The following is a 54458-nucleotide window of genomic DNA, read 5'->3' as shown; positions in this document are numbered from 1 at the left end:
ACGCCTTGCGTCGCCCGCCCGAAGAAATAAAGGAGGTAACGTGCTCTCAGGCGACTCAGGCACCAAAAAACGGCGCACACAATAAATATATCACGCGTTTGCAAATCGTACTCCCCGACAGTTTGATATGCCGTTCTTTGCGGATACCAGAGTTTTTCATACCACCAAGGGTAATGTATATCTGTTAACGGAATGTTAAATTATTCATTGCTACATTGGCCGTGATGACACAAGAGCATTTAACAGGCTTTACGCTGATCGAGATATCCATCGTACTGGTGGTGATCGGCCTAACCACTGGCGGAATTCTCGCGGGTCGAGAGCTGATCGAAGCGGCGAAAATCCGTGCCCAGATCAAACAGGTCAGCAACTTCAGTACCGCGACCGCTCACTTCAAAGACAAGTACGCCGCCCTTCCGGGAGACATCCCCCAAGCGGCAGCGACCAATTTTGGCCTCACATTCCACGCCACCTCTTATGCCGACACAGCGTGGTCCAACAACGGAACCATCGATGATGCCGGCGGCAATGCCCCCATCCGCTATGCCGGACGAGAGCCGTATCTATTTTCCTATGATTTGAAAGACGCTAATCTTATTAATTTCACGCGAAGGGGAAGTTCATATGACGTCGGCTTTTATCCGCCAGTGGCTGCTAATCCCAGCACAGGGATATTCATAAGCAGCTATAGAGGAAATATTTGGATGTATCTGGGGAAAACCACTTATTACGAAGGCAGTTTCTTGAATGACCACTCACCCGGCAGCATAGGCACTCTCACTCCATCGCAGGCGATGAGTCTGGATACAAAGATGGACGACGGTATCCCCAAGAGCGGCGCCGTGTTAGCAGTGGAAATTCCCTCGCATCTGCCTGCGACGAGCAATATCGCCGGGCAATGCGTCACGGACGCCACAGCCACCAGTTACAACGTCACGGACAATCGCATGTGGTGCAAGCTGTTCATTAGGTTCTTTTGAAAATGGTATTCATGCACGTCAAAATGGAATGTCATCCTTCGCACGCAGGAACCCGCCGGAACGGCAACGATGTCTTGGCAGGAGCCACAAGCCTGCCGCCGAACTGGCTAAGCTTGTTCACAGAGCCGAGGGTGTATGGAATCGATGATACGCCTAAAAATCGATAAATCATTGTTTATCTAGGAGAGACTCAACGTTAACGGCCAGAGGAAACAGTGGTTTCAATTGCAACCGCAATCGTTGACCAATGTTATGGCTTGAGGTTTCTATTATGTTGACATATCCTTCTTCGCTTCCTCGACATAGGCATACAGCGTCGGCTTACTGACGCCGACCATTTGGCAGATTTCCGGGATGGTGTGCTCCTTCGCCCGGTAGAGCTGAACGGCCAGGGCACGCTTTTTCTGATCCAGCTTCTTCTTCCGCCCTCCCTTCCTTCCCCGTGCCCGTGCCGCTTCCAGGCCCGCTTTGGTCCGCTCGCGGATCAGGTTCCGCTCAAATTCCGCCAGGGCACCGAAGATGTGGAACACCAGCTTGCCGCCGGAGGTGGTGGTGTCGATGGCCTCCTGGATGCTCTGGAAGCCGATGCCTTCCCCTTCCAGATCGTTCATCAGCTCGATCAGATGGCGGAGCGACCGGCCGAGCCGGTCCAGCCGCCAGACCACCAGCACATCGCCCTTGCGTAGCTGCTCCCGTACTCTCTCCAGGCCGGAGCGGTCGCGTTTGCTCCCGCTGGCGGTATCTTCCACAATCCGGCCACACCCGGCCGATTTCAGGGCATCCCGCTGCAAATCCAGATTTTGATCCTGCGTCGATACGCGGGCATAGCCGATCTTCATGGCAGGCTCTCCCGGCGGTTCTGGATGGATGCGATGAGGGATGCATGCGATACTATGCGGCCTTCCCGCCAGGCATGTATCCCCGACTGAATGGCGTCCACGTTGCGTTTCTCGGCTCTGGCGGTGTCTTTTGAATGTGTGTCGGTGCTCCCTGTGTCCGCCATGGTTATTCCAGCAGTGTCATCAACCGGGCAATCACCTCCTCGACGATGGCAGGCGGTGCCTTTTCTACGAAGGTGGCTTTGCGGGCCTGGAGATCAAGCGTGCGGGGCTGATGGCAAAGCACAACACCATGCACGTTGACCGTGGCACCGCTTAAGGGTACGGCGAAGCCTTTACTCCGGGCAAACTCGCCGCCCTGCGTGATCGGGCAGACCAGCGGCGTGCCGAACTGGTTGAACTCCCGCCGTGATACCACCAGCACATAGCGCCGCCCAAGCTGCTCCCTCCCCTGCACCGGATTGAGATCGACGTGGTAAATATCCCCCCGCTGCATCAGATGGCTTCGCCGCCAGCAGGGCCATCGTCCAGCCAGGCTTGTTCCTCTTTTGTCAGAGGGGCCGCCAGGTCGCATTGCCCAATCAGCTCCTCCAGCGTGTACCGGGGTTTGGCCTGCGGATCGACGATCAGCCGCCCATCGGCCACGGTAATGCCCACTTCGGCATTGGGACGCAGGCCAAGCATGTCAAGCACCGGCTTGGGGATGGCGAACATCACTGATCCGCCGACGGTGCGAAGAGTTGAGTAGTGCATGCCTAGGCTCCATCTATAAGTTATATTTTAATATAATATCGTATAGCGAAGGAAGCCGCAAGCTATACCATCCATCCACGGAAGGCAAGAAATTCGTGGGGAGCCGATGCAACTTTCCCTTGATTTCTTATCGCAATTCCTTTACCAAGAAAAGCGGAAAATGCCGTGGCCAGTCCGACGAGCTGGCCGGAGGCAGGAAAACGGTCGTTTGCTTTACCGCCGCAAGGCGGCAGGAGGGGTCAGGGGAAGGGATCAGGGGATGGAGCAGTTTCGGGCAGAGCTACAGGCGTGCGATCCGGCACGCGGTATCTTCCGGGCCTACCGCATCGAGGCAGGCACGGACCTGCTGGGCGATTGGCTGGTGGACGTGACATATGGCCGCATCGGCACGCCCGGCAGGCGGATTCGCCATGTGGCGGCTAGCGAGCAGGAGGCTCGCAAGATCGTCCGGCATTGCTTACAACGCCGCAAGACCGCCCCCAAGCGGATCGGCATCGGCTACCATCTCCGCGAGCTGAGCGATGCTGCTGGGTGGCTGTCCGTCCCCGCTTAGGTGATTCACGGGCACGCGTACCTCATGGCAGTTACGCTAATCTATTCCCTAAAGCCCCAGGCCCTAAGCCGCTCAGCACATCCTGGGAGCTAATGGACCTCTGCAAAGAAGCCCGCAAGGAATTGAAGCTGACGCCGGACGATATTCCGAACACGAACAAGGCAGCTGACACCGTTAAACGATTGCTCAACAATTTAGCTACGATTGTTCAGGGCCTAGCTGAGCTGCGGAATCCCTACGGCACTGGTCATGGCCATGAAGGACGAGCACGCGGCTTGCAGCCGCGACATGCCCGCCTGGCGGCAGGTGCCGCATCGACGCCCGCTCTCTTCTTGCTTGAAACCCATCGTGACGCGAAGAGGAAGGCTCCCGATAACGGTAGCTAGTGGATTGGGGCGTAATCCTAGCGGCACCCCCTACAACCCCCCACGATGGAGCACTTGGGGCACGCCGGAGCACCTTGCGGCACAGCGAGCACAATGAGCACTGCAATTCTCGCAAACCCTTGCTCTATCCCAAATTAGCTGCGATAATCCGCCGATTCCGTTTCCGAATTGGCAGTGAAACGCCGATTCAGCATTAAATTGGTTGCAAATTCAACGGCCAAAATCCCGAATAAGCTTTCCATAACCTATTGATTTCAAAGGGTTTGCGTCATATTATTGGGCTGTCGAGAGTCGCAAGGCCAATGCGGTTCGAGACACGCTCCCCGGTTATCGCCGCTCCAGACGGAGGCCCATCGCCAATGGGAAGGTCCGCGAAGGTTGCGATAAACCGGGGTCATTTGTACAACCTTGGACTGGAACACCGATATGGGCAGTGAAAATAGCATAGACAAGAAGCAGAAAGCACTCAGGGACGAGCTTTGGCCCGATGCTGGTTCATGGATTTGGGACCGCACCGACAAGGTTAACGTCAAAGGCTATGCCACCATCCCGCGATTGCTTCCCCTCATCATGATCCTGATCGATGAGCTATCCGAAAAAGGCGAAGGGGATGCTCGACTGGCTTACCTAGAATTGTGGAGCCGTGCTCGCGATCAGCATATTATATCAATAACAGATGAAGAAGATATCGCATTTGCTTCAAATTGCACCAACCCAAAACGGGCCGTCCGCACCTGGAAGGATCACATCAAGGTGCTCAAGCGGTTGGGATTCATTTTGGTCGAGAGCGACGGGAACCGCGAATTCGGCCATATCCTGTTGCTCAATCCTCTGGCTGTTGCAGCACGATTGCATGCGGAAGGGAGGACGCCACCCCGCTGGTGGTCAACGTTCAAGCGAAGGGCCGTCGAAATCGGTGCCAAGATACCCGATGCATCGATCCTTCCTGCCCTAACGCTGGAGTGACTGCCATGCCCTTCCACGCCAGCACCTACCGCGTCATGATCGCCTCGCCTTCCGATCTGGCGGAAGAGCGACAGGTGGCCACCGATGCCGTCAACGAATGGAACGCCTTGCACGCCGTCGCCGAGAACATCGTCCTGCTGCCGGTGAAGTGGGAAACGCACGCACTGCCGCAAGCGGCCATCCGGCCGCAGGAGGCGATTAACGCCCAGCTTGTCCGCTCTTGTGACATGCTGATCGGCATGTTTTGGACCAAGCTCGGCACCAGCACCGGCGTGGCTGAATCAGGTACGGTCGAGGAAATCGACCAATTCATTGCCGCCAAAAAGCCTGCCCAGCTCTATTTTTCCAACCGTCCTATTGATCCAGGTAAAATTGACCTGGCACAGCTTGGTAGGCTTCGGGATTTCAAGGAGGAAACCTACACCACGGCACTGGTAGGCAATTTCAGCAGCATCGATGAGTTGCGGCGGATAATTCACAGAAATTTGGTGAATCAAGTCAGGTTGCTGAAGGGGTGCCGCTCGCCTTCTTTTTATGAGAATTTGGATGTCTCAGAGAGAGTTATGAACTTAATACCTGAATCGGTTCGAAGAAACATCACGCCGGAGGCTTTTATGACATTCCGTGATGCGTTTATTGGTATGGAACCGCGTACTCACGCTCAGACAACAGACCCAGTGCCGCCGGGTGAAGTAGGCCCAAACGGCCACCGCATCGGCTACACCGACGAAGGCGATAAAGTCGAATGGATTCCCGATGAAGAGAATCCTGGCGAGGAATTGCCGCTGCTACTCCGTCGTAGCGATAACGCCATCCTCGCGGCTTACAATGTGTTTTGGGACAAGGTGTGGTGGAACCGCCATCAGAACTGGCTTTACCGAATCGAAACCGGCGAGGAACCGTTGACCGACGCCCAAGGACCGATCTTGGAGCAGGCCAAGGCAACCGCACGATGCATCGAAGAGAAGTATGGCAGGGAGAATCTTGGCTGGAATGATTTTGAATGGGGATTGCTCAGCGGCCGAATGTCCGCATTAGCGTGGGTTTTGGGTGCCGAATGGGATGAATCTTTAGATACATGATAATTCATGTGATTATCCCCCCCCCTTTTAGTCGTTCGCCTAGACTTTATCTACAATCTTGCTTGCACGCAGTAAACCCGCATGCCGCAGGGCCGGCACTGACCTGCTTTTGGCTGCACCGGGATTGGAGCAGCTATCGCCGCCCGTGCCGAACGGATGCCGCTGGCCAGATCCAGCACCCAGGCCCGCAGCTCTTCGCTGTTGTCGATGCGGTGCCGGGTGCCATTGCCGCAGACGATGAAACCGTGCGGAGGAATCACCCCTAGCTCTTCCTCGATCAGCAGGAAATACACGCCCATCTGAGCTAGATGCCACGGTCGCACGGTGCGGGATGACTTCCATTCTTCCGGGATAATCGTACCGCCCTGGCGAATCAGCCGATCCGGGCGGCCGATCAAGCCATACCGGCGGGATTTTAGCGTGACGCTATCCATCGCCACGGTCGGGCCGTCGGCAAGACCCTGGCGTTGATGCACCTGTTTCCCCGACAGCAGAAGAAGCAGTCCAAGCATAGCCAAGAAGGCAATGGCGATGAGCCAAATGAACGCCCAGCCCATTACCGCCAGACCACCAAAAGCAAGTAGACGAAGAACGCAGAAGCGGCAATCAGCCCCAGAAACGTGCCGAGCGTGGTGAGGAGCCCCGCCTTCCGCACCGCGACCGTCTTCCGCCGGTGATGCCGCGTGCCTGCTGCCAGCTCTGCCCGGTTGCCAGGCGGCAGCTTCAAGCCGTATTGCAACCGCCATTGCTCCGGGCAGTAGGCGAAACAGGCGATTTCATGGGCCGAAATCAGTCTGCGACGTGCATTCCCCGGTGCTTCGGTATTCTCCTGCATCGAATCTCCTCCCCACGAAGAGGATCGCTGATCGCAGGCAATCTGTCCAGTTGTACCCTGCAACACCAGAACCTTGCTCGCGGTACAAGATTCCAGTATCATGCTGACGGCAGAGCGATATCATGCAGGCTTCTCAGCCGCTTGCCTTCGCCCCCGGATCACGCTACCTATGACCGGCGAACGTTAGCGGGACCGCTCACCGCCATTGCTCTAAGCACAGAACAGGATTGTAGTTCCGCATCATGCCTACGTTGAATTGGATCGGCAAAGAAGCCGTCATCACCCACCATCAGAAGGTGCCGTTCCACCTGCTGAAAGACGTGCCGGAGCTGGCGTGCGGCGATCCAGGCAGCGGGAACCTGATCGTCCAGGGGGATAATCTGGTCGCCCTCAAAGCCCTTCTGCCCTACTACGCTGGACAAGTTAAATGCATTTATATCGATCCTCCGTATAACACGGGCAACGAAGGATGGGTATACAACGATAACGTCAACAGTCCACTCATCCGGGAATGGCTTGGCAAGGCGGTCGGCAAGGAGGGTGAAACGCTCGACCGTCACGACCGCTGGCTTTGCATGATGTATCCACGCCTTCAAGTTTTGAAAGATTTTCTTCGGTCTGATGGTTCCATCTGGATTTCCATCGACGATTCAGAACTCACTTTACTCAGAATGTTGATGGACGAGATTTTCGGCAGGCAACGTTTTGTTGCCTGCAATATCTGGCAAAAGCGATATTCCCGCGAGAATCGGGAAGCTATCGGCGACGTGCATGAATACGTCGTGGTATATGCCATGAATCCTGATGCGTTCAAAGCGACACGGAATTTGGTAGGACTTACGGAGGAGCAGGCCAAAGTTTACAAGAATCTCAACAATCACCCGCGTGGCCGATGGCGTGGTATTCCTATGACGGCACAGGGATATCGCCCAAATCAAATGTATGAAATTACTACCCCTGCCGGTATCGTCCATACTCCGCCTGAAGGCCGTTGTTGGTCAATGATTGAACCGGAATTCAAGAAGCTTGAAGCAGCAGGCCGGATTTATTTCGGCAAAGACAACAAGGCACAACCGAGCGTTATTCGTTTTCTTGATGAGGTAGAAGGATTCGTTCCCTGGACTTGGTGGCCGCATGAGGAAGTTGGGCACACAGACGAAGCCAAGAAGGAAATTCAAGCATTATTTGGTACTCAAACAGCATTTGATACTCCCAAGCCGACACGGCTTCTAGAGCGGATACTGCAAATTGCTAGCAATCCTGGCGACCTCATCCTTGATTCCTTTTCCGGTTCCGGCACGACAGGCCATGCTGCCCTAAAGCTTAACCACGCTACCCAGGGCAAACCCCCTCGCAGATTTCTTCTTGTTGAAATGGAATCGAAGATTGCCCGCGAAGTTACCTGCGAACGTGTCCGCCGGGCAGCTACTGGCTACACCAAAGCAAAGGGCGAGATCAGCGTCGAAGCGGTCGGCGGGAGCTTCCGCTATTGCGAGTTGGGAGAACCGCTGTTCGATGAGAGTGGCAAGATTCGTGATACGGTGCGATTCGCTGACCTAGCCCGGCATGTGTACTTCACGGAAACCGGCGAACCGCTGCCGCTGGCAGGTGAACTCAATTCGCCGTTTCTCGGTGAGTGCCGTGGCGTCGGTATCTATCTGCTGTTCAACGGCATCCTCGGCGACCGGACCGCTAACGGCGGAAACGTGCTGACGCGGGCCGTGCTCGCTAAGCTTCCGCCGTTTGATGGCCAGAAAGTCATCTACTGTGCAGGGTGTTTGCTCGGCCGCGACCGCCTGCTTGCCGAGCGGGTCATCGTTCGCCAGACGCCCTACGAGATTAAAACATCATGATTTCTCTAAAGAATTATCAAACTGAACTGCTTGGTTCATTACGCGATTTTCTTCGCCAGTGCTCGAAGGACGGCAGACCCGAAGCCGCCTACCAGGCGGTGCAGGAAGCACGCGAGCGGCGGCCGATGCCGTATCTCCCGGTCACTGCCGCCGGAATCAGACCTGGATTGCCCTATGTCTGCCTGCGTGTGCCGACCGGAGGCGGCAAAACCCTGCTTGCCTGCCATGCCACCGGCATAGCGATGGACGAGCTGTTGCAGGCGGAGCGGGCGGTGGTGCTCTGGCTGGTGCCGAGCAACGCCATCCTGGAACAGACCGCCAATGCTCTACGCGATCCCCGCCATCCTTACCGGCGGGCACTGGAACTGTCGTGCGGCAGCGTCGAAGTGCTGACTATCGAAGAAGCCTTGCGGCTCTCCGTTGCCGCCGTGTCAGGGCAGACGGTCGTGATAGTTTCGACCATTCAATCATTCCGCGTTGAGGATACCACGGGCCGGAAGGTGTACGACCAGAACGGCATGCTGGCCGAGCACTTGCTGAATCTTCCGCCCAGCCGCATTGCCGACATGCTCCCCGGTGCCGACGGCAAGCCGAAGCCTTCACTGGTAAACGTCTTACGCCTGCACCGCCCCATTGTCATCGTGGACGAAGCCCATAACGCCCGCACCGATCTTTCCTTTGCCACACTCGGCAACGTGCTGCCCTCCTGCGTCATCGAATTCACCGCCACCCCTGCCCGTTCGGGCAATCCGTCGAACGTGCTGGATTCGGTATCCGCCGCCGAGTTGAAAGCAGCGGATATGATAAAGCTGCCGCTTCGCGTCATCACCCGGCATCCCAGCCAACGCGATCAGTTGGTTGCCGAAGCGATCACGCTCAGAAGCGACCTGGAAAGGCTGGCCATCGCCGAAGGACAAGCGACCGGCGAATATCTCCGGCCGATTCTGCTCTTTCAGGCGGAGCGGGTGGATGCGTGCGAGCCGCTACGCGAGCGGCTGGTAAGCGAATTCGGGATTCCGAAAGATCAAATCAAGATTTCCGTTGGCCGCTTGGATGAGCTGAAGGATATCAAGGATATTTCCGCTCCTGCCTGCCCGGTGCGGTTCATCATCACCGTGGAGAAGCTGCGGGAGGGATGGGATTGCCCCTTCGCGTATGTGCTCTGCAGCCTGAAGGCGACCCGCTCAGCGACCGCCATTGAGCAAATCGTTGGCCGCATCCTGCGTCTGCCCAAGGCTCAGCCGAAGCAGCACCCGGATTTAAACTGTGCCTATGCGTTCTCGGTATCGGAATCGCTGACGGACGTGCTCGCCGAATTGCGGGAAGCACTGGTCAGCAATGGATTTACCGCCACCGAAGCCGAGCGGATCATCCTGCCGGTGACGCAAGGCACGCTGCCCCTTGGCGTGCAACCGAAAACGCTGAAGCTGGCCCCGGAGGAGATCGATGCCGATATGGCCGCGACACAGGTGCCTAGCCTCTCCGGCAAGGCACGGATCGACACGGCCAGCGGTGAAGTCACGATCCTGGTGCCGCTCGACGATGCGGAAACCGCGTACCTTCAAGCATGCGTGAAGACGCCGGAGGCGAAGTCACGTATCAAGGAAACCGTCGCCATCATCCGCGAGGCGGAAAAGGCGTTCGGTGGCAGCGGCCAAACCCGCGTGCCCACGCCCTATGAGCAAGGCATCGATTTCGTGGTGCCCCTGCTCAGCGTGCAGGAAAACGGCAATCTCTTCGAGTTTGAAAGCACCTTCCTGCTGGAGCACGAATGGAAGCTCAGCGAGAAGGACGCCACGCTGAAGGCGGGTTATAACCCGCTGGACCGGCCCGCAGGCAAGGCCGGTACGCTGGATGTGCTAGGCGGCAAGGTCATCGCCGCCGTTGCCGAAGGAGAGGCCAGCGATTTTGTGGCGACCCTGCATCAGCAGGTACTGGATTTGGGCACCGCTGATGACTGGACGAAGGAAGCTTTGGTTGCCTGGCTGGATCGCCACATCCCGCACCAGGACATCCCCGAAGGCGAATCTGCGAAGTTTCTGCTGAAAATCATCAACGGATTGATGGCTCAGCATGGCATCCCAGATGTAAGCACGCTCGCCCTGGACCGCTTCCGGCTGCGTGACGCGGTAGAAGACCGGATCAACGAGCACCGCCAGGAAGAACGCAAGAAAGCGTTCCAGGCATTCCTGCTTCCCGCATCCGAGCTGACGGTTAGCCCCGACCGTGCCATCAATTTCAAAACGATGGCCTATGAGCCGAGCTGGCTCTATGACGGCGGGTTCCTGTTCAAAAAGCATTATTTCGGTAAGCCGGGCGAACTCGCCGAGAAAACCCCTGGCGGGCATCTGACGGAAGAATTTAAGTGTGCTCAATTCATCGACGGCCTGGCCGAAGTGACATGCTGGATACGCAATCTCTCCCGCAAACCGTCATCGTTCCGGCTGCAAACGTCGAAGGATCGATTCTATCCCGATTTCATCTGCCTGCTGAACGACGGATGCATTCTTGTGGTTGAATATAAAGGCCAGCACCTTTTCACCGATGCGGAAGAGAAGCGTGCCGTTGGCGAAGTGTGGGCTTCCCGCAGCAAAGGTAAGTGCCGATTCGTCATGCCGACCGAGGGTGATTTCACTTCCATTGTCCGACCCATTATCACATAAATTTTATGCCTATTCGCCACGCTATCTGGAAAGTCGATTCTAACCCTCAGATCCTCGCTGAATCATCCCTGGCAAGGGAGCAGCTCCTTGAGGACATGATTGTTGCCGCTCCCCGCATCCTATCCGATGAATGGATGCTGATTGGCCGCCAGGAAGACACCGGCTTTGGCGGTCGTATCGATCTGCTGGCCATTGCTCCTGATGGAGCGATGGTGCTTATCGAACTCAAACGTGACCGTACGCCACGCGAAGTGGTGGCCCAGGCCATTGACTACGCCAGTTGGGTAGAACGATTGCGGGCAGCCGATATCGCCGCGATCTACCAGCGATTCAAGCCGGGCAGCAGCCTGGCGGATGATTTTCGGCTACGCTTCGGTGTCGATCTGGATGAGGATTCGCTGAACAGAAGCCACCAGATTGTAATTGTCGCATCGTCACTCGACGATAGCACGGAACGCATCGTTGCGTACCTCAACGACCGTGACATTCCGATCAACGTGCTGTTCTTCCAGGTTTTCACGCATGGTCCAGACCAGCTCCTGAGCCGTGCCTGGTTACTGGACCCGGTTCGGACGCAGATCAGCACCGCTGCGACACCGAGCGGTTCTAGCGAGCCTTGGAACGGCGAATTCTATGCTTCCTTCGGCCACGGCGAATCGCGATCCTGGGATGACGCCGTGCAGTTTGGCTTCCTCTGCGGCGGTGGCGGAGCGTGGTATAGCCGGACGCTTCAACTGCTTAGCCCCGGTGATCGTGTCTGGGTGAACATCCCGCGTACCGGCTATGTCGGTGTGGGAAAAGTGACCGGCTACGCTCAGCTTGCCGCTACTTTCCGGGTGATGACTCCGCAAGGCGAAGCCCCGGTGCTGGAGGTGGCAAAGCGAGGAAGCTACCACCGGGAATTTGTTGATGATTCGGAGAAATGTGAATACTTCGTCCCGATCCAATGGCTGCAAACTGTGCCGATAATGGATGCAATCAAGGAGATTGGGCTTTTCGGCAATCAAAACACCGTTTGCAAGCCGACCACGCCGGTTTGGCGTTCAACCGTGGAACGGCTGAAAGAGCGATTTCCCAACCACTTAATCGCAAAATCAGCCCTTTAATCAGAGTGCTTTGCACCGCGTTCCGACCAGCTCCCTCAGGCGTCATCTAGCTGGTCATCGATCTTGTCAAACTGGGCAAGTTCAGCTAGACTAGCCTAGTAGACCAGTCTAAAGCAGAGAGGGAATTATGGAATCGGTCGGGGCCTACGAGGCGAAGACGCATCTGCCTCAGTTGCTCGACCGCGTAGCCCGCGGCGAGGAAATCCAGATCACCCGGAATGGCCGCCCGGTTGCCCGGCTGGTGCCGGAGCCGGCGGAGGAAGCGCCTGATGTGCGTTCAGTGATCGCCGAAATCAAGGAATTCCGCAAAGGGCGGAAGCTTGGCGATGGCGTCACCATCCGGGATTTAATCGAGGAAGGACGGCGTTTCTGATGGCCAGGGCGAAAGGACGCGCCGTTAAGCCAAGCGAACACTTCGTACTGGACAACTCCATCGCCATGGCGTGGAGCTTCGAGGACGAAACGGACGATTACGCCGATGCCGTGCTGGACCGGCTGGCGACTGAAAAGGCGGTTGTCCCTGCCCTCTGGCCGCTGGAGGTTGCCAACGCCCTGCTGATGGGCGAACGGCGGAAACGCTCCACCGAAGCCGAAACGATCAAATGGACGGGCATCCTGGCTTCTTTGCCGATCATCATCGACAGCGAAACGAACGCCCACGCCTGGGCGGATACGCTGAACCTGGCGCGCGGCCACCAGCTGACGGCGTATGATGCCGCCTACCTGGAGCTGGCCATCCGGCGCGGCCTGCCGCTGGCCACGATCGACGGCAAGCTCAAACTTGCCGCCCAAGCGGTAGGCGTTCCCCTCTTCGCGGCGTCATAGGCCCGCCTCCCCTCTCCCCACTCAATGTTCGACCGACTGCTCCTCTGATCACCGTGGCATACGCGTATCCTCGTGTAACGCCGTACGGGGAAAGATGTGTCCGCGTCTGCCACGTTACGATGATGCCGTAGCCTCGTGTACCCGTATACGGCCATCCGTGTGAAACCGTGCGCCCGTTTCATTGCATCCCATAGTAAGGCATGCGCCGTAACCATTTACATTGGTGTACGCGTATGCTATTGCAGGGTCACACCCTGACCCTGTGTGCCGCGTATCCCATCCCACCTGTACGCGATTGCACGGGGAGCCTTGTATAACAGCCAACGAGTTTCCGATGCGGATCATTACCTTCGTCACACAGAAGGGAGGAGCGGGGAAAACCACCCTCGCCATCAACTGCGCAATCGCCGCCGAGTTGAAGAAGCATCGGGTGCTGATCCTGGACTTGGACCCGCAAGCCTCATCGGAAGGCTGGTATCAGGACCGTGAAGCCGATTCGCCCAAGCTGGTGAAAATCGATTCCTGGTCGCTGCCGGATGCCATCGCCAAGGCCAACTCCGCCGGATTTGATCTGGTGATCATCGATACGCCCGGCCGCGATGAGCCGTCTACCACCGCCGCGATCCGCTGCGCCGATTTCTGCATCATCCCGTGCCGCCCCACGCCGGTGGATTTGAGAGCCGTGCCGCCGACGGTCGCCACCATCAACCGCCTATCCAAATCGGCGGTGTTTGTGCTGACGCAGACGCCGCCGCGCGGCGAGCGGTTGCGGGAAGCGGAGGCGGGGTTGAGCATGCTCGGCATCGTTAGCCCGGTGCGCATCGTCACGCGCGCCGCTTACCAGGATGCGCTTGGAGCAGGCTTGGGGGTGATGGAATATGAGCCGGAAGGGAAGGCGGCCACTGAAATCCGGCAGCTGTGGAACTGGATCGAAAAGAAAATGGAGAAGATTGCCTATGACAGTGAAAAAACGCACATCGCTTGATTCCATCCTGACGCGCAACCTAGAGCAGGAACAACCGGCGATGGCGCCGGTTGCGGTTGCCGCGCCGGTTAGGGCCGAGCCGCAGCCGACCGGGAACCGTGCCGGCGTGAAGCAGCAGACGGCGTATCTCTCCCTCCCGATCTACGAGCAGCTGCGCCGCTTAGGGTTTGAGGAGCGGAAAAAGATGCACGATTACCTGATCGAAGGGCTCGATCTGGTCTTCCGCAAACGCGGTTTGCCCGGCGTGGACGAACTCAAGGGCAAAGAGGGATGAGCGTGCGCCCGTACCCGATGAGCAGGGCATACCAGCAAACGAGGTTAGCCTTGCGGCCGTATGAAGGTGTAAGGGCATACGCGTACCATGGCTAAGCGCCCGCCGCCGCCGAGCGATAGCCAGCCGGACCTGTTTGCGGCCAGCTTTGCCGATATCCCGATCCGCGATCAGCGTGACACGATGGAGCGGCCGTTCTTCAGCCTGGCGAAGAAGCCACGCCATGCCCCGATCGAATATCAGGTGGGCGATGTGTGGGTGGAGGTGAGCGCCAACCCGAAATTCGGCATGGCCACCATCTGGGATGCGGACATCCTGATTTGGGCTTCTACCCAGGTGACGGAAGCCCTGGACCGCGAGCTGAAACCGTCGCGCACCATCCATTTCCATCCCTACAACCTCCTGAAAGCGATCCGCCGGGAAACCGGGGGCGAGCATTACCGGCGACTGCGCGCGGCGCTGGACCGGCTGACCCACACCGCCGTTCGCACGAATATCCGTGGCCACGGCAAGAAAAAAATCGCCTCCTTCCACTGGCTGGAGAGCTGGACGGAAGTCATCGATGAGGCGACTGGCGAAACCACAGGCATGACGATGACGCTGCCCGATTGGCTCTATGACGGCGTGCTGATGCGGGGAGGGGTGCTGACCATCCACGAAGATTATTTCTTGCTCACCGGAGGCATTGAACGCTGGCTTTATCGCGTGGCGCGGAAGCACGCTGGCCAGCAGGAGCTGGGATGGAGCTTCACCATGCGGCAGCTCTTCGAGAAATCAGGCTCCACCGCCCGCTTCTCGGATTTCGCCATCGATGTACGGAAGGCCGTCGAAGGCAATGCCTTGCCGGAATACAGCATGGCGATCCACAAGAACGACGAGGGGGAGGAGGTGGTCAATTTCGTCCGCCGCAGCCAATTGGCGGTCGAAGATCCGAACTTCGAGTCGCCACGCTATGCCCGGCGACGCCTGGCGGGTGCGAGCAGCAGAAAATCCAAGCGATTCAGTAACATCGAGCCGTAAACGGTTCTCCGTACTTACGTTCAGCCCACTCCGGGGTAGTGGCCCGGCACGGTCGATTAGGCGCAGTTTTGGCGGATTTTCGCCTCCATACACGCTTCAAGTATATGGGCTAACAGCGTTTGGGTGGAGTTTTCCCCATGAAAACACCGTATCCGACGCCCAAAGGGCACGCAGAGCCGTGGATTCAGCAGGCACGGCCTATTAGGCGCACCCTGGTAGTCCGATTCAGAGTGGCGGAGAAACCAGGCCGGCTGTGGATAGTGTCGGTCGATTAAGCGTAAAACACACGGTCGATTAGGCGCATGCAGGCACGGTCGATTAGGCGCAAAGACTCGGCCTATTAGGCGCAAGAAGTGCCGTATTCCTGATTTTGTTCAATTGCTTGCACGGCCCTTAACGTTTTAACTGTATTATCATACTTATAACTTACTTAACGGATGACCGTTGTGGATAACCGGAGCGGCGAGGGGCAACCCCGTCCTTACGCCTGCACGCGCTCGCAGGAAGCCAGCCGTAACCGAGCGTGGCTGGCACCCCCTGGCACATGACGCGAGAATCCTTATAGGCTTCGCCGGCCACGCTCGATCCAGGAGGCTACCCATGCGTAACCGGATTCCGCTTCCCCCCGCAGACCCGAACCTGGCACAGACGCTGGAACTGCTCAGGCAGATCTCGGAAGCGGTGCAGGCCGTGCATGCACACCCGCAGCATGGACACGTTTTGCCGCAGCTCAAGCCAAGAAACCTGGAACGGCGCGATCGCACCGCAGATGGTGGCGACCCGGCGGAAGGGTGAACCGTCATCCCGCCTGGCGTTCAGTGCAGGGTTAACGGACCTGCTTCCCCACCGGCCCATGTCAGCCCGGTCACTTGACCGTGAACGGAGAGACAGGGGAGGGACACCGATAGAGTGCCCCGTATTCGGGCTTATAGGGCATTGAGAAGGGGTTTTTCGGCGTGTCCGCTACTACCCCAGCCGCGAGGTGCTTTTGGCTCTGTACGAGCTTGTAATGCGGTTTATCGCGTAGCGTTCCCTGCCACCTGCCGGAACGGAATCGGCCGGCATCCGTGCCTGGGTTTTTCCACCTGCGATCCGACCGGCTCCGCCGTTCGGTTGCGACGCTCATAGGCATCACCCGAAGACGGCTGATGCCTCTTCGGTCGCTTTGGTAGCTTTTCTATGTTCTCTATTTTTTCTCAAGCTTCAAGTCAAAGGAAACTACCTAGATCACCAAGGTTATCAGCCTGTCCTGCAATTCTCACGACACAGGGTGGAGGCACATTGCCTCCACTACGGTGTTGCTGAACGTACCAGGGCAAGAATTGCCTGCACGATATGCGGCGGCAGAAGGGGCCATTTCTCCAGGACTTCCCGCCATTCCGGCGAGCGTGCCGCGTCCTCCCGACCCATTTCCGACCACCAGCACCCTTGGTTTCCGTAAAGACAAGCCATTGAATGGGTTGCGGAATCCTTGCATCGGGTGCAATTCCCGCCGCCTCCACTGAAAGGCCCCTTGCGAGAAATCGCAAGGGGCCTTTTCTTTTTGACTTACGTCGATTCGCCTGCTCCGCAAGGACTTGCGACTTGAGCTTCGTGTCAGATAGCGTGTCAGATAAGAGCTTGGCCGTGTCAGATAAGCTGGTAAGATGGGGGCCGTGACCGCCTGGTTCATGGCACCGAGATCGACCCCATGGCACGCCGAAATCGTGACCTGAGCCCCGACCCCCAGGGCCGCTACCGCCCTTACCTCGGCTGGAAACACGGTGAGGATGGGAAGAAGCGGCAGCATCGCTTCAATCTGGGGACCGACCGCAAGGAGGCGGAACGTCGCCTGGCCAAGCTCCGGGAGCTGTACGACGAGAACTGCCGGGTCGTCCGGGAAGACCTCTGGTCCCCGCTAGCCCTCTCCTACGCCGAGGAGATCGCCAGGGGGCGGCATCGGATCACCTACTTCCCCCCGCCTCCGGAGCTCTGCATCGAAGATCCGGCGACCGACTACGCCCAGATGCTCCAAGTGGACAGGGACCGCTTCCCGTCCCTGGACCTCATCCCGTCCGACCCGACTCTGCACGCCGAGTCCGCCCGACGGGGGCAGCAAGGCGTGGTCAAGGACCGGATTCGGGAGCTGGAGGCCGAGCTGAGGGAACTCGGGGCGTTGGGCTCGAAGGAGTCATTGCCCGAGGAACTGATCCCCGGCTCGCTGCACGAGGCCCTCGACGACTACGAGGCGTCCATCGCCGCCCACAACGTCCGACCGGGAACGTCCGACCTGACGCCTTACGGTCGACTGCGGCTGGCTCGGGTCGAGCGGTTCAGGAAGGCCCACGACGACATCCCCCTCTCCGCCCTCACCCATGACGCCTGCTCGGCGATGGCCGCCTACTGGCGAGGCCGCCCGAAGGGGATGCGGGGGCTGACCAGCCGGGACAACGCCCGCCACCACGTCGGCGAGCTGATCCGATTCTACAAATGGCTGGACAGAACCGGGAAGTACCGCTGGCGGATGCCCAGCGGCGTCGGGCACATCGATCGCAAGATCGGCAAGACGGACGCCGAGCGGAAGCTATCGGTCATCACCAAGCGGGTATACTCGGCCGAGCAACTGGCGACCATCAACAAGCACGCCACCCCCACCGAGAGGCTGCTGCTGTACCTGGGTCTGAACTGCGCCATGGGGGCGGCGGAGATGGGACGGCTGGCCAGGGGCGACATCCTGCTGGGCCACCGCCACGAATACGCCGAGCGGCTGCACTTCTCCTCGACCGACGAGGACAGCTTCATCCGCTTCCTGCGGCCCAAGACCGAGGTCTTCGGGGAGTGGCTGGTATGGCCCGAGACGGCGAGGATGCTCCGGTGGGGGCTGGAGCGGTCCAAGAAGATCGGCTCGGAACTGCTTCTCGTCTCCGAGGAGGGCATGCCCTGGTACAGGGAGCATGCGACCAACGCCCAGTACCACTTTGCGAACGCCTGGACCCGCCTCCTGAAGCGGGTGCGGAAATCAGACCCCGACTTCCCGATCCTCCCCTTCGGGACGCTGCGGGACACGCTGCCGGACCTGTTGAGGCATCGTGAGAGCGACGACCTGGCCTCGCTCTGCCTGGCCCACGGACAGCCGTTTCAGGGCGACAACCTGCTCGAATGCTACGGGAATCGACCGTTCGGACGGTTGCACGATGCCCTGCGGAGGATGCACGCCTACTTCGCCCCGGTCTTCGCCGCCGCCCCCGACGACCCCACCGAGGAGGTGAAACAGTACTTGCCGGCGGCCGTCCGGGAGAAGGTGCGGGCGCTCATCGCCGAGGGGAAGAAGGCCCCGACCATCGCCAGGGAGTGCGGCGTGTCCGCCATGACCGTCTACCGTGAGATGAAACGGTACGACTACTGATGGACCTCCTGGACGACGACGAACTGGAGCGATCGGCGGTCGTCGCCAACTGCCGGATGAACCGGGAGCGGGGCCTCCTCGGCTCCAACGGCTACGACCGGGAACTCGGCTTCAACCCGCTCGACGTGCTGAGGAAGCCGTCGGGCGAGAGCCGCCCGGCCGGCTGGCTCGACCTCTGCTGCGGCTCGGGCAAGGCTCTGATCGAGGCCGCCAGAATCGTTCACGATGAGGGCATGGACGTGGAGATCGTCGGCGTCGACCTGGCGGGGCTGTTCCGGCGGGTCGATCCCGACCAGGATCGCCTGCGGCTGGTCGAGGCTTCACTGGGCGACTGGCGACCCGACCGAGGCTTCGACTTGATCAGCTGCGTCCACGGCCTGCACTACGTCGGCGACAAGCTGGCCCTGATCGCCCGTGCCGCCTCATGGCTGACCGAGGACGGTCTGTTCGTGGCGAGCCTGGATCTTCACAACCTGAAGATCGCCGACGCCTCGCCGTTGGGGCGACGAATCGCCGCCGCCCTTCGGCGGGCCGGTCTGGAGTACGATCGCAGGCGGCGGCTGGTGAGCTGCCGTGGTCGCAAGGCTGTGGACCTGCCCTATCGTTACCTGGGGGCGGACGACCGGGCCGGGCCGAACTACACCGGCCAGCCCGCCGTGGATTCGTACTATGCGGACGCCTAGAGACCTCGACGTTGTACCGCCGGGGGTGAGCCGGCCCGGCGAGCGGGCGGTGTGCCAATCCGAGGCTGAGGCTTCGCCGTGAACCGGATCGACACCATCGGGGAAGGGAACCGCCCGCCACTTCGGGGGGCGGCGATCGTCCCTTCCCCGGAGCCCGAGTCGCATGTCGCAGCCCGTCAGCCTCGCCGCCGCCCTGCCCACGCCCCGGATGATCGTCCAGCGCCTCGACCGCTCGGTCGTCGGCCAGGACCGGGCCAAATGCACGCTCGCCGTGGCGGTCGCCAACCACCATGTCCGCCTGTTCGACGTGCTCGACTGGGAGTCCGCCGCTCCGACCGTCACGGACGCTTCCCTACGGCAGGTCGTCATCGAGAAGTCAAACGTCCTGCTGATCGGCCCGTCGGGCTCGGGCAAGACGCACCTGGCCCGAGCCCTGGCCGAGTGCCTCGACGTGCCGTTCGCAGTCGCCGACGCCACGACGTTGACCGAGGCGGGGTACGTCGGCGACGACGTGGAGACGGTCCTTCACAAGTTACTGATGGCGGCCGGAGGGGACGTGGCGGAGGCCCGTCAGGGGATCGTGTTCATTGACGAGATCGACAAGCTCGGAGGGGATCGAGTTCACGGCACGAAGGACATGCGGCTGGGCGTCCAGCATGCCCTGCTCAGGATGATCGAGGGGACCGTGGCGAACGTCCCACCTTCCGGCGGCTACAAGGTTGTCGGCGAGACCTGCGTCCCGTTCGACACGTCCAACGTGCTGTTCATCTGCGGCGGGGCGTTCGTCGGCCTGGAGGAGATCGTGGCCCGGAGAATTGGCCGGAGAGCCTCCTTCGGCTTTGAGCAGGCGGGATCGACCGTCGGGGACGAGGCGGAGAATCCGCTCCATAACGTCCTGCCGGAGGACGTGGAGGGGTTCGGGCTGATCCCCGAGCTGCTCGGGCGGCTGCCGATCATCGCTACGCTCGACGACCTCGGCGTGGAGGATCTGGCGAGGATTCTCCGGGAGCCGACGAACTCCCTGCTGGCCCAGTACCGCAAGCTGCTGAAGTACCGCCATACCGACCTGGAGCTGACCGACGGGGCGATCCGGGAGATCGCAAAAATGGCCCACGAACGGGGCAACGGGGCCAGGGGCCTGCGGGCGGTCGTCGAGCGGGTGCTGGAGCCGGTCCTGTTCGACCCGAGGCCCTGGACGACCGCCCGGATCACCGAGGCGACGGTCCGGGGCGGCGAGGTCGAGTACGACCCCTTCGGCCTGCCCGGAGCAGCACCGCTGCGACATCGCATCGTGCGGAGGTCGGCCACGGGCTCATGATGAGATGCCGAGGATCGAGACTTGCGGGGCCGCTTCGGTGGCGTGCATGAGGCGAATCGCCGGCGTTGAGCCGCCTCACTGAATTTCGACCTCGGTCGGCAAGACGTGGCTGATCACCGCATCCCGGCGGTCGGGGTCACGCTTCATCGGCTGGGTACGGCCCCGTGAATCCGTCGCCCGTGCCATGACGACGTGGCGGCCCGGCGAAGCGGGGGTTTGCCACTCGTGTTCCCAGAACCGCCAGGCGAAACGCACCGGCTCGCCGGTCAGCTTCGCCTCGGCCCAGCTCCGGCCGCCGTCGTCGCTGACCTCGACCTTCGTCACGTCCGCCTCCCCGGCCCACGCCGCACCGACCATGCGGTACTTCGTCTCCTTCGGCACGACCTCGTAGGGGGCGGGGCGGGCGATCTCCGACTTGACCTGGATGTCGGTGACGGGGACGAGCGTGGGGAGGCCGTGCCGCCTCTCCCAGATCGAATACATGAACGTCTGGAAGTAGCCGTCGAAGGGGCGGTCGGTCACGACGATCCGCTTCAGCCACTTCACCGAGGCCATGCCGTACCAGCCTGCCACCACCGCCCGCACGGGGTGGCCGTGCCTCGGCGGGAGCGAGACGCCGTTCATCTCGTAGGCGAGCAGGACCTCGGGGGCCTTCGCCTTGGCCAGCGGCAGGCTGCGGGCGTAGGGGATGACTCCCGGCGTCTTCGGGTTGGGCTCCTTCAACTCGCCCCTGTCCGCCCCTTCGAGGATCACCTCGACGGCGTTCGGCTTCAGCCCCGCCCGCTCCAGCACGGCGGCCAGCGGAACGCCCTTCCACTCGGCCGTGCCCACCGCCCCCAGTTCCCAGCGGATGCCGACCTGCGGCGGTTCGAGGAAGACCCGGCCGTTGCCCGAGCATTCCAGCAGGGCGGTCATGGCCTGCGAGGGCATCCGTCGCAACTCGTCAAAAGTCAGCTCGAAGGGGCGCTCGACCTCGCCCTCGACCGTGAGGTTCCAGGTCTTCGCCCCGATCTCCGGGACCTCGAAGTGGGTGCGGACGTAGAACTGCTCGTTCGACGTCAGGGGGCGGCGGGGGTCGAGGGCCGAGAAGGGGAACTCCAGGTTCTCCGGGTCTCGCTGCCGGCCGATCATCCCCGTGGGACGCCGGTCGCCGTCGTCCGCACCGAATGCCGCCGCCCGGCCGCCGAGGGCCTGGGCCAGCGGCAGGGCCACGGCCCCTCGCAGCAGGTCACGACGCCCGAAGCCCGGACCGATTCCCCGCCTCGATGTCCCGTCCATCGTCCGCCCCCTCTCAGCGCCGGACCGCCTGGAGCGCTTTGCCCACGCCCGTCGGGTCACGGCCGTCTCCGTCGCCCACGCCCCGGAAATCGCCTCGCAGGGCCTTCAGGGCGTACCGCTCCTCCTCGATCTCCGTGGCCGTGCGGACGCCCAGGCGGCGGAACACCGGCATCGGCGGGCACCAGCCCTGGACGGCGTGCTGGAGCAGGAAGCCGGCCACGGCGGCGGGCAGCAGGTAGAACCGCCGATCCACGAACGTCCCCAGGCCCAGGCCGATCAGGGCCACGGTGGCGGCGTTGGCCTCCAGGGTCCGCTCGATGTCCCACTCCCGGTCGAGTTCCGCCAGGCGGCGGTCGATCGCCTCGGGGCCTTGTGCGGCGATCCGGGCGATGTCCTCCTGGGTCCGTCGGCGGATGTCATCGTTCACATGCTCGGCGGTGTGCTCGGGCACTCGGGTTACGGTCGTGGGAATCATCGGGGCCTCCTCACGGGGCGGTTGTCCTGTGTGCCGATAGGACGAAGTGATGGCCGTTCTGATCATGCAAATCCCGAGCCCGTCGAGGGTTCCGCTAGGGCTTCCCCTTCTTCTTGCCGCCCCAGCCGTCGAGCAGCTTCTTCTGGCGGGCCATCTGTTCCTGCGTCTCCTCGACGATCGTCTCACAGACGAGCTTGCAGAGCCGCTCCACGAGCGGGTCGTCGAGCTTGTAGAAGACCTGCAAGCCATCCTTGCGGCGGGCCACGAGCCCCGCCTCCGAGAGCATCTTCAGGTGCTTGGAGACGTTGGCCTGGTTCCGGCCGGTCTCCTCGACCACCTGGGTGACGTTGCGCTCGCCCGCCATCAGGCTGCGGAGGATCGCCAGCCGGGTCGGGTCCGCCAGCATGCGGAACTTCTCGGCCATGAGGTCCAGGAACTCGTCGGGGATCGTGGCGGTCATAGCTTGACTGATTAACCAGACAGGAATATAGTTTTGACGGTGTTCGAGAATATTGTAACACGGCCAACGGCGAAGGGAAGCCACAAGGATACGGGGAAGGCGATGTACGACTGACTCCCGCCGCTCGGGGTTCCGGCCCTGTGGATCATCCTGAACCGCTGGGTCCTGCCCCGCATGGGCGTGCCCACCTGGATGGACGGCTCGTGTGCGGCGTCACCGCATGAGGATGCAGGGGCGTCCCGTCCGACCGTCGGCTAAGAATCCGAAGGAGACCGGAGATGCGTACGTTGACCACAGTCTTGGCCTTGATGTTCGTGTCGGCGTCGGTGCAGGCCGACCCGCCCCCTGGCTGTTGCTGCCGAGACGCCGGGCTGGGCATGCGGGGCACGACCGGGCCGTCCGCCCCCCAGCGTCCGGGCGGGACGGGTCCGGTGGGCAAGGAGCGGGGGATGTCGGACGACGAGCACGGTGCCATCTTCGACCTGCTCGGCGGGCATGGCACCATCGCTCGCAAGGTGGAGGAGATCCCTGACGGCGTGCGGACCACGACCACGACCACGAAACCCGAACTGGTCGAGACGCTGCGGACCCACGTCCGCCAGATGGCCCGACGCCTGGAGCAGGGTCGACCCGTGAGGATGTGGGACCCGGTGTTCCGGGGCGTCTTCGCCCACGCCGACGAGATCGAGGTGGCAATGAAGGACATCGCCGGCGGCATCGAGGTGACGGAGACCAGCACGAATCCGTCGGTCGTGACGCTGATCCGGGCGCATGCGGCCAAGGTGAGCGACTTCGTGGCCCGAGGGCACGCAGCGGCCCGCCCCCCGTGGGCCGGGGGCGGTCGGGGTCGCATGAGGCCCGGTCGGTGAGGCCGATCACTACGGAGGATTCGCCGAATGAAGACACGCACGCTCCTCGCCATCCTGGCCACGTCCTGTCTCTGGTTCCATGAGGAGTCCCCCACGGCCCGTGACGACGGGCCGAGCGACCCTTTGAAGGTGGTCGTCCACGTCAACGTCCCCGACTCGGGCGTCCAAGGGGCGGGCCTGAAGAACGTGACGAACATCCTCAAGGAGGCGCCGGACACGCAGGTCGAGGTCGTCTGCCACGGGGCGGGCATCGGCCTGGTGGAGAAGGCCCGGACCGATCACGCCGAGGCGGTCGAGGCCCTCGTCAAGAAAGGCGTCAAGTTCGTGGCCTGCGAGAACACGATGCGGCTGAAGTCGATCAAGAAGGAGGACCTGCTGCCGGGCGTCGTCACGGTCCCCTCGGGGGCCGTCGAGGTCGTCCACAAGCAGCAGAAAGACGGCTATGCCTACTTCAAGCCCTGAGTCGAGGCCGGTGGGCGGTCCGGCGAGAGACCGGGAGGAGGGTGAGATGAGCGTCCAGACGATCACGCCGCACGAGGTCGAGGACTTGCGGCGGCGGGGGCGGGCTGTCGATCTGATCGACGTGCGGACCCCCGTGGAGTACCGGGAGGTCCACGCCGAGGCCGCACGGTCGGTCCCCCTGGACCGACTCGACCCCAGGGCGGTGATGGAAGCCCGCAACGGCACGAGCGACGAACCCCTCTACACGATCTGCCGCTCGGGGAGCCGGGGGCGGCAGGCGTGCGAGGCGTTCCACGCCGCCGGGTTCGCCAACGTCGTCAACGTCGAGGGCGGCACGCTCGCCTGGGAGCGGGCCGGGCTGCCCGTGGTGCGGGGGAAGAAGGGCGTCTCGCTGGAGCGGCAGGTGCGGATCGCCGCCGGCTCGCTGGTGGTGCTCGGCACGGCGCTGGGGGCGTTCGTCCACCCGGCCTTCCTGGGCCTGTCGGGGTTCGTCGGGGCCGGGCTGGTCTTCGCCGGGGTCACGGACACCTGCGGGATGGGGATGATGCTGGCCCGGATGCCCTGGAACCGGGCCGAGCCCGAGGAGGCGACGTGTGCTCGATGATCGGACCGCTGTGCCTGTTCGCAGACTCGACGACGCCCGTCGGCGGGCCGCAGGCCGCCCTGGGCCTCGTCTTCGGGGCGGTCGTGGGATTCTCGCTGGGCCTGACCGGCGGCGGCGGGTCGATCTTCGCCGTGCCGCTTCTCGTCTACGGCCTGGGGGTGCGCACCCGTGAGGCGATCGGCGTCTCGCTGGCCGCCGTGGGGGCGACCGCCCTGGTCGGGGGGCTGAGGCGGCTGGCCCATGGCGAGGTCGAGGTCCGCACCGGGCTGCTCTTCGCCGCCGCCGGGATGCTGGGGGCTCCGGCCGGCTCGTGGCTGGGGCGTCGGGTCCCCGAGGGCGTCCTGCTGCTCCTGTTCGCCGTGCTCATGGCGCTCGTCGCCGTCAGGATGTGGGTCCAGGCGTCCCGCAGGCCCGAGGAGACTCGGGCGTTGCGTGGCTCGTCCGCCGCATCGCCCGACGAGGCGGGGCCGTCCTGCCGTCGGGACCCGAACGGGCGGCTGCACCTGACCTCCCGGTGCTTCGGCGTGCTCGTGATCGCCGGGTTGGCGGCGGGGGTGCTGTCGGGCCTCTTCGGCGTCGGAGGCGGGTTCGTGATCGTCCCGGCCCTGGTGCTCGTCACCGGCATGGGCATCCACCGGGCCGTCGCCACCTCGCTGCTGGTCATCGCCCTGGTGAGCGCCTCGGGCGTGGCGTCCCAACTCGCCGCCGGACGCCCGCTGCCGTGGGCGTTGACGGGCCTGTTCGTGGCGGGCGGGGTCGCCGGGATGGAACTCGGGACCCTGGCGGGCCGTCGCCTCGGAGGACCCGGCCTCCAGAAGCTCTTCGCCTCGGCGATGGTCGCCGTGGCCGCCTTCATCCTCCTCAAGAGCCTCGCCTGAAGCAGGAGCGTCCCATGTTCTTCCACCAGCGGTTCGTGCCCGGCCTGGCCATCTACAGCTACATGGTCGGCGACGAGAAGTCGAAGCAGTGCGCCGTCATCGACCCGACCAGGGACGTGGACGAGTACCTGGAGATCGCCAGGCGGGAAGGGCTGCGGATCACGCACGTCCTGGAGACCCACGTCCACGCCGATTTCGTGAGCGGCTCGGCCGAGTTGAAGGACCGGCTCGGGGCCGAGGTGCAGGTCGTCGTCTCCGGCATGGGCGGTCAGGAGTGGACCCCTCCGTACGCCGACCGGGCGGTGGCCGACGGCGACGAGATCGCCCTGGGCACCGTGCGGCTGATGGCGATCCACACCCCCGGCCACACCCCCGAGCACGTCGCCTGGGCGCTCTATGACGACACCCGGAGCCGGGACACGCCCTGGCTGGTCTTCACGGGCGACTTCCTGTTCGTCGGCGACGTGGGGAGGCCCGACCTCCTGGGCGAGGAGGCCCGCAAGACGCTCGCCCACCAACTTTACCACAGCGTCTTCGACCGACTGCCCGTGCTGCCGGACTTCACCGAGGTCTACCCCGCCCACGGGGCCGGGTCGCTCTGCGGCAAGGCGATCGGCTCCCGCAGCACCTCGACCCTCGGCTACGAGCGGCGGTTCAGCGGGGCGCTCCGGCCCAGGGGGGAGCCCGAGTGGGTCTCGACCTTGTTGGACGGGATGCCGATCGCCCCGCCGTACTTCCTCCGCATGAAGAAGGTCAACGCCGAGGGGCCGAAGGTGCTCGGCCCCGAGCCGCTCGGCCGGAAGCGGTTCACGGCGAAGGAGGTCCACGGGCGGGTCTGCGAGCACTGCCTGGTGCTGGACGTGCGCCCCAAGGAGGCGTTCGCCGCCGCCCACATCCCCGGCTCGATCAACATCCCGCTGGGCCACAACCTGCCGACCTGGGCCGGCTGGGTCCTGCCGTACGACCGGCCGATCCTGATCGTGCCCGACGACCCCGACGACGTGCCCGAGGTGGTCACGCACCTGCTGCGGGTCGGCTTCGACGACGTGCAGGGCTACCTGGAGGGCGGCCTGGGCGACTGGGAGACCAGCGGCTTCGAGTTGGGCCGTCTGGCGACGACCTCGGTCCACGACCTCGCCGACCGGCTCAAGGACGACGGTGGTCGTCCGTTCGTGCTCGACGTTCGGACCGAGGCGGAATGGGACGCCGGGCACATCGAAGGTGCGCACCACATCCACGGCGGGAGGCTTGAGGAGCGATACGCCGAGGTCCCGAAGGACCGGCCGGTGGCGGTGGTCTGCGGCTCGGGCTACCGGGCGTCGATCGCCTCCTCGTTCCTGAAGCGGGAGGGCTACGAGGACGTGACCAACGTGCTGGGCGGCATGGCGGCCTGGAAGGCCGCAGGGCTGCCGACCGTGAAGGATTGATTTTCCAGAAAGCACCTTACCAAGGAGTATCCGATGTCCATGACCCGTCGAATCGCACGAATCGTCCCCGGCCTGGTGGTCGCCCTCGGGGGCCTCGTTGCCCTGGGCGGGGCCTCGCCCCAGGAACAGGCGAAGGTGGAGAAGGCCGAGACAAAAGTCGAGCCGGGGTCCAGGGGGCACGGCAAGATGGTCTTCGTCCTGACCACCGGCCTGGAGGACCTCCAGTCGGTGAACATGGCGATCCGCCACGCCGGGATGGCGATGAAGTCGGGCTACCTCGACGACTCCGTGCTCCTAGTTTACGGGCGGTCCGTCCAGGCGTTCTCGAAGGACATCACCGCCAAGCCGCCGCAGGTCGCCGCCGCCATCAAGGAGGCGAAGGAGGCCGGCGCCCGCATCATCCTCTGCGGCGAGGCGCTCAAGCGGTTCGACATCCCGAGGGAGAAGCTGGAGCCGGGGGTCGATGAGGTCGTGCCCAACTCGATCGTCACGCTCGCCGAGTTGGTGTCCAAGGGCTACCAGATCATCAAATACTGAGCCGGGAGGCCGACGGATGTCCGCACGAACCATGACCATGATCAAGGCGTCCGTCGGCCTGCTGCTGGCGACGGGATTCGCCGCACCGACGACCCTCGCAGGGGAGGGCGAGCCCGTGTCGATTTCCCTGGTCTACATCGCCGGCCTGCACGCCCAACTCCGGCCGCACGCCGAGTTCTTCTGGCACGGCGGCAAGGACGAGACGGCCACGGCCGGCGGGGTGGCCCGGATCGCCACGGCGGTCGAGGCGATCCGCAAGGAGCGGCCGGGCCGGGTCCTGTTCATGGACGCCGGGGACACGATCCAGGGCTCGGCGGCGGCCGCCTGGACCGAGGGGAAGGCGGTCGTCGCCCCGGTCAACGCCCTGAATCTCGACCTGGGCGTCCCCGGCAACTGGGAGGTCGTCTACGGGGCCGAGGCGCTGGAGGAACGGGCCGGGGAGTTCCGCCACCCGATGATCGCCGCCAACATCCGGGATGCGGGGACGAAGAAGCTCGTCTTCCCGCCCTACCTCGTCAAGGAGGTCGGCGGCGTCCGTATCGGCGTGATCGGCTTCACCGACCCCGACGTGCCCGAGCGCCAGCCGCCGAGCTACAGCAAGGGGCTGACTTTCGAAAAGCCCGATGTGATTCAGCCCTTGATCGACGAGCTTCGCCGGCGGGAGAAGGTCGATGTCGTCGTGCTGCTGACCCACGTCGGCCTGCCCAAGTCGATCCGCCTGGCCGAGACGCTCAAGGGGGTCGATTTCCTCCTCTCGGGCGACACGCACGAGCGGACCTACGAGCCGATCGTCCGGGGCGAGACCTGGGTGGTCGAGCCGGGCAGCTTCGGCTCGTTCCTGGGGCGGCTGGACTTCACGTTCAGGGACGGCAAGCTCATCGATCGCAGTTGGGAACTGATCGAGTTGCGGGCCGACCGCTTCGCCGAAGACCCGCAGGTCAAGCGGGTCGTGGACGAGACGCTGGCCCCGATGAGGCCCAGGCTCGACGCCATCATCGGCGAGACGAAGGCCACGCTGATGCGCTACAACGTCGTGGAGACGAGCCTCGACGACGCGCTCTCGGACGCCTTGAGGGAGGCGGCCGGGACGGAGATCGGCCTCTCCAACGGCTTCCGGTTCTCGCCGCCGACGGCTCCGGGGCCGATCCGAGAGGCCGACCTCTGGGACTGGTATCCGATCACCACGAGGTTGAAGGTCGGCAAGGTCACGGGGGCGCAACTCCGGGCGTTCTGGGAGCGGGAACTGGAGCACGTCTTCGCCTCGGACCCGGCGAAGCTGTTCGGCGGCTGGGTGCCCCGGCCCTCGGGCATGACCCTGCGGTTCACCGCCCACGCCCCGGAAGGGCACCGGGTCCGGGAGATCCGGGTCGGGGGCGAGCCCCTGGAGGACGACCGGGAGTACACGCTGGTCGCCTGCGAGCGGGAGGGGGACGAGCCGGACAAGCTCTGCCGCATCCCGCACGTCAAGGACGCCCGAGTCCTGGACCTCGACGCCCACGAGGCGGTGCGGCGATACCTGGCGGACCACTCGCCCCTGACGGCCCCGGCGGGCGAGCGTGTCGTCGCCGAGGACCTGCCGCCGGTCGTCCGCTCGCAGGTCCTCCCGCCCGACCGTCAGTCCAGGGCTGGGAACGAATGACGAATCAGGCCCCCGTAATGTAAGGCATTGAGTCGGAGGGAGTCGGAGATCATGGCCGGAGATTCGCACCACGGGATCGTCATCGTCGGAGGCGGCACGGCGGGCATCACGGTCGCCGCCCGCCTGGTCCGCAAGCTCAAGCGGCCCGACATCGCCGTCATCGAGCCTTCGGCCAAGCACTACTACCAGCCCCTCTGGACCCTGGTCGGGGGCGGCGTCTTCCCCAAGCGAGCCAGCGAGCGGGAGGAGGCCGACTTCATCCCCAAGGGGGTCACCTGGGTCCGGGACGCCGTAACCGAGTTCCGCCCGGACGAGAACCTCGTCCTGACCCGTGACGGCCGGGAGATCGGCTACGATTTCCTGGTCGTCGCACCGGGCATCCAGCTCGACTGGAGCAAGGTCGAGGGTCTCAAGGAGGGCGTCGGCTCCCACGGCGTTTGCAGCAACTACGACTACCGCACCGTGGACTACACCTGGGAGTGCATCCGCAGCTTCCGGGGCGGCACGGCGCTGTTCACGAACCCGAGCACCCCGGTCAAGTGCGGCGGTGCGCCCCAGAAGATCATGTACCTGGCCGACGACCACTTCCGCAAGGCGGGCGTCCGGGGCGGCTCGAAGGTCGCCTTCGCCTCGGCCGTCGGTTCGATCTTCGCCGTCGAGCGGTACGCCCGGACCCTGGAGGGCGTGATCGCCCGCCGTGGGATCGAGACGCTGTTCGGGCACGACCTGATCGCCGTGCGGCCCGAGGCGAAGGAGGCCGTCTTCCGCCGGACCGGATCGGGCGATGAGGTGGTGCTCGCCTACGACATGATCCACGTCACCCCGCCGATGAGCGCCCCGGACTTCATCAAGCGCAGCCCCCTGGCCGACGACTCCGGCTGGGTGGACGTGGACAAGCACACCTTGAGACATGCCCGCTACCCCAACGTCTTCGGGCTGGGGGACGCCAGCAACCTGCCCACCTCGAAGACCGGGGCGGCGGTCCGCAAGCAGGCCCCCGTGGTGGTCGGGAACCTGGTCTCGGCGATGCGGGGCGAGCCGCCCGTGGCCCGCTACGACGGCTACACCTCCTGCCCCCTGGTCACGGGCCATGGCAGGCTGGTGCTCGCCGAGTTCGACTACGACAAAGCGCCTGCCGAGACGTTCCCGTTCGACCAGTCGAGGGAGCGGAGGAGCATGTACCTGCTGAAGAAGTACGGCCTGCCGGCGTTGTACTGGCACGGCATGCTGCGAGGGCGTCTGTGAGGGTCGGCACCGGCCTCCCCGGACCGGAGGGCAAGTCATGGGCACGAAAGCGCACTGGGATCGGGTCTATGAGGCGAAAGGCCCGACCGGGGTCAGTTGGTACGAGCCTCAACTCCGCACCTCGCTCGACCTGATCGCCCGCACCGAGGTCGCCCCTGACGCCCGGATCATCGACGTGGGCGGCGGTGCCTCGACGCTCGTGGACGACCTCGTGCACGGCGGGTACAGGGATCTCACGGTCCTGGATGTTTCGGGGGAGGCCCTGGCCTTTGCGAAGGCCCGCCTCGGCGCACGGGCGGGGGGCGTGACCTGGGTCGAGGGCGATGTGACGCAGGCCGGGCTGCCGTGGTGGGCCTACGACCTGTGGCACGACCGGGCGGTCTTCCACTTCCTGACCGCCGCCGCCGACCGGCGGGCTTACGTCGAGGTCGTGCGGCGGGCACTGAAGCCGGGGGGCCACGTAATCATCGCCACCTTCGGACCGGCGGGGCCGAGCCGGTGCAGCGGCCTGCCGGTCGTCCGGTACGGGCCGGAGGGCCTGGCTCGTGAGTTCGGCGAGGGGTTCCGGCTGATGGAGGCCCGCCCCGAGGAGCACCGCACCCCGGAGGGGAACGTCCAGCAGTTCACTTACGCCCGCTTTCAGGAAGTCTCAGGTTCATTCTCCGTCGGATCATCCGGGGCGATTCGGACCGCCCCAGGGGTCTGACCGAGGAGGTATGTCGCCGGCACGGGGTGAACCCGGCGCTGAACGACTTAGCAGCCCGAAGCCCGGCCGCACGGTCCACGCCTTCCGCCCGACGCCCGAACTGGCCCAACGGGATCGAGTTGGGGACTCCGGGGCTTGCCCTGGTTCTCCGCAGACTGGGATGCTTTTCGGGGAAGACGCCACCGGTCCCGCTGGGGTCGTGAAGCCACGTCCGGGGTAGCTCGATGGTAGAGCGGTCGAGTCTGGACCGACTGGACGCAGGTTCGAGCCCTGCCCCCAGATCTCTCCTTCGGAATGCGGACGGAGGGCCTCTTCGGGAGATGAGGCCCCCCTCAACGCCGGTCGAACCTCGTCAGGATGCCCTCGATGGCGTCGGCGTGGATCTTCCACGACTCGGACGAGTAGCCGCCCGAGAGGACCATCGCCAGCGGGACGCCCCGCTCCCGGACCTCCGTGGCGACCAGCAGGTCACGCTCGGCCAGGTCACCCCCCGTCAGGCGGTAGTGGGCCAACGGATCGCCCTCTTACGGGTCCGATCCGGCGTTGTAGACGACCAGATCCGGCCGGACCTCGTCGAGGACGGCGGGCAGGGACTCCCGGATGATCCATAAGTATTCGGAGCCCGCCAGGCCGGCGTCGACCGGCACGGGGTAGTCCTCCGACTGCCTCGGGAACGGGAAGATGTCCCGCTCGTACAGGTCGTAGATCGAGGCCCAGTCCCAGCCCTGGAACACGGCGGCGGTGCCGTCGCCCTGGTGGGCGTCCAGGTCCACGACCAGCACCCGACCGACCTTCCCCTCGTCGTGGAGGATTTTCACGGCCAGGGGCACGTCGGCGTAGACGCAGAACCCGCCGCCCCGGTCCGAGGCGGCATGGTGGAAGCCGCCGCCGAGGTTGACGGCGATCCCGTGCTCCAGGGCCAGACGGCACGCCAGGAGCGCCCCGCCCGTGGCGTATCGCATCGGCCGCAAGATCCGCCAGTCGATCGCCCAGGCGGGGAGCCGACGGACGACCGGCACCTCCAGGATGCCGCTCAGCACGTCGGGCCGCCGGAGCGACCGCAGGTAGTCCTCGGCATGGACCTTCAGGAGGTCGGCCCGAGTGATCGGGCGGGGCCGCACGCAGTCCCCGGGACGCCGCAGGCCACGGGCGACGAGGGCCTCGTGGATGCGGCGGTACTTGCGGCCGTCGAAGGGGTGGAGCCGCTCCAGGCCGAACGCCGTGAAGTTGTAGAGGGGGGAGTAGACGATCGGGACCATGCTCGATCCTCGGGTCCTCCGAGGGCGGCCGCCGCCCTCGGAACGTTTCGAATCGGCGGAACGCCGGAAAGTCGGATCAAACGTCGCCCCTCCAAGCCGGAGGTGAGGGCTTCGCTCAGGGCGGCTTCGCCGCTCGGCGGTCCGTCACGGCGGCGATCCCGTGCGGAACCATGCCGTCATCCGGGGCGGTCCGTCTCGGACGCCTCCCGGACCGCCCAGCCGATCTCCGGGCGGAGGGAGAGGGTCTCGTCGTCCTGGGCCACGCCGACGAAGCCACCCAGGAACTCCATGGCGAACGCCCGATCCCGGCACTCCCAGCGTAGGGGGGCCGACGACAGCCCGCCGGGGAATTCCTCCATCGTCGGTCCGTCCGGCAGGTATTGCGGCTCGGCTGCCACCTCGTCCTCCTCTCCGAGCACGTCGAACTCGATGCGTTGCGCCTCCTCGGCCAGCCATGGGTTCCGAACCGTGGCCCGTCCCGTCTCCCGGTCCTTCAGATAGGGGAAAAGGGCCAGGAGCCAGCCGGTGATCTTCGGGCCGCCGCTTTCGTCGTGCAGCTTGTAGAGCGACCGCCAGAACGGCCGGTCCACCTCGCCTCGGGCCGCACGGGCGAACTGGTCGAGCACCGGCCCCAGCGGGTCGAGCCACCACCCCAGGCCGAGGTCGGCGAACGCCCCGGCCCGCTCGGCGACGGCCTCCCAGTCCTCGGGCGTGCCCTCCAGCGTGACCGCCGGGATGCCGCAGAAGCTGTGCAGTTCGTAGGCGAAGTAGGACTGCAACGCCTCCAGCAGCACGATTTCCGAGGCCGCCTTCTCCGCCGGGCCGGTGGTCGAGAAGTCGGGCACGAACCGCTCGATCGACGGCCCGATCTGCGAGCGGATCTGATCCGAGAACTCGGCGAAGACCTCGGGCCATGGGTTCTCGGGCGAGCCCTTGAGGAAGTCGTCCCTCCGCATGGAGATCGTCGCCCGGCCCGGACGCCGGACCAGTCGGGGCCGCAGCTCCTCTGCGTGGGCGTTGATGTGGTCCGCCGCACCCTGGCAGATCGCCAGCCAGATCATGTCCGGGGACAGTCGCAGCGGGCGGTGGCCCATGAAGGCGTGGTGGGCGGCGGCGACGAGCGGGTGGAACGCCACCTTGTCCAGCAGGCGTCCGCCGTACCTGGAGCAGGCTTCCACCGGGCGGGGCGGACCCGGGTCGGGACGATCGTCGGGGAATTCGTCCTCGTCGTCCTCCCAGTCGTCTTCCCAATCGGGTCGGCCCTTCGTGAGCAACGCCTCGACGGCCTTCTTGTAGGGGACCTCGGCGAGGGGCCGGGTCGCTCGCACGACATCCGTGACATCGAACGTGGTCGTCCTAACGGCGTGCATCATCCCCTCCGTTTGGGCTTCGTCGAATTCGTCGGGGCCGACTGCGGGGGGCGTCCGGGTGCGTCCGCCCCGGCCGGTATCGGCCTCCGCCAGGATAACCGTGCGGCCGGCGTCGCAGTATGGTGAGCGGAACGAAGTCGTCGATACCTCGACCTGCCGAGACGATTCACGGCTCGCCGCCGGGGGATTCGCAGGTGGCGTGACCCGTCGTCTCTCGACTCGGCCAGGACGCCGCTGCGAGCCTGCCGGACGCTCTCGTCGGCCGGCGTGCCACGGAACTTCGTCCGATCGGCTCGCTTTTCGATGGGCCGCATAATCCGCCGGTCGATCGCCCAGGCGGGGGGACGGGTGACCGCCGTCACCTCCACAATTCAAGCCGGAACGTCGAGTCGTCGGAGCGTCCGAAGAGGTTCGGCGTGACCCCTTTGCGGCTCGCCGGACTAGTGGTCGAACGCAGTGAATCTTGGCAGCCTTTTCGCTATCCTGGCTTGCTAGGAGGAGTGACATGGCGAAGCGACACGTCGTAGAGCTGACGGATGACGAACGAGCCGCCCTGGAGCAGTGGGAGGCGGGCTCGCTGACCCGTCGCCAGCGATACCGAGCTCGGATCCTGCTCCGAGCCGACGCCGGCGACACCGACGAGGAGATCGCCGACGAGGTCGGCGTCTCGATCGGCACGGTGGCCAACGTCCGCCGCCGGTACGCCGCCGGCGGCTTCGAGGCCGCCCTCCGCGACAAGCCCCGCCCCGGCGCCAGGCCGGTCCTCGACGGCAAGGCCGAGGCGATCGTCGTCGCCACGGCGTGCAGCCCGGTCCCCGAGGGCCGGGCCGTCTGGACCGCCCGGATGATCGCCGACCGCCTGGTCGAACTCCAGGTGGTCGAGAGCGTCTCGGAGGACACCGTCCTCCGGGTCCTCAAAAAAGCGACCTCAAGCCGTGGCAGAAGAAGTCGTGGTGCCTCCCCAAGGGCGTAGACGGCGAGTTCATCCACCGCATGGAGGACGTGCTGGAATTGTACGCCGAGCCGTACGACGAGGCCCGCCCGGTGGTCTGCTTCGACGAGGCGAGCAAGGAGCTGCGGGGCGACGTCGCCGAGCCGATCCCGCCGGCGCCCGGGTCGCCGGCGAAGCAGGACTACGAGTACACGCGGCACGGCACGGCCAACCTGTTCGTGATCGTCGAGCCCCTGGCCGGCCGTCGGCGCGTCACGGTGACGGATCGGCGGACGATCCCGGACTTCGCCGCCCAGATGAAACATCTCTGCGACGAGATGTATCCGGAGGCGGAGGTGATCAGGGTGGTGCTGGACAACCTGAACACGCACGCGTTCGGGTCGCTGTTCGCCACCTACCCGCCGGACGAGGCGTGGCGGCTGGCCCGTCGTCTGGATTTCCACTTCACGCCGAAGCACGCCAGCTGGCTGAACATGGCGGAGTGCGAGTTGAGCGTCTTGAGCCGGCAATGCCTCGCCCGCCGGCTGTCGGACAAGGAGTCCGCGGCAAGAGAGGTCGGTGCATGGGAGGCGGAACGGAATCGGCTCGGAGTCAAGCTGGTGTGGGGCCTTCGCGTCGCCGACGCGCGACGAAAACTCTCCCGACTCTACCCACAGAATCTACTGCGGTAGACCACTAGGTTCTGTCTGACGGCTCGATGAGCCGAAAGCAACGGCGGATCATGGCCAGCTTGACCATGGCCAGGAAGTTGACCGCCAGCTTCTCGAACCGCGTCGCCAGCCGCCGGTTCTCCTTCATCCAGAGGATGCACCTCTCGACGATGTTGCGGCGGCGGTAGGCCTCGGCGTCGAACGTCGGGCTTCGCCGCTGGTCCTTGCGGGTCGGGATCACCGCCTTGATCCCTCGCCGTCGCAGGTAGCGGCGGATGCGTCTGTAGCTATACCCCTTGTCGCCGGCCAGGCGGCGGGGCCGGCGTCGCGGCCGGCCCCGGCCGGGCCGCTTGATCCGCACCGCCTCGAGCGCCGGCTCCAGGGACCTCGACTCGTGGGCCCGGCCCGCGGTGACGACGGCCGACAGCGGGACGCCGCCGGAGTCGACGACCAGGTGCAGCTTCGTCCCGAAGCCGCCGCGCGAGCGGCCGAGGGCGTGGTCGGCCGGCTCGGCCGTCCCCCTTTTCCCCCCCGGCCCCGGCGGCCGCGCGGCCGGCCCGGATGGACGTCCCGTCGATGCACCAGAGGTCGAAGTCGATCCGCCCCGAGGCGTCCAGCTCGAGATGCAGCCGCTCCAGGATGCGGTCGATCGTGCCGTCGCGGGCCCAGCGGTTGAATCGGTCGTAGACGCTCTTCCACTTTCCGTATCGCTCCGGCAGCTCCCGCCACTGGGCGCCCGTATGGAGGATCCAGAGGACGCCGTCGAGCGTCGTGCGGTGGTCGTTCCACCGCCCGCCCGGCCTCCCGACCGGAGGGAGCAGGTCGGCGATCAGGGCGAACTCCTCGTCCTTCAGCTCGTAGCGTCGCGTCATCGCGGCCTCCTCGGGGAAGCCGCTATCGTAACGCCTTGCGAGCCGTCAGACAGAACCTAGGCCGCACGAAGTCGCCGGTCCGTCACATGCCACAGGCGACGAGGGCGACGTGGATGCGGCCTTAATTGCGGCCGTCGAACGGATGCAGCCGCTTCAGACCGAAAGCCGTGACGTTGTATCGGGGTGATAGACGACCGGGAGACCATGGGAGGGGTTCGTAAGACGAGCGGCGGGGCCGCAGGGGGCGGCCCCGACGACTCGTTCGGGCTCAGACGGCGTTCACCAAGGCGTTCCCCTCGGTCTTCTCGAAAGCCAGCCAGTTGAGGACTCGCACGCACTCCGGGCCGACCCCACGTGCCCTGGACGACTCGTCCCTCAGACCCTTACCGCAGCAACAGCAGTAGTCGTGCGACCGGGCGAAGACGGCTCGGGCGTCCGAGATGAAGTCGGCCATCACCCCGAGAGCGGTTCGGGCGTCCTCGATGGCGCTGGGGTAGATGGTGCCGAGCGAGTCGCACTCCGGTTTGAGGGTGAAGGTCAACCGCCTGGTGAACTTCCTCGCCTGTATGCCGTCAACGACCTTGGTTCGCTCCTGCAACAGCTCGCAATGGAGCTTTTCCACCTGTGGGACGAACTCGCCGTGACGGACAGTGCCGCACGGGTAGGCGACCAGTTTGGTGGGGACCGGCGTATCGCAGATGAGCCTCAGCGATGTGTTCGGCCTGCGGCGGAACGGTCCCTTCCCCTCCAGGGCACCCTCGAAGTACCTTACGCAATTCCGCCTGAACCCTTCCACCACGGGGGAATTGAACATCTCGACCGCATCCCGTCGGATGACGGCCCACTCTTCGTTGAGCATCTCGACCTCCTTGTTATCGCCCGCTTCGTTGTGGGTGGAGCAGCATCGTCTCATCGCCGGTGGCGACGGGGGGAATTATTGCATAATACAATACCGCACGCAATAACCATGAATGACGGATCGAGGGTTCGGTAGTCTGCCGGTTTCGGTTTCAGGACACCACCGAGACCTATAGAGACCAGGGAGAGTTTCGAGCTGAAAGTGGAGTTCATGAGCCGCCCGGTGCCGGGCCAGGCGTAGCGGCGAGGCTTTCATGCGGGGAATCTGGCGAGAAGAAGAGACAGTTCGTTGGAATTCTGATTGATAGCACTATAATACATGTATGGCACGCACATCGAACTCCGACGCCGAGCGGCTCACCAAGCAGGTCGTCTTCGTCTTGCAGCCCTCCCTCTTCGACGCTTTCGAGCGGCGTTGCCGGGATCGGTACAAGTCCGTATCAGAGGTACTGAGGGAGCTGATGGCGGCCTACGGGCAGCGGGAAGAATAGGAGGGGCCGGGGCGATCTGCTGAACCGCCCCGGCCCGGAAGGAATCCAAATTGTCCACTCATATCTACGCAACCGAAATCGGAAACAAGGCCGAGGAACGTCGAAAGCGCCGGAAATCCGTCGATCTGAAGTCGCTGCGAAACAAATCGAGGCCGACGGCGTGGCTGCGGTGCCAGATCTCCCCCATCGACTTCGGGGTGAAGGTCCGAACCGTCGGCCCCCGCATGGAGCCGGTGACCAAACCGGTCCACTGCAACACCAACGACGAGATCGTGGAGGCTTTCCGAAACGGCGACTGGTATCGCATCGAGCGCCTGTCGAACCCGAAGCTGGACGACCACTGGGGCGGCAGGAAGACCTACTACTACACCTCCAACGGCTCGACGAAGTGCCGTTACGCCCTCGTCAACATCGACATCGACTGCCACGCCTCGGGTTCGCAGCGGGGGGCTGCCTCGGCGGCCGAGTACCTCAAGGTGAACTTCTTCCCCGGCCTATACCACGAGCCCAGCACCAACGGACGGGGCCGCCACGGCTACTTCATCCTCGACAAGTTCGACCTCGAAGCTGAGCCCGTCAAGAGACGCCTCAAAGCCCTGGAACGCAGCGTGAACGACCACCTGCTCGCCCAGGGCTTCGACATCGAGATGTGCGAGATCAAGGGCCTCCCGCCGGTCATCACCTGGGGCGACGGCGGGATCTCGAACTACACGGCGGGCCTCCTGGCGAAGATCCCCCGTCAAGTCGATCGCTTCGACGAGTGGAAGCGGACGACGGTCCTGAACGAGTTCGGGATCAGGAAGCTGACCACCACACTCCGCTCGCTGACGCCAGCCGTGGCGTCCGTCGAGAAGATCACCGCCAAGGTCCAGTCCCAGCAGTCGAGGTCGAAAGCAGTGGGGTCGATCGGCGGGAAACTGATCAGCGAGGACGAACTCGCCCAAGTCGCCGAGGACGGCCACTACCGAAAGGTCGCCGCCGCCCTGATGGAGTCGCACGTATTGAAGACCTCGGGCAGGTCGGTCGTCACCGCCGAGGACGTGGCCGCCTTCCTGCTCCTCCTGAAATTCTTCACGGACCGGATGAATGCGGACGGCACGCTCCCGGTGAAAAGGTTCAAGGTCCTGTGGACGGGGTTGTACCAGGCGAGTGATCTCCAACGCGCCTTCGACTGCCATCGGTTCAAGAAAACAAGGGATTATCTGTCCGACCTGGGCCTGATCGATTGGCAGGACAGCACCTTCGTCGTCCCCAGATTCGACGAGGCTGGGAAGAAGCGGAAAGGGCGGGCGTGCAAGTGGAAGGCCGGCCCCGTCTTGCTGGAGATGCTGGATCGGAGCAGATGGGAAGGATGCAGGAAGGCTGAGCGGCAGGAGGCGAAGGGCGGAACGGGGGCGATCGACGTGGGGGTAAGGGGAGGAAGCGAGAGAGCACCCTTAGTAGGAACAGTTCAATCTCCCCCCCCAGGTTCGGGGCCGTTCGACGAAGGAGTCAAGATGAAAGATTATGCCAGCATGACGATATCCTTCTCCCGGCCTTTCATCGTCCGCGACCCCCTCCGGCACGCTATCCAGTCACTCAATTTTGTCGCTGACGACCGGAAGATCAGGCCGGTAAAGGCCGCCGAGGTCAAGCCCTGGCGTCTCTCCCCAGAAGAATTGACCCGCCTGATCCCCGACTTCGAGCAGTCGATCCGGCTCCTGGCCGCCTGACGGTGATGGCGGCGTCCCCCACCCGAGGAGCGGAGACACGTATGCCGACGGCCCGGACGAGCTTCATGGCCTCGAACACTCGCCATGGGCGTTTTTCGGTCGGCGGCGTATTCCGGGACTCCGACTTTGAGGGAAGGGTTTCGAGCGTACGGGGATAGATCGTCGAGTTGATTCGCACAAATAATGAAACACCCCATCGGTATTGCTCCACCCGCCGGGGGTGGGGGACCGACTTTTGCACTTTTCCCTTGGAATTGATGGCCGGAACGTTTTGCAACACGACCTCCCCCGGTGTCAGCCGTCGACTCCACTCCGTCTTCTTCCTCCGACGACCTGTCGGGTGGACCCCACCTCCTCCACGACCGGCACGCCGGTGTCGACGGGGCCGCCGGGTCGTCCCGACGGCCCCGCCATCGCCGCCTCGTCAGCAGCCGACGAACATCAGGAACATGATCAGAAGGAGGAAAAGCAAGGCCGTGGCCTGATCGCCCGCTGCAATCCGCTCTCGTGCCGTCAAACCCATGGTCGGTCCTCGATCGAGTACGAAAATGGGACGGGTCGTCAGTATTCCTCGGGCAGCAGCAGGCAGGTGGAAGCCCGCCGCCCGTCGTCGCCGACGGCCTCGGTGATCGCCCAGAGCCGCTCGCCCCGGAGCGTCCGGTAGGCGGAGAGGATGCGGGAGCCGTCGCTCAACGCCTCGTCGTTGAGTAGCCTGTCCTCGTCGCAGAGGTCGCCGCCCCAGTAGCCGTCCAGATGGGCGGCGAGGAAGGTCTCGGGGCTCTGGCCGCTGGCCCGGATCGCCTCCAGGGCTCCGGGCGTGGCGACGATCCTGCCGGGGTGGAACTTCGCCGCCGTGGTCGTCTGCGTCATGTCTACTCTCCGTTCGTGAGTTGGTTTCGCCGACGGCCCGTCCGTTGGTGTTGCCCCGAGCCGGCGGAGCGACCGACTCGGGGCGGGGCGGTGTGCGTCAGTCGCCGCAGGCGAGGCAGAGCCAGAGCTGCTCGCCCGTTTCGGGGTGCTCGGCCCAGAGGTCCACGGCGGGGGCGGGATCGCCGCAGCCGTCGCAGGGGCGGGCGGCCGTGGGGCGAAATGCAGTGCGACGGCCTCGTTCGACGGGCGTCCCGAACGTCGTCCCGCCCAGGATGTCGTCGAGGTCTTGAAGAAAGGTGAGGCTGGTCGGAGTCGGTGGCAGGGCGTGGGTCTTCATGGCGGTCCTCCCGTCGAAGGGTTGGTGGTCTCGACGGGAGGACCGGCGGTGTCAGCCCACGTTGCGAGACCCGGCGGGGTCGAACGCCCGGTCCCAGGTCTTCTCCATCGCTTCCTCCGAGATCGTCCCCGCCAGATAGTCGAGCAGGCCGGCGGCGAGTCGGCGGCCCGGATCGGCGGGGCCGGTCTTGCCCTCCAGGAACACCCGGAAGCGCTTCAGGGTGCGGGGCACCGGGCCGCCGTCGCCGGTCGCCTCGTGGGCCTCTCGACGCTTCGCCTTGACCCCGGCGGCGGTGATCTTCCCGCCGCCCCCGGCGAGCGTCTCGAAGACCTTGATCCGCTGGTCGCCGGGCAGCTTCGTCAGCTCCAAGGCGGCCGAGACGGGCGTCCGCCCGGCGGCCACGCTCTCCTGGATCGCCGTGGGCAGCACGACGAGGTTCACGAGGTTTCTGCACCACGCCTCGGACCGCTTGAGCCGCCCGGCGACCTGCTTCATGGTCAAGCCGTAGTCTTCGGTCAGGCTGCGGATCGCATGGGCCAGCTGGACCGGGCGAGGATCTTCCCGTTGGAGGTTCTCCGACAGGTTGACCAAAGCCGCCTCGGCGTCCGACAGCCGGGAGACGATGTACTTCACTCGGAAGTCGGGGCACTCCCCGCTTTCGATCAGCCACAAGGCCGCCCGCATGCGTCGGAATCCTCCGACGACCTCCAGGCGGCGGTCGGGCAGGGGGCGGACGAGGATCGGATTGAGCTGCCCCGAGGAGCCCTCCTCGGAATCGCTCCGCCCTTTTTTCGGAGCCATGTCTCGGGCCAGCTCGATCAGGGCCTCGTCGACGGGCGGCTCCTCGCCGTTGCGGCTGAGGTTCTTCGTCCAGTCCACGACCAACGCCCTGGGATCGACCAGGAAGATGTCGCTGCGGGTGACCTTGTGGTCGCCGGTCTCGGCGGTGAACGCCATCTCGATGATCCTCTCGTGTATCGGGTGATGTCTTCATCATGCCCTTCGGTGTCGGTCGTCAGCGCCTCGACCTCCTGCGGCGTCGGCGTCTCCGCTCCCTGGCTCGGGGGCGTCGGGTCGTGGTCCTGCGGGCGGGATCGATGCGGGATTCGCTCATGGCATGGCCTCGATGGGTTCCAACTTTTGCACGGCGACATCGGCTCGCCGGGACGTGCGGCCCCGGCGAGCCCTCCGGTGGTGTCAGCCCTCGTCGTCGGGCAGGTGGCGGGTCGGGACGGCGGACGGGACGTGCGTGGAGCCGCCCTCGCCGAGGTCGTCGAAGCGGAAGCAGCGGTCGGCCTTGCGGACCTCGGCCAGGGCGGCTCGGGCCTCGTCCCAGGTCTCCCATTCTTCGACGAACAGCCGCCGGGGCCGCCCGGAGAGGACCGAGCCTCGCCCGTAGATCGAGTGGGCGTAGAGCACGGGTTTGGAGTGGCGGTAGGTCTCACCCCGGCCCATCTCCAACGTAAAGGTCGGGCGGGGTCGGACGGAGTTGCGGACCTCACGGATGCGGTCGATCAGGTCGCTCATGGCGGGCCTCCGAAGGGGACGTTGTCGGTCAACGCCCCCCCGGTGGTGTCGCTATGCGTCCTCGCCTGGAGTCAGTTGAACTGCCAGGCGGCGAAGCGTCGGGGGTCGAAGGCCACGGGCTCGTCCCCCACGTGGTACTCGACCGAGTACGGCAGGTCCGAGCCCTCCCGCCCATGGATCGCCACCCAGTCCAGGTCGATCACCCTGCCGCTGCCGTCGTACCGGCGATCGTCCTCGGGATAGTCGCCGAGGTCTTCGTCCGGCACGTGGATCTGCGGCCCGAATGTCGGGTCGTCGCTCAACTCGTTGATGGCGTCGGAGATCGTGTCGGCCTCGACGACCAGGAACAACGGCGTGTAGCTGCCGCCGATTTCGAGGAGCCAGGCTTTGCCGAACCAGCCGCCGGGGTTCAGCACGGGGATGTCCTTGATGTCGTGGTCGCCGAGCTTGCACGAGGCCGTGATCTTCATCGGGCGTTCTCCACCGGGGTGAGGGTTGGTCATGCCCATTCCGGCGGTGTCGATTCCCATGTCGGCAGGCCCCTTGAGAGGAGCGGCGTGTCCGCCGTGGTCCGGCGACTCCCGCCCCGGCAGGCAGCGGGCGAAGTAGTCGCCGATGCCAGGAACCAGGCAGACCTCGTGGTCCTCCGCATCGCCCCCGCACTCCGGGCAGAACTCGAACTCGAACAGGCGTTCGACCCATTCCTCGGGCGTCTCGTCGATCACTGGCTCCCCCAGGGTTTATGTCCTCCGCTCCGCCCCCGGAGGTGTCATCGGAGCTGCTCCAAGAGGGCCTCGACCCGCTCGCCCTCCACGCCGAGCGTCCCCAGGTCCAGTCGCAGAATCCTCCGCCGCTCGGCGTGGAGTCGTCGCAGCCAACCGACGACATCGTGCGGGGCTTCCCCGGCACGCCCCTTCCGGGCCTCGTGGAGCAGGTACGTCCCGTCCACGCCGTCCACGCCGAAATCCAGGGCGATCCGCATCCGTCGCAAGGAGTTGACCCGGCCCGTGTGGACCCACTTGCCCCGCCGCCTCGCCTCCCGGCAGGCATCACGGACGATCGGCCCCTCCTTGAAGGCGTCCCGCCCGCCGACGAAGAGACAATCGAACTCGTCCCAGGGGATGCTCCCAGGCGTCATCCCTTCCTGAGCGCAGAGGGCCGCCGGGCAGCCCATGCGGCGAATCCGTCGCAGCCACGGGCGGGAGAGCCGCAGGGTCTCGGCCCAGTCGAACGGCTCGTCGGGGGCGGTGGCGAAGAGCAGGTGGTCGCCGGCACGCTCCAGGCCCTCGCCGATCATGTGGTCGTATTCGTCGGGCCGGAAGAGGCGGCGTCCGGCCTCGGTGAACCTCCCGTTGTCGATCGCCGCCCAGGTGTAGAGCCCGGCCCGGCGGAGGTAGCCCTCCCGGTGGGTCTTCGGCTGGACGATCAGGCCGAGCGGCAGCATGTCCCCGTTGTAGTGCTTCCAGCGGTCGGTGTACTCGTCGATGTAGCCCGTCAGGTAGATCGGCATGGCGGGGGCTTCCTTGCCCCCTCCGCCGGTGTCGATCCTCGTCAGCCTTCGACCCGCTCGTAGCCGAGGGCCTCGAAGGCGGCCCGGAGGTCGTCCTCCTCCGGGTAGCCGCCCTGGTCGTCCCGGTCCTCCACGGCCCGCCGGCGGTGCTCCGAGAGCCACGAGTACACGTCGCCCTCCCAGCCGTTGGGCAGGTCGTACCGGCCCTTCAGCCGCCAGGCGGAATCGGCGATGTTCTCGACCGTCGCCACGTACTCCCGCTCGCCGTAGTCGCACTCGTCGAGGATGGGGTAGTGGGCGAGCCGCTCGGCGAGGTCGTGGTAGGTGCGGAAGGCGTCGGTGACCTCGCCGCCCCGTGAGACCCGGACGGAGAAGCCGTCCACGTGACCGACCCCCCCAGTGCGAATGGCTCTCCATCACCACGTCGGGGTCGTCGCCGTCGGTGAAGGGCTCCATGGCCTCGGCGATGGCGTCGGCGTTGCTCAGGTCGAGCAGCCCGCCGTCCCGGTTATGCGTGTAGACGATCGCCCAAGAATCGGGGGCGTCGAGGTCGTGGCTGCGGTCCCAAACGAAGCGGCCGAATCGCTTCCAGTCGCCCGCCGCCTCACGTGCGGCCTCTTCGAGGGTCATCTCGCCGAGCATCGTCATGGTCATCTCCGTCGGGTGGGGTGTGGTGGTCACACCCCGCCCGGCGGTGTCGATGGGCGACGTTCGTCCCGCCGCCCGTCAGGTCCGTCATCCGGCAAGAACCGAGGCTTCCATCTCTTCGGCGACCTGGGGGCGGCTGAAGGCGAGGAGGTAGTCGGCGGCCTTTGAGGCTTGCGCCGACGCCGTGAAGATGAAGCGGGGGTCATCCTTCATCGCCCGTAGCCAGTTGGCGAGGTAGGCGACGTGATTGTCGAGATTCCCGCTGGCCGGCACCCCCAGCTCACGGGCCAGGTAGCAGGCCCCGATCTCGGCGACCAACTCCCCGAGGGCGTAGGTGTTGTCCTTCTCCTTGCGGCTCCAATTCAGCCGGTTCGGATGCTCCGTGGCGTGGACCAGCTCGTGGAAGATCGTCTCGTAATACTCGTCCGGCTCGGTGAACGACGCTTTCGGCGGCACCTGGACGAAATCTTCACTCGGCGAATAGAACGCCCTCGTCCCGCCGTGGCGGACGGCGATGCCGGTGGCGGCGATGGCCGCCACGGCGGGTTCGTATTCGATGACGACCTCACCGGCGGTGTCGTCCTCTCCTTGCCCGGCCCGGAGGTGGTCGAGGTGATCGCCCTCGACCTGATCGACGTTGAAGACGGTGTAGGACCGCATGACGAAGAATCGGTCCTCTTCGTCCTGGCCCCGGTCGTTGGTCACGGCCCTGTTGATGGGCGACCAGAAGACGATCGTCGTTCCCCAGCGGCCCGAGGGCACGTGTGACGGGCGGGGCATGACCCTGCCACCCATATGCTTCCACTGATTGAAGGTCGCCCACCACTTCGAGGTCAGGTTGTGGCGGGCCGCCGCAAGATCCAAGAGGATGGGGTTGATGCCCCGGTACGGCTTGCGGCTGACGACGTTGGCGGGGGAGCCGGCGTTGGGGCCGACCTTCCACGGCCGTCGCCATGGCGGCGTGCTGCCGGACTCCAGGGCGGCGACGATCTGCTCGGTGATGGACTGACGGAGCTGCTGCTGGCTGGCCATGTCTCGCCTCCGGTCGGGGTTGGTTATCAACGACCGGACCGGCGGTGTCGGCGGACCAATGAGCGCCCAGGGGAGGTGGCGTGCGGATATTAACGACCAAGGGGGACGGCCTGGACCCGTGGGTCAGGCCCGTCGGGGTCAATGCGATCGAGGGGGTGGGGGTCGAGGGGGCTCGGGATCAATAGCCGGTGGACACGGGAGCTGACACCGGCGGTGGGTTATCATGGGGCGGTCCCGGCCCCCTTTGAGGTCGAGGTGCGATGTCCGATCCACGTCCGAGGCCGCTCATAGGCGGTTATTACTGGTTCCCGAGCCCGGCGGGGGGTGTGATGTCCTGGGCGGTGGTGACCTGTCACGACCTGGGGTTCGACGCCGAGGTCGGCCACGTCGATCTCTGGCCCGCCGTGCTCGATCGCCTGGCGATGACGTGGGGGCGGGATGCGGGCGGGCTCCGTCGGCGGCTGATCGACCGCTACACGGGCCTGCCGAGGGGGCGGGTCACCCGGCCGGGGAAGTCTATCCTGGTCCTGCACGGCGACGACGCCCCGGTCTCCGACTGGCGGGAGAGGCTGGCCGAGCGTTACCGGCTCGGGGGCCGTGCGCATCGGTTCCTGTACGACGAGCACGAGCGGAGGCTGCCGGGCGACCCCGAATGGGTCGAGGAGGCCCTGGGGGTCCGCCATGGTTGACCCGGAGCGGCCGAAGCATGGCTTCCACCTCGTTCGTGCTGCGGCATCCGCCCGGCATCGAGACGGGGCTCGCCGATCTCAAGGTCCGAGGTCGGCGATGCGTCGAATCGTCGGCGAGAATGCGGGACAATGGGCGGCGATGACATGACCGGAGTTCGGCCGCATGGGGAGGTCGCCATGACTCGACAGGCATCGACGCCGGGGTTCGTCCTAATCGCTCTCGCCGTCGCCGTGACTTTTCACGACGCCCTGGCCCACGCCCGAATCTTCACCGACGACGAGGCGACCGGTCCGGGCGTCCTGTTCAGCGAGGGCTTCGAGGACACGAACCTGAAAACTCGGGGCTGGTACGACGGCGACGACCGCTTCACGCTCGGCGAGGATGCGGCGGTGGGCCGGCGCTCCATCCAGTACCACTTCCCGAAGGGCAAGCTCACGCCTTCCGATTCATCAGGGGTGCGTCATGCGATCGAGCCCACCGAGGTCGTCTACTTGCGGTTCCACCTGAAGCTGTCCCCGGACTGGTCCTGGACGGGCAAGCCGTATGGCCCCCACCTGCTGCACTTCATGACGACCGAGAACGGCAAGTACTACGGCCCCGCCGCCAGCCGCCTGACGCTCTACGTGGAGCCGGTGAACGGCAAGCTGCGGCTGGCGGCCCAGGACATCCAGAACGAGGATGCGCCCCACGGCTTGACGCAAGGGCCGCTGCGGGGCGGCTACAACGGCACGTTCCACGACAGCCGGGATGTCCTGTTCGACGACGGCGAGTGGCACTGCGTCGAGGCCATGTTCAAGCTCAACAGCCTGGATCCGGCCGGGGACAAGCCGAACCCGGACGGCGAGGCGAGGGGCTGGGTCGATGGCAAGCTCGTCGTCGAGCGCAACGACGTGGTGTTCCGCTCGACCGACTTTCCGAACATGAAGTTCGACCAGTTCATGATGCTGCCCTACTTCCACGACGGCGTGCCGCACGACCAGACGCTCTGGATCGACGACCTGGCGGTCGGCACGGAGCGGATCGGGACGGGCTCGGGTCCGGGCGGCGGAGGTCGTCCTTGATCGATCGTCGATGGAAACGCCGATATGAATAACTTCATGGTCTGGTACGACGGCCTGGCGAAGCCGTCCTGGACTCCGAGCCCATCGACCATCGGGCTGGTCTGGCAGATCCTCTACCCGATCATCCTGGTCACGTGCCTGTTCGTGTTCGTGCAGGCGGTTCGGAGGAAGATCCCCCGGCGAGTGGCGACGCCCTTCGCCGTCAACCTCGTGGCCAACCTGATCTTCACGCCGATCCAGTTCGGGCTGCGGAACCTGCCGCTGGCCTCCGTGGACATCCTGATCGTCTGGGCGACGATCCTCTGGATGATCGTCGCCGTCTGGAAGCACTACCGCTGGGTCGCCGTCGCCCAGGTGCCGTACCTGATCTGGGTCTCGACAGCGACCGTCCTGCAACTGTCGATCACCTGGATGAACTGGGGACGATCCTGACGAGGGCCGAGCCGTGACGAAGGTGAGTCTTCGCGAGAAGTTGGCACTGTTCCAGAACCACTGGAATCCCCGGATCGTCGGCGAATCGAACGGGCGACACGTCAAGCTCGTGAAGTTCCAGGGCGAGTTCGTCCGGCACGAGCACGACGCCGAGGACGAGCTGTTCCTGGTCGTCCAGGGGCGCTTCCGCATGGACTTCCGGGACCGGCGGGTGTGGCTGGAAGAGGGCGAGTTCCCGATCGTGCCACGAGGAATCGAGCATCGCCCCGTTGCGCAGCACGAGGTGCATGTCCTGCTCTTCGAGCCGGTCGGGACGTTGAACACCGGTGATGCGCCCGGCGAGAGGACCGTGTTGGAACCTCAAAGAATCTGAATGCGCCTTCGGTGTCTCATCGATGGGGCGAGGGAGGAACGCAGATGGGCTTTCGGTCGAGTTCGCTGTTCTCCGCATCCCTGTTCATGCTGCTGCCCACCGCCGTCGCATGGGGCGGGGAGCCCCCCAAGCCGACGCAGGTGAAGGTGGCGGCGGTCCAGATGCTAGGCTACGACAAGACCGACCTGCCACGGCCGGGATTCGACCCGAGCGAGGCCGTGGTCCGATACGTCGAGAAGGCGGCCGGGGACGGGGCGCAGCTCGTCGTCTTCCCGGAGTATCTGCTGGGCCGGATCTCCGTCCCCGGCCCGCAGACCGAGCGGATCGCCGGGGCGGCGGCGGCGGGGAAGATTTACGTGGTCGTGGGTTGCTGGGAGGTCTCCGAGGACGGGTCGTTCGCCAACACGGCCCTGCTGTTCGACCGTTCCGGCGAGATCGCCGGCAAGTACCGCAAGGTCCACGCCGCCGTGGACCATTCCGAGGGCCAGCCGCCCTGGTCCAGCCCCCCGCAGGGCAAGGACGACGAGTGGTACTCGACGAATGACCCTGAATGGAAGATGAAGCGGGGTGACGAGTTCCCGGTCTTCGACCTGGACTTCGGCCGGGTCGGCATCCTGACCTGCTACGACGGCTGGTTCCCGGAGTCGTCCCGCATCCTGTCGCTCAAAGGGGCCGAGATCCTGGTCTGGATCAACGGCCGGAAGGGGACGGTGGAGGACTTCCTGGTCAAGTCGGCGATGTTCCAGGACGAAGTGGCGATGGTCGCCACGAACCAGGCCTACGGGTCGGGGACGACCATCGGCCAGTGGCCCGCCGAGATCCTCGCCGTCTGCAAGGAGCCGGAGGAGGGCTACGTCATCGCCACGATCGATCTGGGACGGGTTCGGAAGGCCCGGCTGAACAGCCGGAACCTCCGGCAGCGGAGGCCGGATGCCTACGGGGAGATCGTGAAGCCGATCGCCACGGATGGTCCGCCCGGTCCGGGGAAGCCCTGAGCTGGATGATGGCAGGAACGGCCCGTCTGGGGTGCCGGAAGCGGGGCGTATCACCCCGTGATCCCGACTGATTCGGCGTGCGGCTGGAGGGCGAGCGTGACGCTCCCGTACGACGACAACCTGGAGGCGACCCCGACCCGGAGTGCCAAAGTCGATGGGCCTCGGTGAAGGTATAGCCGTTCGGGCGGATGCAAAGGGCCAGCCAGATTATGCTGGCGTGAGCCCTCTATTGCGGCCCGCCAGTCCTGCCTAGAGCTTTGCATCTGCTTCGGCCGCCCCCTTCATGAATTCGCCGAGCGTGAGGATTTTGAAACCCTGTACCCTCGTGACGTGGAAGGGTCGGCTGCTACCGAGCAGACTGGCGAGGAACAGGTAGCTGATACCGAGACTTTCGAGTTTTGCCTTGGTGAATTCGCTGGTCTTCAGCATGGCGGCCCATGCGATGCGAACGGCCGATGGCCAGTTCAGATCTATCGGGACGCAGAGCCCTTTCTCAAGCCGGACGAAGGCGAGACCGTCCTTCGGATGGAAGTCGTCAGTGTATGAAAGGGCTCGTCACTTGTTACTCATCGAAGGCGACGAGTTGAGCCGATCGAATCGCACAAACAGGCGTTGAGGCCAAAGACGGCCAGGTTTCCGCTTCGAACCCCGAGAGAGGCAAACTCATGTTTCAACTGCGAGCGACTTCATTCGTCAGTGATTACTACCCCGGCGCAATTAAAGCCTGCGAACTCATCGAAGCTCTCCTCGATTACACTGAGAAAGAGCTTGAACTACGCGAGGATCAGATCGCATTTCTCACAAGCGTCTGCAGCGACGATCTCAACAGCGTTCAGCTCCCCGACAACGACATGATCGGGCCGTTCGTCCTCGGGGGCCTCGACGGCTATCCGTTCGTCGGCAGGACAGGCATCGGAGCGTTTTCGCATCACCTCCCCGAGGAAGGGGCGGCGCTAATGGTAGTCGGCCCACACGTCGGGATAACCGATGACGGGCAGGTTGGCAAAGTCCTCCGACCGGGGCAGTCGAAGCCTTCGGATTGCTGCGGCGCCGCAGCAGCGGCTCTGCAAAAGCTGGTGGCGGGCGGGATCCACCCGAAACAACCGGCGGATTTCGATCCTCACGACTATCAGCAAGAGTCGCTTGAGCAGCTGATGCTCAAGCACTCCAACGAGATACTACACCTGGGTAAGTCGACCTACGCCTGGCGATTCGTGCGAGCGGCAGAAGTCATTTACCGTGAGACGGTGGAGACCCTGTTCAACTTCCTGAAGACCGTGAAATTCGAAGCTCCGGCCTTCGTGTTTGGTGGCATTCTGATAAACCTAGACGGCGATCAGGGCGCCTACTTCGCACTCCGACATGCCATCTTCATCGATCACTGCAGGTTCGAGGACATGACCGACGAGTTCCGCAACTGGGTCAAGCCAAAACTCGACGAATTCGAGGCGGGCAACACCGATGTTTTCCGCAAGCGAAACCGTTGAGATCTGCTTGAGATGAGGGTAGGAGAGCCGACCAGCTTCCCTTGCTCTTCAGGCCCTCACCACCTGCCTCGCCACCTCCCCGATCGCCCGCTCCACACTGGCGACCTCGGCGTCGATCCGCTCCAGCCCAGCCTTCGCCTTCTCGACCACGGCCTGGTCGTCGTGCGTGACGCCCAGAACCTGCGTCAGCGTGGCCCGGACGGCCTCCAGCTTCTCGCGGGCTTCGGTCAGCTCGGCCAGGGCCGATTCGAGTTCGTCGGACGTCGGTCAACTCCCCGGGAAACAGGTAAGTCCCGGGGAGATTTTATGGCCGATTCGATAGAACGTGTTGTCTGGGCATGCGTTCAGGTTTCGGACGCAAGACTCGCCGTTACGATCCGGCCCCGATGGCGTCCGCGAAACTGCGAAGTGCGTCGCGGAGCGACGATGAGAGGGAAGGGTCGGCAGCGATGCCGTCGGCGTCGAGGCCGCGACCGAGCAGGGGCACGGCGATCGAGGCGGCTTCGATCACCCGACCGGACATGGTGGCCAAGGTCAGGCGCAGGCTGGCGTCGGCGTGGGTGGACCGGGGCGAGGCGTTGATGACGGCGACGGGCTTCTCGTAAAACTCCGGGCCTCTCACGAGCCAGTCGAGGGCGTTCTTCATGACGCCCGCGACGCCCCTGGCATATTCCGGGCTGCAGATGAGGAGCCCCCGGGCCGCTCCAACTTGTCTTCTCCACTCGTGCACGGATGGAGGCGGCCCTGACTCGTCGACGTCCGGGTTGAAGTGGGGAAGGCTCGCGATCCCCTCGAAGAGATGGATCTGCATGTCGGGCGGGGCAAGCTTCACGGCCGCCTTCAACGCCGCCGTATTGGAAGACCTAGCCCGTAGGCTGCCCGAGACCGCCAGGATTCGCATGACGCTCGCACTCCGGGCCCATACGGCAGGGGCTGGCTCGCCTTGCCCGACCATCCATCGCTGAGCGGCCCGCCGATCATCGTGGATCCCCCGAACCAACTTCTGACAGTCGGATTTTACGAAGGCTCGACACGAGGGTTAGCTGGGCAGGTGTTTAGCGAGGCTGTAGTGCATCGCGATTCAGACATCCCACTTCTTCAAGCTCGGCACCTTCGGACCGTACGTCCCGGGATGTGAGGCGAGCACTCGCCTGCTGATCCGGTCCAGGACGATCAGGATTGCGATCGGCCCGGCGAACGTCGCCGCAAGGAGGCCGACCCATGAGATGAAAGCGCCGATCCCCGGGCCCGAGTTCCGGTCGATGTTCGCACTCAGGAGCACGAGCAGCGGGCCGATCCCGAACACCGTGAAGAGGAGGATCAGCAGGCCCAGGAGCAAGGTGCGGGCCTGATTCATCCCCTCGCCGATCCATATCCTGAGGCCCGAGCGGATCGCCATCACCAACCCGGCGGCCGTGAGCGTCAGCGCGGCCAGGAACCCGCATGGGGCGAGCAACATCGCCGTACCTGCCCCCGCCGGCATCCCGCGGTCATGCACCACGGTGACGTTGATCACCCCGAGGACGAAGAACGTAGCGCAAGCGGCGACCCCCAGCGTCCAGGCGGCCCACGCGTAGCCGAAGAGCGAACTGATCCAGGCGGCCGCTTTGTCGGGGATGGCACGCGCGGAGACTCGAGCTCTCCGAAACTCCCGGAAGGAAATCGCCAGGCACGCCAGGACGACGGCGAGCGGCTGGTAGACCAACCAGGTGAGGACGACGACGGAGGAGACCTCCAGGCCGAGCACCCACCGCTTCAGCGGCGAGACAGTGGCTTCCTGCGGGAAGAGCGCCCAGTCGAAGTCTTCGGCGAGGGTGGAGTCGGAGTGGTTCATGGTTGCTCTTGGGCTCGGGAGACCTCGTGACCTGCCCCCGCCGTTGCTACCAGTTGCTATGTTACAGCGGTTTACCCCGGGATGGCATACAGCCCTGAATGCCTGAACCAGCCGGCGATATCCTTGGCCGTGGTCTGGTAGAGGGCGTCGGCCGGCGCCTGATGCAACGCCGGGGTCGTCCCCGCGGCGATCCGACGCAGGCGGGCCTTGAGCTTCGACCACATCTCCTCGATGGGGTCGTGGTCGGGGCTGTACGGCGGCGGCCGGATCCCTCTCGCCCCCGCCCGCTCGATCGCGGCCTCGGCCGCCTCCGAGTCGTGGACGCGAAGGTCGTCCATCACCACGACGTCGCCGGGGCGCAGGTTCGGCGCGAGCACGCCTTCGGCGTAGGTCCGGAACGCCGGCTCGTCCATGGCGCCGGCGAACGCCGACTCGCCGCGGAGGCCGTCGAGGCCCGCCGCCGCGACCACGGTCGTCGTCCGCCACGCCTTCGGGGCCGAGCCCTCGGCCCGACGCCCCCCCGGGGCCCGGGCTTGCGTCGGGGTCATCGACGCGTCGACACCGGCCTCGTCCAGGACGATCCGCCGTCTCGGATCGAGCCGCTTCGCCTTGCGGCGGGACCTCCGGCGGGCCTCCTTGACGTCGGGGCGGTCGCGTTCGGCGGCGTGCGGCGACTTCTTCTTCCGCGTCCAGCCGGACCGCCGCAACGGCCGCCAGATCGTCACGAGCGTGCAGTCGAAGCCGCCCCGCTCCTTGATCTGCTTCGGCGTGGCGTCGGCGTGCCGGCGAACCAACTCGAACAGGCGAATCCGCTCGTCGAGCCCGAGCTTGAACCCGGCCCCGCCGCCGTGGGGCCCCGGCTCCAGGCCGCCGCTCGCACGCCGACGCTGCAGCATCCGCACCACGAACGACGGGCTCACCTCGAACCGCCGGGCGATCGCGCGTTGCGACTCCTCGCCCCTGTCCACCGCCGCGACCACGCGCTCCCGCAGATCCGCCGAATAAGGTCTTCCCACGGCACGCCTCCCGAGCCGACGCGTCACTCGCTCATGGCTCTGTAGCCATCCTTCGCGTCTGCCAAGCGGGGGTAAACCGCTGTATTCAGCTTGCAGAATCCTTCGGCCACCGGGCAGGCGGGGTAAATCTTCTCGTTACCGAACACGGATTTGATATCGACTTTGATGGCATTTATTAGGTTGGGCCCATGTGTTTTTGCTGGACTGACAGTGCCAGTGATCGCACTAATGATTAAATGGTATTTGATGGGTTTAGAGAAAAATGTTTGGGGACCTCGGAAAGGGCAGTCACCCTCGGAAGAAGCCCCTGAATGAAGGCGCGCAGCGTCCCCTTGGAGGGCAAAACCCTCCGAATGCCCACGATAGGCTGACCGGAGTGTGGTCGCGCGAGCGACGGAGCGAAGCGAACAACGGAGAGGAGCCACCCGCGAAGAGGGATCGACTAAAATTACTGTACGCCCGTTGACTTCCCGCCGATAACTGGTTCCAATCCGGCATCGTTCCGTCCCCGTCCAGGAGCACGACCATGAATAAGCTGATCACCTGCCTGTGGTTCGACAGCGGCGAGGCCCGCAAGGCGGCCGAGTTCTACGCCAGCGTCTTCCCCGACACCCGCGTCGGGAAGGCTCACGCCTCTGCCGCCGACAACCGGTCGATGAAGGAGGGCGGGGAGCTCATCGTCGAGTTCACCCTCCTGGGCCAGGCCTATGTCGGCCTGAACGGCGGGCCGAACTTCAAGCCGAACGAATCGGTCAGCTTCATGGTCGTGACCGAGGACCAGGAGGAGACCGACCGCTACTGGGACGCGATCGTCGGCAACGGCGGCCAGGAGAGCGCCTGCGGCTGGTGCAAGGACCGCTGGGGTTTCTCGTGGCAGATCACGCCGCGCGTGCTGCTTGAGGCGACGACCGACCCGGATCGCGCCGCCGCGAAGCGGGCCATGGAGGCCATGATGACGATGGGGAAGATCGACATCGCCGCGATCGAGGCCGCGCGCCGGGGCTGAGGCTGCCTTCCAGGGTCCTTTGACAGGGAGACCCGGTACGCGGATTCACTTCCGGCCGATAACCTGTTTCGATTCAGCGGCCCAAATCAACTCCCGGAAAGGAATAGCCCATGTCCTACTCCGACTCTGTGCTGCCTGAGTTCGATCAGGAGATGGCGAACACCCGCAAGGTGCTCGAACGCGTCCCCGACGACAAACTCGAATGGCAGGCCCACCCGAAGTCGCACACGATCGGCTGGAACGCCAACCATCTGGCGAACATCCCCGACTGGCTCGTGCACGCGCTGGCGACGCCGGAGCTGGATATCGCCCCGCCCGGCGGCGAGGCTTACATCCCTCCCCAGGCCACCAACCGGCAAGAGATCCTCGAGACGTTCGACCGGAATATCGCGG

General features: G+C 64.5%; 62 protein-coding genes, 1 tRNA gene and 1 pseudogene (2 of these 64 running past the window's edge). 38 read left to right on the top strand and 26 right to left on the bottom strand.

Going from position 1 to position 54458, the window contains the following annotated elements:
- Positions 1-104: the 5' portion of a hypothetical protein gene (locus VT85_RS27930; RefSeq protein WP_156513029.1), read on the bottom strand. It extends 301 nt beyond the left edge of the window; only the first 104 of its 405 coding nucleotides appear in the window; it begins with the start codon at positions 102-104; its stop codon lies beyond the left edge, outside the window.
- Positions 105-224: 120 nt separating this feature from the next.
- Here VT85_RS27930 and VT85_RS27925 point away from each other — a divergent pair, with 120 nt between their 5' ends.
- Complete coding sequence (locus tag VT85_RS27925; protein WP_197490935.1) at positions 225-980, top strand: type II secretion system protein; 756 nt, start codon at positions 225-227, stop codon at positions 978-980.
- A gap of 269 nt (positions 981-1249) precedes the next feature.
- On the opposite strand, the gene VT85_RS22295 is transcribed toward VT85_RS27925, so the two are convergent.
- The 3 genes from VT85_RS22295 to VT85_RS22285 form a co-directional block, all read right to left on the bottom strand.
- The gene (locus VT85_RS22295; protein WP_068420151.1) at positions 1250-1819 is read right to left on the bottom strand and encodes a recombinase family protein; all 570 of its coding nucleotides are present in this window, start codon (positions 1817-1819) and stop codon (positions 1250-1252) included.
- A 166-nt stretch (positions 1820-1985) separates the two neighbouring features.
- Positions 1986-2315: a type II toxin-antitoxin system PemK/MazF family toxin gene (locus tag VT85_RS22290; protein ID WP_068420149.1), complete on the bottom strand. Its 330-nt coding sequence runs from the start codon at positions 2313-2315 to the stop codon at positions 1986-1988.
- A complete protein-coding gene (locus VT85_RS22285; RefSeq protein WP_068420147.1) occupies positions 2315-2572 on the bottom strand; it encodes an AbrB/MazE/SpoVT family DNA-binding domain-containing protein in 258 nt (85 codons plus the stop codon). Before VT85_RS22285 ends, VT85_RS22290 begins: the two co-directional genes overlap by 1 nt.
- A 259-nt stretch (positions 2573-2831) precedes the next feature.
- Here VT85_RS22285 and VT85_RS22280 point away from each other — a divergent pair, with 259 nt between their 5' ends.
- The 4 genes from VT85_RS22280 (at position 2832) to VT85_RS27020 (ending at position 5559) form a co-directional block, all read left to right on the top strand.
- The gene (locus tag VT85_RS22280) at positions 2832-3125 is read left to right on the top strand and encodes a WGR domain-containing protein (RefSeq protein WP_068420145.1); all 294 of its coding nucleotides are present in this window, start codon (positions 2832-2834) and stop codon (positions 3123-3125) included.
- A gap of 92 nt (positions 3126-3217) precedes the next feature.
- A complete protein-coding gene (locus VT85_RS27025) occupies positions 3218-3511 on the top strand; it encodes an abortive infection family protein (protein ID WP_082858800.1) in 294 nt (97 codons plus the stop codon).
- 408 nt (positions 3512-3919) lie between these two features.
- The gene (locus VT85_RS27920) at positions 3920-4477 is read left to right on the top strand and encodes a hypothetical protein (RefSeq protein ID WP_156513027.1); all 558 of its coding nucleotides are present in this window, start codon (positions 3920-3922) and stop codon (positions 4475-4477) included.
- A 5-nt stretch (positions 4478-4482) separates the two neighbouring features.
- Positions 4483-5559 (top strand): DUF4062 domain-containing protein, encoded by a 1077-nt coding sequence (locus VT85_RS27020; protein WP_082858799.1) that lies wholly within the window; start codon positions 4483-4485, stop codon positions 5557-5559.
- Positions 5560-5609: 50 nt separating this feature from the next.
- Here the strand turns inward: VT85_RS27020 and VT85_RS22270 are convergent, their stop codons facing one another.
- Both VT85_RS22270 and VT85_RS27015 read right to left on the bottom strand, forming a co-directional pair.
- Positions 5610-6116: a Dna2/Cas4 domain-containing protein gene (locus VT85_RS22270; RefSeq protein WP_068420141.1), complete on the bottom strand. Its 507-nt coding sequence runs from the start codon at positions 6114-6116 to the stop codon at positions 5610-5612.
- A complete protein-coding gene (locus VT85_RS27015; RefSeq protein ID WP_082858798.1) occupies positions 6116-6394 on the bottom strand; it encodes a hypothetical protein in 279 nt (92 codons plus the stop codon). The genes VT85_RS22270 and VT85_RS27015 overlap by 1 nt, the downstream gene beginning before the upstream one ends.
- Before the next feature lie 242 nt (positions 6395-6636).
- Here VT85_RS27015 and VT85_RS22265 point away from each other — a divergent pair, with 242 nt between their 5' ends.
- The 12 genes from VT85_RS22265 (at position 6637) to clpX (ending at position 20503) form a co-directional block, all read left to right on the top strand.
- Positions 6637-8247, top strand: a complete 1611-nt coding sequence (locus VT85_RS22265) for a site-specific DNA-methyltransferase (RefSeq protein ID WP_068420139.1) — start codon at positions 6637-6639, stop codon at positions 8245-8247.
- On the top strand, positions 8244-10910 hold the full coding sequence (locus VT85_RS22260) for a DEAD/DEAH box helicase (protein ID WP_068420137.1): 2667 nt from the start codon (positions 8244-8246) through the stop codon (positions 10908-10910). The genes VT85_RS22265 and VT85_RS22260 overlap by 4 nt, the downstream gene beginning before the upstream one ends.
- A gap of 5 nt (positions 10911-10915) precedes the next feature.
- Entirely contained in the window at positions 10916-12016 is a 1101-nt protein-coding gene (locus VT85_RS22255) for an endonuclease NucS domain-containing protein (protein ID WP_068420135.1), read from the top strand.
- Positions 12017-12143: 127 nt separating this feature from the next.
- Positions 12144-12389, top strand: a complete 246-nt coding sequence (locus VT85_RS22250) for a type II toxin-antitoxin system Phd/YefM family antitoxin (RefSeq protein ID WP_068420133.1) — start codon at positions 12144-12146, stop codon at positions 12387-12389.
- Positions 12389-12841: a type II toxin-antitoxin system VapC family toxin gene (locus tag VT85_RS22245; protein ID WP_068420131.1), complete on the top strand. Its 453-nt coding sequence runs from the start codon at positions 12389-12391 to the stop codon at positions 12839-12841. Before VT85_RS22250 ends, VT85_RS22245 begins: the two co-directional genes overlap by 1 nt.
- A gap of 334 nt (positions 12842-13175) precedes the next feature.
- Positions 13176-13826: a ParA family protein gene (locus VT85_RS22240; protein WP_068420130.1), complete on the top strand. Its 651-nt coding sequence runs from the start codon at positions 13176-13178 to the stop codon at positions 13824-13826.
- Positions 13798-14100, top strand: a complete 303-nt coding sequence (locus tag VT85_RS22235; RefSeq protein ID WP_156513026.1) for a hypothetical protein — start codon at positions 13798-13800, stop codon at positions 14098-14100. Before VT85_RS22240 ends, VT85_RS22235 begins: the two co-directional genes overlap by 29 nt.
- A gap of 87 nt (positions 14101-14187) precedes the next feature.
- A complete protein-coding gene (locus tag VT85_RS22230; RefSeq protein WP_068420126.1) occupies positions 14188-15117 on the top strand; it encodes a replication initiator protein A in 930 nt (309 codons plus the stop codon).
- A gap of 600 nt (positions 15118-15717) precedes the next feature.
- Entirely contained in the window at positions 15718-15912 is a 195-nt protein-coding gene (locus tag VT85_RS27915) for a hypothetical protein (protein WP_156513025.1), read from the top strand.
- 895 nt (positions 15913-16807) lie between these two features.
- The gene (locus tag VT85_RS22225; protein ID WP_068420124.1) at positions 16808-18502 is read left to right on the top strand and encodes a helix-turn-helix domain-containing protein; all 1695 of its coding nucleotides are present in this window, start codon (positions 16808-16810) and stop codon (positions 18500-18502) included.
- Positions 18502-19185, top strand: a complete 684-nt coding sequence (locus tag VT85_RS22220; protein WP_156513024.1) for a class I SAM-dependent methyltransferase — start codon at positions 18502-18504, stop codon at positions 19183-19185. The genes VT85_RS22225 and VT85_RS22220 overlap by 1 nt, the downstream gene beginning before the upstream one ends.
- A gap of 163 nt (positions 19186-19348) precedes the next feature.
- The gene (gene clpX, locus VT85_RS22215) at positions 19349-20503 is read left to right on the top strand and encodes an ATP-dependent Clp protease ATP-binding subunit ClpX (protein WP_068420122.1); all 1155 of its coding nucleotides are present in this window, start codon (positions 19349-19351) and stop codon (positions 20501-20503) included.
- 75 nt (positions 20504-20578) lie between these two features.
- On the opposite strand, the gene VT85_RS22210 is transcribed toward clpX, so the two are convergent.
- The 3 genes from VT85_RS22210 to VT85_RS22200 form a co-directional block, all read right to left on the bottom strand.
- Complete coding sequence (locus tag VT85_RS22210) at positions 20579-21781, bottom strand: sulfite oxidase (protein WP_197490934.1); 1203 nt, start codon at positions 21779-21781, stop codon at positions 20579-20581.
- 13 nt (positions 21782-21794) lie between these two features.
- Positions 21795-22256, bottom strand: a complete 462-nt coding sequence (locus tag VT85_RS22205; RefSeq protein ID WP_068420120.1) for a DUF2892 domain-containing protein — start codon at positions 22254-22256, stop codon at positions 21795-21797.
- Between the two features lie 94 nt (positions 22257-22350).
- A complete protein-coding gene (locus tag VT85_RS22200) occupies positions 22351-22716 on the bottom strand; it encodes an ArsR/SmtB family transcription factor (RefSeq protein WP_082858797.1) in 366 nt (121 codons plus the stop codon).
- A 278-nt stretch (positions 22717-22994) separates the two neighbouring features.
- On the opposite strand from VT85_RS22200, the gene VT85_RS22195 reads away from it, so the two are divergent.
- The 10 genes from VT85_RS22195 to VT85_RS22150 all read left to right on the top strand — a co-directional run bounded on the left by VT85_RS22195 (position 22995) and on the right by VT85_RS22150 (position 31365).
- Positions 22995-23585: a hypothetical protein gene (locus tag VT85_RS22195; RefSeq protein WP_068420118.1), complete on the top strand. Its 591-nt coding sequence runs from the start codon at positions 22995-22997 to the stop codon at positions 23583-23585.
- A 27-nt stretch (positions 23586-23612) separates the two neighbouring features.
- Entirely contained in the window at positions 23613-24047 is a 435-nt protein-coding gene (locus tag VT85_RS22190) for a DsrE family protein (protein WP_068420116.1), read from the top strand.
- Positions 24048-24093: 46 nt separating this feature from the next.
- Positions 24094-24651 (top strand): rhodanese-like domain-containing protein, encoded by a 558-nt coding sequence (locus VT85_RS22185; protein WP_068420114.1) that lies wholly within the window; start codon positions 24094-24096, stop codon positions 24649-24651.
- Positions 24648-25529 (top strand): sulfite exporter TauE/SafE family protein, encoded by an 882-nt coding sequence (locus VT85_RS22180; protein WP_082858796.1) that lies wholly within the window; start codon positions 24648-24650, stop codon positions 25527-25529. The genes VT85_RS22185 and VT85_RS22180 overlap by 4 nt, the downstream gene beginning before the upstream one ends.
- Positions 25530-25543: 14 nt before the next feature.
- Positions 25544-26956: an MBL fold metallo-hydrolase gene (locus VT85_RS22175; protein WP_068420112.1), complete on the top strand. Its 1413-nt coding sequence runs from the start codon at positions 25544-25546 to the stop codon at positions 26954-26956.
- Between the two features lie 39 nt (positions 26957-26995).
- Positions 26996-27493 (top strand): DsrE family protein, encoded by a 498-nt coding sequence (locus tag VT85_RS22170; RefSeq protein WP_197490933.1) that lies wholly within the window; start codon positions 26996-26998, stop codon positions 27491-27493.
- Between the two features lie 16 nt (positions 27494-27509).
- The gene (locus VT85_RS22165; protein WP_156513023.1) at positions 27510-29132 is read left to right on the top strand and encodes a bifunctional metallophosphatase/5'-nucleotidase; all 1623 of its coding nucleotides are present in this window, start codon (positions 27510-27512) and stop codon (positions 29130-29132) included.
- A 51-nt stretch (positions 29133-29183) separates the two neighbouring features.
- Positions 29184-30377 carry an FAD/NAD(P)-binding oxidoreductase gene (locus tag VT85_RS22160; protein WP_068422481.1) on the top strand — a complete coding sequence of 398 codons (1194 nt, stop codon included), beginning with the start codon at positions 29184-29186 and terminating at the stop codon, positions 30375-30377.
- A 37-nt stretch (positions 30378-30414) separates the two neighbouring features.
- The gene (locus VT85_RS22155) at positions 30415-31083 is read left to right on the top strand and encodes a class I SAM-dependent methyltransferase (RefSeq protein WP_068420105.1); all 669 of its coding nucleotides are present in this window, start codon (positions 30415-30417) and stop codon (positions 31081-31083) included.
- A gap of 210 nt (positions 31084-31293) precedes the next feature.
- A tRNA-Gln gene (locus VT85_RS22150) sits at positions 31294-31365 on the top strand.
- Between the two features lie 50 nt (positions 31366-31415).
- Here the strand turns inward: VT85_RS22150 and VT85_RS22145 are convergent.
- From VT85_RS22145 to VT85_RS22135, 3 genes are all read right to left on the bottom strand, one after another.
- Positions 31416-31595, bottom strand: coding sequence for a hypothetical protein (locus VT85_RS22145; RefSeq protein ID WP_068420103.1), 180 nt, complete (start codon positions 31593-31595; stop codon positions 31416-31418).
- A 12-nt stretch (positions 31596-31607) separates the two neighbouring features.
- The gene (locus VT85_RS22140) at positions 31608-32342 is read right to left on the bottom strand and encodes a histone deacetylase (RefSeq protein ID WP_068420101.1); all 735 of its coding nucleotides are present in this window, start codon (positions 32340-32342) and stop codon (positions 31608-31610) included.
- A gap of 176 nt (positions 32343-32518) precedes the next feature.
- Positions 32519-33670 carry a DUF4419 domain-containing protein gene (locus VT85_RS22135; RefSeq protein ID WP_197490932.1) on the bottom strand — a complete coding sequence of 384 codons (1152 nt, stop codon included), beginning with the start codon at positions 33668-33670 and terminating at the stop codon, positions 32519-32521.
- Positions 33671-34217: 547 nt separating this feature from the next.
- Here VT85_RS22135 and VT85_RS27010 point away from each other — a divergent pair.
- A pseudogene (locus tag VT85_RS27010) lies at positions 34218-35335 on the top strand (IS630 family transposase).
- Between the two features lie 4 nt (positions 35336-35339).
- Here the strand turns inward: VT85_RS27010 and VT85_RS27005 are convergent.
- A protein-coding gene (locus tag VT85_RS27005; protein ID WP_231871424.1) for an IS5 family transposase occupies positions 35340-36186 on the bottom strand; the annotation gives its coding sequence in 2 pieces (ribosomal slippage) (positions 35340-35846 and positions 35848-36186; 846 coding nt in all).
- Between the two features lie 268 nt (positions 36187-36454).
- Entirely contained in the window at positions 36455-37045 is a 591-nt protein-coding gene (locus tag VT85_RS22110; RefSeq protein ID WP_068420097.1) for a DUF6011 domain-containing protein, read from the bottom strand.
- 322 nt (positions 37046-37367) lie between these two features.
- On the opposite strand from VT85_RS22110, the gene VT85_RS27910 reads away from it, so the two are divergent.
- Both VT85_RS27910 and VT85_RS22105 read left to right on the top strand, forming a co-directional pair.
- Positions 37368-37535: a hypothetical protein gene (locus tag VT85_RS27910; protein ID WP_156513021.1), complete on the top strand. Its 168-nt coding sequence runs from the start codon at positions 37368-37370 to the stop codon at positions 37533-37535.
- 197 nt (positions 37536-37732) lie between these two features.
- Positions 37733-39247 (top strand): hypothetical protein, encoded by a 1515-nt coding sequence (locus VT85_RS22105; protein WP_156513020.1) that lies wholly within the window; start codon positions 37733-37735, stop codon positions 39245-39247.
- A 561-nt stretch (positions 39248-39808) separates the two neighbouring features.
- Here the strand turns inward: VT85_RS22105 and VT85_RS22100 are convergent.
- The 8 genes from VT85_RS22100 to VT85_RS22065 all read right to left on the bottom strand — a co-directional run bounded on the left by VT85_RS22100 (position 39809) and on the right by VT85_RS22065 (position 45171).
- Entirely contained in the window at positions 39809-40117 is a 309-nt protein-coding gene (locus VT85_RS22100) for a hypothetical protein (RefSeq protein WP_068420092.1), read from the bottom strand.
- Between the two features lie 97 nt (positions 40118-40214).
- The gene (locus VT85_RS22095; RefSeq protein WP_068420090.1) at positions 40215-40454 is read right to left on the bottom strand and encodes a hypothetical protein; all 240 of its coding nucleotides are present in this window, start codon (positions 40452-40454) and stop codon (positions 40215-40217) included.
- 51 nt (positions 40455-40505) lie between these two features.
- Positions 40506-41411 (bottom strand): ParB/RepB/Spo0J family partition protein, encoded by a 906-nt coding sequence (locus VT85_RS22090; protein ID WP_068420088.1) that lies wholly within the window; start codon positions 41409-41411, stop codon positions 40506-40508.
- 240 nt (positions 41412-41651) lie between these two features.
- The gene (locus tag VT85_RS22085; RefSeq protein WP_068420086.1) at positions 41652-41981 is read right to left on the bottom strand and encodes a hypothetical protein; all 330 of its coding nucleotides are present in this window, start codon (positions 41979-41981) and stop codon (positions 41652-41654) included.
- 71 nt (positions 41982-42052) lie between these two features.
- A complete protein-coding gene (locus tag VT85_RS22080; protein WP_068420084.1) occupies positions 42053-42706 on the bottom strand; it encodes a hypothetical protein in 654 nt (217 codons plus the stop codon).
- Positions 42707-42750: 44 nt separating this feature from the next.
- Positions 42751-43491 (bottom strand): hypothetical protein, encoded by a 741-nt coding sequence (locus tag VT85_RS22075; protein ID WP_068420082.1) that lies wholly within the window; start codon positions 43489-43491, stop codon positions 42751-42753.
- Positions 43492-43532: 41 nt separating this feature from the next.
- Positions 43533-43874 (bottom strand): hypothetical protein, encoded by a 342-nt coding sequence (locus VT85_RS29375; RefSeq protein WP_231871425.1) that lies wholly within the window; start codon positions 43872-43874, stop codon positions 43533-43535.
- Between the two features lie 352 nt (positions 43875-44226).
- Positions 44227-45171, bottom strand: a complete 945-nt coding sequence (locus VT85_RS22065; RefSeq protein ID WP_068420080.1) for an ArdC family protein — start codon at positions 45169-45171, stop codon at positions 44227-44229.
- 260 nt (positions 45172-45431) lie between these two features.
- Here VT85_RS22065 and VT85_RS22060 point away from each other — a divergent pair, with 260 nt between their 5' ends.
- From VT85_RS22060 to VT85_RS22040, 5 genes are all read left to right on the top strand, one after another.
- Positions 45432-45860, top strand: coding sequence for a hypothetical protein (locus tag VT85_RS22060; protein WP_156513019.1), 429 nt, complete (start codon positions 45432-45434; stop codon positions 45858-45860).
- Positions 45861-46037: 177 nt separating this feature from the next.
- A complete protein-coding gene (locus tag VT85_RS22055; RefSeq protein ID WP_156513018.1) occupies positions 46038-46922 on the top strand; it encodes a hypothetical protein in 885 nt (294 codons plus the stop codon).
- A gap of 24 nt (positions 46923-46946) precedes the next feature.
- The gene (locus VT85_RS22050) at positions 46947-47354 is read left to right on the top strand and encodes a TspO/MBR family protein (protein ID WP_068420073.1); all 408 of its coding nucleotides are present in this window, start codon (positions 46947-46949) and stop codon (positions 47352-47354) included.
- A 13-nt stretch (positions 47355-47367) separates the two neighbouring features.
- Positions 47368-47727, top strand: a complete 360-nt coding sequence (locus tag VT85_RS22045; RefSeq protein WP_068420071.1) for a cupin domain-containing protein — start codon at positions 47368-47370, stop codon at positions 47725-47727.
- 44 nt (positions 47728-47771) lie between these two features.
- The gene (locus tag VT85_RS22040) at positions 47772-48722 is read left to right on the top strand and encodes a carbon-nitrogen hydrolase family protein (protein WP_068420069.1); all 951 of its coding nucleotides are present in this window, start codon (positions 47772-47774) and stop codon (positions 48720-48722) included.
- A gap of 249 nt (positions 48723-48971) precedes the next feature.
- Here VT85_RS22040 and VT85_RS22035 read toward each other — a convergent pair whose 3' ends face one another.
- Entirely contained in the window at positions 48972-49151 is a 180-nt protein-coding gene (locus VT85_RS22035) for a hypothetical protein (protein ID WP_068420067.1), read from the bottom strand.
- Between the two features lie 236 nt (positions 49152-49387).
- Here VT85_RS22035 and VT85_RS22030 point away from each other — a divergent pair, with 236 nt between their 5' ends.
- The gene (locus VT85_RS22030; RefSeq protein WP_068420066.1) at positions 49388-50209 is read left to right on the top strand and encodes a hypothetical protein; all 822 of its coding nucleotides are present in this window, start codon (positions 49388-49390) and stop codon (positions 50207-50209) included.
- A gap of 370 nt (positions 50210-50579) precedes the next feature.
- Here the strand turns inward: VT85_RS22030 and VT85_RS22025 are convergent, their stop codons facing one another.
- The 3 genes from VT85_RS22025 to VT85_RS22015 form a co-directional block, all read right to left on the bottom strand.
- Positions 50580-51110 (bottom strand): NADPH-dependent FMN reductase, encoded by a 531-nt coding sequence (locus tag VT85_RS22025; RefSeq protein WP_068420064.1) that lies wholly within the window; start codon positions 51108-51110, stop codon positions 50580-50582.
- Positions 51111-51290: 180 nt separating this feature from the next.
- Positions 51291-52043 carry a hypothetical protein gene (locus tag VT85_RS22020; protein WP_068420061.1) on the bottom strand — a complete coding sequence of 251 codons (753 nt, stop codon included), beginning with the start codon at positions 52041-52043 and terminating at the stop codon, positions 51291-51293.
- Positions 52044-52114: 71 nt separating this feature from the next.
- On the bottom strand, positions 52115-53059 hold the full coding sequence (locus tag VT85_RS22015) for an IS630 family transposase (protein WP_197490931.1): 945 nt from the start codon (positions 53057-53059) through the stop codon (positions 52115-52117).
- Between the two features lie 526 nt (positions 53060-53585).
- Here VT85_RS22015 and VT85_RS22010 point away from each other — a divergent pair.
- Together VT85_RS22010 and VT85_RS22005 are read left to right on the top strand one after the other, a co-directional pair.
- On the top strand, positions 53586-54065 hold the full coding sequence (locus VT85_RS22010) for a VOC family protein (RefSeq protein WP_068420059.1): 480 nt from the start codon (positions 53586-53588) through the stop codon (positions 54063-54065).
- 110 nt (positions 54066-54175) lie between these two features.
- Positions 54176-54458: the 5' portion of a DinB family protein gene (locus VT85_RS22005; RefSeq protein WP_068420057.1), read on the top strand. Its footprint extends 218 nt past the window's final position; only the first 283 of its 501 coding nucleotides appear in the window; the start codon lies at positions 54176-54178; its stop codon lies beyond the right edge, outside the window.

This window comes from Planctomyces sp. SH-PL62, from assembly GCF_001610895.1.
In the GTDB taxonomy this organism is placed as follows: Bacteria; Planctomycetota; Planctomycetia; order Isosphaerales; family Isosphaeraceae; genus Paludisphaera.
Note: the sequence above shows the minus strand (reverse complement) of the source record. Positions and strands in the feature narration are given on the sequence as shown.

Excerpts from the sequence above, each read along its gene's own strand:
- VT85_RS27020 (WP_082858799.1), top strand. The coding sequence starts at position 4,483 with ATGCCCTTCCACGCCAGCACCTACCGCGTCATGATCGCCTCGCCTTCC.
- VT85_RS22225 (WP_068420124.1), top strand. The coding sequence starts at position 16,808 with ATGGCACGCCGAAATCGTGACCTGAGCCCCGACCCCCAGGGCCGCTAC.
- VT85_RS22075 (WP_068420082.1), bottom strand. The coding sequence starts at position 43,491 with ATGCCGATCTACCTGACGGGCTACATCGACGAGTACACCGACCGCTGG.
- VT85_RS22025 (WP_068420064.1), bottom strand. The coding sequence starts at position 51,110 with ATGCGAATCCTGGCGGTCTCGGGCAGCCTACGGGCTAGGTCTTCCAAT.
- VT85_RS22155 (WP_068420105.1), top strand. The coding sequence starts at position 30,415 with ATGGGCACGAAAGCGCACTGGGATCGGGTCTATGAGGCGAAAGGCCCG.
- VT85_RS22185 (WP_068420114.1), top strand. The coding sequence starts at position 24,094 with ATGAGCGTCCAGACGATCACGCCGCACGAGGTCGAGGACTTGCGGCGG.
- VT85_RS22190 (WP_068420116.1), top strand. The coding sequence starts at position 23,613 with ATGAAGACACGCACGCTCCTCGCCATCCTGGCCACGTCCTGTCTCTGG.
- VT85_RS22050 (WP_068420073.1), top strand. The coding sequence starts at position 46,947 with ATGAATAACTTCATGGTCTGGTACGACGGCCTGGCGAAGCCGTCCTGG.
- VT85_RS22270 (WP_068420141.1), bottom strand. The coding sequence starts at position 6,116 with ATGGGCTGGGCGTTCATTTGGCTCATCGCCATTGCCTTCTTGGCTATG.
- VT85_RS22220 (WP_156513024.1), top strand. The coding sequence starts at position 18,502 with ATGGACCTCCTGGACGACGACGAACTGGAGCGATCGGCGGTCGTCGCC.
- VT85_RS22085 (WP_068420086.1), bottom strand. The coding sequence starts at position 41,981 with ATGAGCGACCTGATCGACCGCATCCGTGAGGTCCGCAACTCCGTCCGA.
- VT85_RS22090 (WP_068420088.1), bottom strand. The coding sequence starts at position 41,411 with ATGGCGTTCACCGCCGAGACCGGCGACCACAAGGTCACCCGCAGCGAC.
- VT85_RS27925 (WP_197490935.1), top strand. The coding sequence starts at position 225 with ATGACACAAGAGCATTTAACAGGCTTTACGCTGATCGAGATATCCATC.
- VT85_RS27025 (WP_082858800.1), top strand. The coding sequence starts at position 3,218 with ATGGACCTCTGCAAAGAAGCCCGCAAGGAATTGAAGCTGACGCCGGAC.
- VT85_RS22235 (WP_156513026.1), top strand. The coding sequence starts at position 13,798 with ATGACAGTGAAAAAACGCACATCGCTTGATTCCATCCTGACGCGCAAC.
- VT85_RS22165 (WP_156513023.1), top strand. The coding sequence starts at position 27,510 with ATGTCCGCACGAACCATGACCATGATCAAGGCGTCCGTCGGCCTGCTG.
- VT85_RS22180 (WP_082858796.1), top strand. The coding sequence starts at position 24,648 with ATGATCGGACCGCTGTGCCTGTTCGCAGACTCGACGACGCCCGTCGGC.
- VT85_RS22230 (WP_068420126.1), top strand. The coding sequence starts at position 14,188 with ATGGCTAAGCGCCCGCCGCCGCCGAGCGATAGCCAGCCGGACCTGTTT.
- VT85_RS22200 (WP_082858797.1), bottom strand. The coding sequence starts at position 22,716 with ATGACCGCCACGATCCCCGACGAGTTCCTGGACCTCATGGCCGAGAAG.
- VT85_RS22290 (WP_068420149.1), bottom strand. The coding sequence starts at position 2,315 with ATGCAGCGGGGGGATATTTACCACGTCGATCTCAATCCGGTGCAGGGG.
- VT85_RS22240 (WP_068420130.1), top strand. The coding sequence starts at position 13,176 with ATGCGGATCATTACCTTCGTCACACAGAAGGGAGGAGCGGGGAAAACC.
- VT85_RS22100 (WP_068420092.1), bottom strand. The coding sequence starts at position 40,117 with ATGACGCAGACGACCACGGCGGCGAAGTTCCACCCCGGCAGGATCGTC.
- VT85_RS22030 (WP_068420066.1), top strand. The coding sequence starts at position 49,388 with ATGTTTCAACTGCGAGCGACTTCATTCGTCAGTGATTACTACCCCGGC.
- VT85_RS27915 (WP_156513025.1), top strand. The coding sequence starts at position 15,718 with ATGCGTAACCGGATTCCGCTTCCCCCCGCAGACCCGAACCTGGCACAG.
- VT85_RS22265 (WP_068420139.1), top strand. The coding sequence starts at position 6,637 with ATGCCTACGTTGAATTGGATCGGCAAAGAAGCCGTCATCACCCACCAT.
- VT85_RS27910 (WP_156513021.1), top strand. The coding sequence starts at position 37,368 with ATGGCACGCACATCGAACTCCGACGCCGAGCGGCTCACCAAGCAGGTC.
- VT85_RS22160 (WP_068422481.1), top strand. The coding sequence starts at position 29,184 with ATGGCCGGAGATTCGCACCACGGGATCGTCATCGTCGGAGGCGGCACG.
- VT85_RS22095 (WP_068420090.1), bottom strand. The coding sequence starts at position 40,454 with ATGAAGACCCACGCCCTGCCACCGACTCCGACCAGCCTCACCTTTCTT.
- VT85_RS22195 (WP_068420118.1), top strand. The coding sequence starts at position 22,995 with ATGCGTACGTTGACCACAGTCTTGGCCTTGATGTTCGTGTCGGCGTCG.
- VT85_RS22035 (WP_068420067.1), bottom strand. The coding sequence starts at position 49,151 with ATGCTGAAGACCAGCGAATTCACCAAGGCAAAACTCGAAAGTCTCGGT.
- VT85_RS22210 (WP_197490934.1), bottom strand. The coding sequence starts at position 21,781 with ATGGACGGGACATCGAGGCGGGGAATCGGTCCGGGCTTCGGGCGTCGT.
- VT85_RS22280 (WP_068420145.1), top strand. The coding sequence starts at position 2,832 with ATGGAGCAGTTTCGGGCAGAGCTACAGGCGTGCGATCCGGCACGCGGT.
- VT85_RS22110 (WP_068420097.1), bottom strand. The coding sequence starts at position 37,045 with ATGCTCAACGAAGAGTGGGCCGTCATCCGACGGGATGCGGTCGAGATG.
- VT85_RS22065 (WP_068420080.1), bottom strand. The coding sequence starts at position 45,171 with ATGGCCAGCCAGCAGCAGCTCCGTCAGTCCATCACCGAGCAGATCGTC.
- clpX (WP_068420122.1), top strand. The coding sequence starts at position 19,349 with ATGTCGCAGCCCGTCAGCCTCGCCGCCGCCCTGCCCACGCCCCGGATG.
- VT85_RS22250 (WP_068420133.1), top strand. The coding sequence starts at position 12,144 with ATGGAATCGGTCGGGGCCTACGAGGCGAAGACGCATCTGCCTCAGTTG.
- VT85_RS22010 (WP_068420059.1), top strand. The coding sequence starts at position 53,586 with ATGAATAAGCTGATCACCTGCCTGTGGTTCGACAGCGGCGAGGCCCGC.
- VT85_RS22260 (WP_068420137.1), top strand. The coding sequence starts at position 8,244 with ATGATTTCTCTAAAGAATTATCAAACTGAACTGCTTGGTTCATTACGC.
- VT85_RS22060 (WP_156513019.1), top strand. The coding sequence starts at position 45,432 with ATGTCCGATCCACGTCCGAGGCCGCTCATAGGCGGTTATTACTGGTTC.
- VT85_RS22170 (WP_197490933.1), top strand. The coding sequence starts at position 26,996 with ATGACCCGTCGAATCGCACGAATCGTCCCCGGCCTGGTGGTCGCCCTC.
- VT85_RS22245 (WP_068420131.1), top strand. The coding sequence starts at position 12,389 with ATGGCCAGGGCGAAAGGACGCGCCGTTAAGCCAAGCGAACACTTCGTA.
- VT85_RS27015 (WP_082858798.1), bottom strand. The coding sequence starts at position 6,394 with ATGCAGGAGAATACCGAAGCACCGGGGAATGCACGTCGCAGACTGATT.
- VT85_RS22020 (WP_068420061.1), bottom strand. The coding sequence starts at position 52,043 with ATGAACCACTCCGACTCCACCCTCGCCGAAGACTTCGACTGGGCGCTC.
- VT85_RS22140 (WP_068420101.1), bottom strand. The coding sequence starts at position 32,342 with ATGGTCCCGATCGTCTACTCCCCCCTCTACAACTTCACGGCGTTCGGC.
- VT85_RS22295 (WP_068420151.1), bottom strand. The coding sequence starts at position 1,819 with ATGAAGATCGGCTATGCCCGCGTATCGACGCAGGATCAAAATCTGGAT.
- VT85_RS22175 (WP_068420112.1), top strand. The coding sequence starts at position 25,544 with ATGTTCTTCCACCAGCGGTTCGTGCCCGGCCTGGCCATCTACAGCTAC.
- VT85_RS22055 (WP_156513018.1), top strand. The coding sequence starts at position 46,038 with ATGACTCGACAGGCATCGACGCCGGGGTTCGTCCTAATCGCTCTCGCC.
- VT85_RS22255 (WP_068420135.1), top strand. The coding sequence starts at position 10,916 with ATGCCTATTCGCCACGCTATCTGGAAAGTCGATTCTAACCCTCAGATC.
- VT85_RS22205 (WP_068420120.1), bottom strand. The coding sequence starts at position 22,256 with ATGATTCCCACGACCGTAACCCGAGTGCCCGAGCACACCGCCGAGCAT.
- VT85_RS22040 (WP_068420069.1), top strand. The coding sequence starts at position 47,772 with ATGGGCTTTCGGTCGAGTTCGCTGTTCTCCGCATCCCTGTTCATGCTG.
- VT85_RS22285 (WP_068420147.1), bottom strand. The coding sequence starts at position 2,572 with ATGCACTACTCAACTCTTCGCACCGTCGGCGGATCAGTGATGTTCGCC.